The sequence below is a fragment of the Ruminococcus flavefaciens genome, assembly GCF_900143025.1.
Taxonomy (GTDB): domain Bacteria; phylum Bacillota; class Clostridia; order Oscillospirales; family Ruminococcaceae; genus Ruminococcus; species Ruminococcus flavefaciens_I.
Map to the genome: position 1 here is coordinate 1 of NZ_FRCT01000019.1, position 57,671 is coordinate 57,671.

The 57,671-nt window shown below is 42.4% G+C and carries 47 protein-coding genes, 3 tRNA genes and 2 rRNA genes (1 of these 52 running past the window's edge); 30 read left to right on the forward strand and 22 right to left on the reverse strand.

Annotated features, from left to right (window positions below):
• From BUB28_RS14520 to BUB28_RS14545, 6 genes are all read left to right on the forward strand, one after another.
• Positions 1-206, forward strand: a 23S ribosomal RNA gene (locus tag BUB28_RS14520); the annotation flags it as partial.
• Between the two features lie 123 nt (positions 207-329).
• Positions 330-405 (forward strand) — tRNA-Lys (locus BUB28_RS14525).
• A gap of 6 nt (positions 406-411) precedes the next feature.
• Positions 412-483: transfer RNA gene (locus BUB28_RS14530), tRNA-Glu, on the forward strand.
• Positions 484-491: 8 nt separating this feature from the next.
• Positions 492-608 (forward strand): 5S ribosomal RNA (gene rrf / locus BUB28_RS14535).
• Positions 609-616: 8 nt separating this feature from the next.
• A tRNA-Asn gene (locus BUB28_RS14540) sits at positions 617-692 on the forward strand.
• A 454-nt stretch (positions 693-1,146) separates the two neighbouring features.
• Positions 1,147-2,232: a trypsin-like peptidase domain-containing protein gene (locus tag BUB28_RS14545; RefSeq protein ID WP_072952262.1), complete on the forward strand. Its 1,086-nt coding sequence runs from the start codon at positions 1,147-1,149 to the stop codon at positions 2,230-2,232.
• An 88-nt stretch (positions 2,233-2,320) separates the two neighbouring features.
• Here the strand turns inward: BUB28_RS14545 and BUB28_RS14550 are convergent, their stop codons facing one another.
• Together BUB28_RS14550 and BUB28_RS14555 are read right to left on the reverse strand one after the other, a co-directional pair.
• Positions 2,321-3,718 (reverse strand): hypothetical protein, encoded by a 1,398-nt coding sequence (locus BUB28_RS14550; protein ID WP_072952263.1) that lies wholly within the window; start codon positions 3,716-3,718, stop codon positions 2,321-2,323.
• Positions 3,702-4,259, reverse strand: a complete 558-nt coding sequence (locus tag BUB28_RS14555) for an RNA polymerase sigma factor (RefSeq protein WP_072952264.1) — start codon at positions 4,257-4,259, stop codon at positions 3,702-3,704. Before BUB28_RS14555 ends, BUB28_RS14550 begins: the two co-directional genes overlap by 17 nt.
• 284 nt (positions 4,260-4,543) lie before the next feature.
• Here BUB28_RS14555 and BUB28_RS17600 point away from each other — a divergent pair, with 284 nt between their 5' ends.
• The 11 genes from BUB28_RS17600 (at position 4,544) to BUB28_RS14615 (ending at position 15,950) form a co-directional block, all read left to right on the forward strand.
• A complete protein-coding gene (locus BUB28_RS17600) occupies positions 4,544-5,590 on the forward strand; it encodes a dockerin type I repeat-containing protein (RefSeq protein WP_072952265.1) in 1,047 nt (348 codons plus the stop codon).
• 722 nt (positions 5,591-6,312) lie between these two features.
• Positions 6,313-6,462 carry a hypothetical protein gene (locus BUB28_RS17140; RefSeq protein ID WP_175547865.1) on the forward strand — a complete coding sequence of 50 codons (150 nt, stop codon included), beginning with the start codon at positions 6,313-6,315 and terminating at the stop codon, positions 6,460-6,462.
• Between the two features lie 10 nt (positions 6,463-6,472).
• Positions 6,473-6,790 (forward strand): hypothetical protein, encoded by a 318-nt coding sequence (locus BUB28_RS14570; protein WP_072952266.1) that lies wholly within the window; start codon positions 6,473-6,475, stop codon positions 6,788-6,790.
• Positions 6,791-7,171: 381 nt separating this feature from the next.
• Positions 7,172-7,345, forward strand: coding sequence for an AlbA family DNA-binding domain-containing protein (locus BUB28_RS14575; protein WP_347497386.1), 174 nt, complete (start codon positions 7,172-7,174; stop codon positions 7,343-7,345).
• Between the two features lie 236 nt (positions 7,346-7,581).
• Positions 7,582-7,992: a sporulation initiation factor Spo0A C-terminal domain-containing protein gene (locus tag BUB28_RS14580; protein ID WP_072952267.1), complete on the forward strand. Its 411-nt coding sequence runs from the start codon at positions 7,582-7,584 to the stop codon at positions 7,990-7,992.
• A gap of 28 nt (positions 7,993-8,020) precedes the next feature.
• The gene (locus BUB28_RS14585) at positions 8,021-8,770 is read left to right on the forward strand and encodes a LytR/AlgR family response regulator transcription factor (protein ID WP_072952268.1); all 750 of its coding nucleotides are present in this window, start codon (positions 8,021-8,023) and stop codon (positions 8,768-8,770) included.
• A 13-nt stretch (positions 8,771-8,783) separates the two neighbouring features.
• The gene (locus BUB28_RS14590) at positions 8,784-9,140 is read left to right on the forward strand and encodes an Hpt domain-containing protein (RefSeq protein ID WP_242940005.1); all 357 of its coding nucleotides are present in this window, start codon (positions 8,784-8,786) and stop codon (positions 9,138-9,140) included.
• Positions 9,141-9,167: 27 nt separating this feature from the next.
• A complete protein-coding gene (locus tag BUB28_RS14595; protein WP_072952270.1) occupies positions 9,168-9,503 on the forward strand; it encodes an Hpt domain-containing protein in 336 nt (111 codons plus the stop codon).
• A gap of 82 nt (positions 9,504-9,585) precedes the next feature.
• Positions 9,586-12,111 (forward strand): PAS domain-containing hybrid sensor histidine kinase/response regulator, encoded by a 2,526-nt coding sequence (locus tag BUB28_RS14600; protein WP_072952271.1) that lies wholly within the window; start codon positions 9,586-9,588, stop codon positions 12,109-12,111.
• Entirely contained in the window at positions 12,098-14,953 is a 2,856-nt protein-coding gene (locus BUB28_RS14605) for an ATP-binding protein (RefSeq protein ID WP_072952272.1), read from the forward strand. Before BUB28_RS14600 ends, BUB28_RS14605 begins: the two co-directional genes overlap by 14 nt.
• A 346-nt stretch (positions 14,954-15,299) precedes the next feature.
• Positions 15,300-15,950: a sortase gene (locus tag BUB28_RS14615; RefSeq protein ID WP_072952273.1), complete on the forward strand. Its 651-nt coding sequence runs from the start codon at positions 15,300-15,302 to the stop codon at positions 15,948-15,950.
• A 37-nt stretch (positions 15,951-15,987) separates the two neighbouring features.
• Here BUB28_RS14615 and BUB28_RS14620 read toward each other — a convergent pair whose 3' ends face one another.
• From BUB28_RS14620 to lepB (BUB28_RS14630), 3 genes are read right to left on the reverse strand one after another with little or no spacing between them, the layout of a single operon-like run.
• Positions 15,988-17,046, reverse strand: coding sequence for a Cna B-type domain-containing protein (locus BUB28_RS14620; protein WP_072952274.1), 1,059 nt, complete (start codon positions 17,044-17,046; stop codon positions 15,988-15,990).
• A gap of 4 nt (positions 17,047-17,050) precedes the next feature.
• Entirely contained in the window at positions 17,051-17,902 is an 852-nt protein-coding gene (locus tag BUB28_RS14625) for a class C sortase (protein ID WP_072952275.1), read from the reverse strand.
• Positions 17,899-18,459 (reverse strand): signal peptidase I, encoded by a 561-nt coding sequence (gene lepB / locus BUB28_RS14630; RefSeq protein ID WP_072952276.1) that lies wholly within the window; start codon positions 18,457-18,459, stop codon positions 17,899-17,901. Before lepB (BUB28_RS14630) ends, BUB28_RS14625 begins: the two co-directional genes overlap by 4 nt.
• 498 nt (positions 18,460-18,957) lie before the next feature.
• Here lepB (BUB28_RS14630) and BUB28_RS14635 point away from each other — a divergent pair, with 498 nt between their 5' ends.
• From BUB28_RS14635 to BUB28_RS14660, 6 genes are all read left to right on the forward strand, one after another.
• A complete protein-coding gene (locus tag BUB28_RS14635) occupies positions 18,958-19,314 on the forward strand; it encodes a DivIVA domain-containing protein (protein WP_072952277.1) in 357 nt (118 codons plus the stop codon).
• Between the two features lie 14 nt (positions 19,315-19,328).
• The gene (gene lepB, locus BUB28_RS14640) at positions 19,329-19,898 is read left to right on the forward strand and encodes a signal peptidase I (RefSeq protein WP_072952278.1); all 570 of its coding nucleotides are present in this window, start codon (positions 19,329-19,331) and stop codon (positions 19,896-19,898) included.
• Between the two features lie 26 nt (positions 19,899-19,924).
• Positions 19,925-24,184: a fibro-slime domain-containing protein gene (locus tag BUB28_RS14645; RefSeq protein WP_072952279.1), complete on the forward strand. Its 4,260-nt coding sequence runs from the start codon at positions 19,925-19,927 to the stop codon at positions 24,182-24,184.
• A 72-nt stretch (positions 24,185-24,256) separates the two neighbouring features.
• Complete coding sequence (locus BUB28_RS14650; RefSeq protein ID WP_072952280.1) at positions 24,257-26,029, forward strand: isopeptide-forming domain-containing fimbrial protein; 1,773 nt, start codon at positions 24,257-24,259, stop codon at positions 26,027-26,029.
• A 94-nt stretch (positions 26,030-26,123) separates the two neighbouring features.
• Positions 26,124-26,945, forward strand: coding sequence for a class C sortase (locus tag BUB28_RS14655; RefSeq protein ID WP_072952281.1), 822 nt, complete (start codon positions 26,124-26,126; stop codon positions 26,943-26,945).
• Positions 26,946-27,120: 175 nt separating this feature from the next.
• Positions 27,121-27,774 (forward strand): type II secretion system protein, encoded by a 654-nt coding sequence (locus BUB28_RS14660; RefSeq protein WP_072952282.1) that lies wholly within the window; start codon positions 27,121-27,123, stop codon positions 27,772-27,774.
• 82 nt (positions 27,775-27,856) lie between these two features.
• Here the strand turns inward: BUB28_RS14660 and BUB28_RS14665 are convergent, their stop codons facing one another.
• Positions 27,857-28,279, reverse strand: coding sequence for a hypothetical protein (locus BUB28_RS14665; protein ID WP_072952283.1), 423 nt, complete (start codon positions 28,277-28,279; stop codon positions 27,857-27,859).
• Positions 28,280-28,488: 209 nt separating this feature from the next.
• On the opposite strand from BUB28_RS14665, the gene BUB28_RS14670 reads away from it, so the two are divergent.
• Positions 28,489-28,980: a GNAT family N-acetyltransferase gene (locus tag BUB28_RS14670; protein ID WP_072952284.1), complete on the forward strand. Its 492-nt coding sequence runs from the start codon at positions 28,489-28,491 to the stop codon at positions 28,978-28,980.
• Between the two features lie 382 nt (positions 28,981-29,362).
• On the opposite strand, the gene BUB28_RS14675 is transcribed toward BUB28_RS14670, so the two are convergent.
• The 5 genes from BUB28_RS14675 to BUB28_RS14695 form a co-directional block, all read right to left on the reverse strand.
• Positions 29,363-32,080 carry an ABC transporter permease gene (locus BUB28_RS14675; protein WP_072952285.1) on the reverse strand — a complete coding sequence of 906 codons (2,718 nt, stop codon included), beginning with the start codon at positions 32,078-32,080 and terminating at the stop codon, positions 29,363-29,365.
• 12 nt (positions 32,081-32,092) lie between these two features.
• Positions 32,093-32,767 carry an ABC transporter ATP-binding protein gene (locus BUB28_RS14680; RefSeq protein WP_072952286.1) on the reverse strand — a complete coding sequence of 225 codons (675 nt, stop codon included), beginning with the start codon at positions 32,765-32,767 and terminating at the stop codon, positions 32,093-32,095.
• Between the two features lie 170 nt (positions 32,768-32,937).
• Entirely contained in the window at positions 32,938-34,152 is a 1,215-nt protein-coding gene (locus BUB28_RS14685) for a sensor histidine kinase (protein ID WP_072952287.1), read from the reverse strand.
• Positions 34,128-34,736 (reverse strand): response regulator transcription factor, encoded by a 609-nt coding sequence (locus BUB28_RS14690; RefSeq protein WP_072952288.1) that lies wholly within the window; start codon positions 34,734-34,736, stop codon positions 34,128-34,130. Before BUB28_RS14690 ends, BUB28_RS14685 begins: the two co-directional genes overlap by 25 nt.
• Before the next feature lie 164 nt (positions 34,737-34,900).
• Positions 34,901-36,538: a hypothetical protein gene (locus BUB28_RS14695; RefSeq protein WP_072952289.1), complete on the reverse strand. Its 1,638-nt coding sequence runs from the start codon at positions 36,536-36,538 to the stop codon at positions 34,901-34,903.
• Positions 36,539-36,880: 342 nt separating this feature from the next.
• Here BUB28_RS14695 and BUB28_RS14700 point away from each other — a divergent pair, with 342 nt between their 5' ends.
• Together BUB28_RS14700 and BUB28_RS14705 are read left to right on the forward strand one after the other, a co-directional pair.
• Entirely contained in the window at positions 36,881-38,383 is a 1,503-nt protein-coding gene (locus BUB28_RS14700; RefSeq protein WP_072952290.1) for a Y-family DNA polymerase, read from the forward strand.
• Positions 38,384-38,406: 23 nt separating this feature from the next.
• A complete protein-coding gene (locus BUB28_RS14705; RefSeq protein WP_072952291.1) occupies positions 38,407-38,808 on the forward strand; it encodes a YolD-like family protein in 402 nt (133 codons plus the stop codon).
• 1,122 nt (positions 38,809-39,930) lie between these two features.
• On the opposite strand, the gene BUB28_RS14710 is transcribed toward BUB28_RS14705, so the two are convergent.
• Complete coding sequence (locus tag BUB28_RS14710; RefSeq protein ID WP_072952292.1) at positions 39,931-41,517, reverse strand: hypothetical protein; 1,587 nt, start codon at positions 41,515-41,517, stop codon at positions 39,931-39,933.
• Positions 41,504-42,058, reverse strand: coding sequence for an RNA polymerase sigma factor (locus tag BUB28_RS14715; RefSeq protein WP_072952293.1), 555 nt, complete (start codon positions 42,056-42,058; stop codon positions 41,504-41,506). The genes BUB28_RS14710 and BUB28_RS14715 overlap by 14 nt, the downstream gene beginning before the upstream one ends.
• 547 nt (positions 42,059-42,605) lie before the next feature.
• Here BUB28_RS14715 and BUB28_RS17535 point away from each other — a divergent pair.
• A complete protein-coding gene (locus BUB28_RS17535) occupies positions 42,606-46,136 on the forward strand; it encodes a CotH kinase family protein (RefSeq protein ID WP_072952294.1) in 3,531 nt (1,176 codons plus the stop codon).
• Positions 46,137-46,437: 301 nt separating this feature from the next.
• Here BUB28_RS17535 and BUB28_RS14725 read toward each other — a convergent pair whose 3' ends face one another.
• Positions 46,438-47,070 (reverse strand): response regulator transcription factor, encoded by a 633-nt coding sequence (locus BUB28_RS14725; RefSeq protein ID WP_072952295.1) that lies wholly within the window; start codon positions 47,068-47,070, stop codon positions 46,438-46,440.
• Between the two features lie 180 nt (positions 47,071-47,250).
• On the opposite strand from BUB28_RS14725, the gene BUB28_RS14730 reads away from it, so the two are divergent.
• From BUB28_RS14730 to BUB28_RS14740, 3 genes are read left to right on the forward strand one after another with little or no spacing between them, the layout of a single operon-like run.
• Positions 47,251-48,201 (forward strand): ABC transporter ATP-binding protein, encoded by a 951-nt coding sequence (locus BUB28_RS14730; RefSeq protein WP_072952296.1) that lies wholly within the window; start codon positions 47,251-47,253, stop codon positions 48,199-48,201.
• Between the two features lie 2 nt (positions 48,202-48,203).
• Complete coding sequence (locus BUB28_RS14735; RefSeq protein ID WP_072952297.1) at positions 48,204-49,337, forward strand: ABC transporter permease; 1,134 nt, start codon at positions 48,204-48,206, stop codon at positions 49,335-49,337.
• Positions 49,324-50,514 carry an ABC transporter permease gene (locus BUB28_RS14740; RefSeq protein ID WP_072952298.1) on the forward strand — a complete coding sequence of 397 codons (1,191 nt, stop codon included), beginning with the start codon at positions 49,324-49,326 and terminating at the stop codon, positions 50,512-50,514. The genes BUB28_RS14735 and BUB28_RS14740 overlap by 14 nt, the downstream gene beginning before the upstream one ends.
• Positions 50,515-50,862: 348 nt before the next feature.
• Here BUB28_RS14740 and BUB28_RS14745 read toward each other — a convergent pair whose 3' ends face one another.
• The 8 genes from BUB28_RS14745 to BUB28_RS14780 all read right to left on the reverse strand — a co-directional run.
• Positions 50,863-51,558 carry a thioesterase II family protein gene (locus BUB28_RS14745; RefSeq protein WP_072952299.1) on the reverse strand — a complete coding sequence of 232 codons (696 nt, stop codon included), beginning with the start codon at positions 51,556-51,558 and terminating at the stop codon, positions 50,863-50,865.
• A 1-nt stretch (position 51,559) separates the two neighbouring features.
• Positions 51,560-51,811 (reverse strand): acyl carrier protein, encoded by a 252-nt coding sequence (locus BUB28_RS14750; RefSeq protein ID WP_072952300.1) that lies wholly within the window; start codon positions 51,809-51,811, stop codon positions 51,560-51,562.
• Positions 51,811-53,370, reverse strand: a complete 1,560-nt coding sequence (locus BUB28_RS14755) for a class I adenylate-forming enzyme family protein (RefSeq protein ID WP_072952301.1) — start codon at positions 53,368-53,370, stop codon at positions 51,811-51,813. Before BUB28_RS14755 ends, BUB28_RS14750 begins: the two co-directional genes overlap by 1 nt.
• Positions 53,370-54,494: an alpha/beta hydrolase gene (locus BUB28_RS14760; RefSeq protein ID WP_072952302.1), complete on the reverse strand. Its 1,125-nt coding sequence runs from the start codon at positions 54,492-54,494 to the stop codon at positions 53,370-53,372. Before BUB28_RS14760 ends, BUB28_RS14755 begins: the two co-directional genes overlap by 1 nt.
• A 28-nt stretch (positions 54,495-54,522) precedes the next feature.
• Positions 54,523-54,879 carry a tautomerase family protein gene (locus BUB28_RS14765; RefSeq protein WP_072952303.1) on the reverse strand — a complete coding sequence of 119 codons (357 nt, stop codon included), beginning with the start codon at positions 54,877-54,879 and terminating at the stop codon, positions 54,523-54,525.
• An 84-nt stretch (positions 54,880-54,963) separates the two neighbouring features.
• Positions 54,964-56,172: a beta-ketoacyl-[acyl-carrier-protein] synthase family protein gene (locus BUB28_RS14770; protein WP_072952304.1), complete on the reverse strand. Its 1,209-nt coding sequence runs from the start codon at positions 56,170-56,172 to the stop codon at positions 54,964-54,966.
• Positions 56,173-56,204: 32 nt separating this feature from the next.
• Positions 56,205-57,326: a 3-hydroxyacyl-CoA dehydrogenase family protein gene (locus BUB28_RS14775; RefSeq protein ID WP_072952305.1), complete on the reverse strand. Its 1,122-nt coding sequence runs from the start codon at positions 57,324-57,326 to the stop codon at positions 56,205-56,207.
• A gap of 2 nt (positions 57,327-57,328) precedes the next feature.
• Positions 57,329-57,671: the 3' portion of an enoyl-CoA hydratase/isomerase family protein gene (locus tag BUB28_RS14780; RefSeq protein WP_072952306.1), read on the reverse strand. 362 nt of this gene lie beyond the right edge of the window; the window shows 343 of its 705 coding nt (coding positions 363-705); its start codon lies beyond the right edge, outside the window; its stop codon occupies positions 57,329-57,331.

Genomic DNA, 57,671 nt, shown 5'->3' on the forward strand with positions numbered 1-57,671 from the left:
CCAGTTGTCATGCCAATGGCACAGCTGGGCAGCTAAGTGCGGAACGGATAAACGCTGAAGGCATCTAAGCGTGAAGCCGACCTTAAGATAAGATATCCCTTCGTAAGAGTAAGACCTCTCATAGACTATGAGTTTGATAGGCTCAAAGTGTAAGCGTGGTGACACGTTCAGCTTGCGAGTACTAATCGGTCGAGGGCTTTTCCTTTTTACTTCATTCAGAGTTCTAGCCTCGCATTACGCTTTATTCCTTCAAAAGTTTTTTGAAAAAATTGAAAAAATCGCTTGACAAATCCTTTTAAATGTGATATAATAGTTAAGCAGTTTGATATGCACCATTAGCTCAGTTGGTAGAGCAACTGACTCTTAATCAGTGGGTCCTGGGTTCGAGTCCCCGATGGTGCACCAAAATTTGGCCCGTTGGTCAAGCGGTTAAGACACCGGCCTCTCACGCCGGTAACACCAGTTCGATTCTGGTACGGGTCATATAAATAGTCGGTGCTTATGGCAATGAGGTCACACCCGTTCCCATTCCGAACACGGAAGTTAAGCTCATTCGCGTTGACGATACTTGGCTGGTGACGGCCCGGGAAACTAAATCAGTGCCGACACTGTATATTCCTCCTTAGCTCAGTCGGTAGAGCACTCGGCTGTTAACCGAGTTGTCGCCCGTTCGAGCCGGGCAGGGGGAGCCAAACGAAAGAGACATTAACCAAATTAGGTAAATGTCTCTTTTTTTCTGTTTATTTCCTATCAATTGTAGTTAGGACTTGATTTTAGTACTTTTCTCGAATTGAAAAAACACTGGGATCGAGTTCTTTTTTGTTCACTAGAATTAATGATAGAAAACTATCATCGATTTGTAAGCCAACGAGAGCTAAATTTAATCAGGGTTAGTAGTATTCGTGTCTATCATATGTTCAAGTATTGATATAAAGATTTTTTATCTTTATTAAAAAGTGCTTTCTAAGATCTTTTTATAGGGGGAGACGCCAATGAAGAGCATATGAACTATCCTGTTATAATATTATTATTAAGTTTATAAATTGTAGTGAATAAGTATGCTTGGTTGTAGGAGGTGATATATCTATTTCTAATCTTTCATAAACCAATCTAATATCTACTAATACTTATTTAAGGAGTGATTATATGAAAATAATGAAAAATATTACCTCGTCAGTTATAGCCTTTTTTGTATCTATTGGATGTATAAATTTATGTTGCAACACAAATTCTAATGCTAACGCAATATCAACTTATACATATACTTATGAATGTGATGCTAATAATGATGGAGATACTGATTTTGCAGATGTTATAACGATATATCAGTACATAGCAGGAACATATAATATTGTTGATCATGATGAAGCGGATTTTGACAATGACGGTATTATTAGTGAATTGGACTGCTATAGGTTGCAAAATTATCTTTTAAATAACCCAGTATCTATAAATCCTGATGATACCACTGGTTCAACTACACATTTATTAAACACCACAAAACAATATTACCGATATTCTGCAACCACAGGTTCACTTTTAGAAACATATAATGTTAATGCTGCAGCAACAATAGGCTTAACATCATTTGGAAACTCATCTGACAGATCAGTCATAGGAGTAGATGAACGTTATCCAGATTACTCTCACAAAGGAATTTGTAAAATTACTAAAACTGATGGTACATGGGCCACAGGATTTGTGGTAAGCGAGAATGGAATTTTAACTGCTGGGCATGTTGTATATGGTAAAAAGATTTCCAGTATTACTTTCTACGATAATAATGGAGTAGTAGAATACACTCCTTCCGCCGTTGATTACAGTATACCAAGCGATTATTCTGGAGCTTCTCCAACGGATTATGCACTAATTACTGTTTCAGATTTATGTGATTTGTCAGATTATAATGTTTTTGGACATGGATATGCTTTAGATAGGGCGATTATTGAAGAAGCAGATATTTCGGTAACGGGGTTTCCAACAGATTTGACTTATGAATCAACAGGTGAAGGTCGTTTAAAAAATAGTACCAGTGGATATAATGAAATGAAATATACTTGTGATACATATTCTGGATCAAGCGGTTCACCTATATATACCGATTTAGTATATAATGGTGAACATTATTATATTGTCATTGGCATTCATACTTCTGGAAAAGGAGATTATCAATATAATTCGGGTGTTCGTATGTGTCCTAACATATGGCATCTTGTTAAATTCAATTCATGAATTTACGAAATAAAGTAGTTATTCTCAAAAAAGAGTCAGTACAATTTTGTACTGACTCTTTTTATCAAGTTACTTTTTAACTTTTGAATCACTCCAATGGAGATTCTTCTTTTTGTTTGGTTTCATTTTCAATTATAACGCCATATTGATTGACATAATCAATGAATTCTTTGGTTTTTGCAGTACCGATATTGAATTTTGCAACGCTTTCAGCTATGTTTGTTGAGATGTAACCGTTTCTATTTACAGTTATTCCAATGTTTTTTCTTCCCGTTAATGGAATATCTATACTTATTCCACAATCGCCCTGAGACATACCGCTGCCGCAGTTTTCAATGTCTCTGTCGTTAAATAAAATCTCCCAAAGCTTTTCGGGATCTATTTTATAGAAGGTATCATCGACGTACACACCGTTTATTATCATTTCATGTTCAAGATTCATATCATTGATAAGCTGACCGAGTGTTTCGGGTGAATAGTTAATATTTCTGAAAACGTGATATTCGTTATCAGTATCGTACTTTATAGCTATCGCACAATCAGAAGAAATATTATTGATCTTAAATACTTTTGCACCAATTGATACTTCTTCTCCAGTGATCTCATTTTTCCCATTTAAGCTGATGTCTTCAAGAAACTCGCCAATTTTTTTATCGTCAACGTGCTGAACATTGCAAGAAACATATTTAGAGCCCAGTTTGCCAAATGGTACATTGAAACGAATCTGTTCCATACTGTTTACATTATCATTAACTGCAGAATAATAGTATACTTCATTGCTGCCTTCATACTTTACTGCTATCATTCCATTATAATTTTCAAGAGCTATATCATAGATTTCAGCATTTATAATATACCTTTTATTTTCATTACTGTCATCATTTATAAGTTCCTTAGTTTCCTTTTTTAATCCTATGGGTGTGACATTATCAGTTTGTTTTAGCCTGTAAACGGTACCATCATCAAGGTGAATCTCGCTGAATTTGTCGATTATCAGTTTAGCATCAGGATTATTTATTCTTATATCTCTACTAACAACAGTAGTAGTTGCTTGAGTTGGCTGTTCAACAGGTTTTGTTTGTGTTGCATTGGTAGTTCTCAGAGGTTTGGCAGTTGCAGTAGTAACAGCTGATGACGCAGCTTTAGAAGTTGAGCAAGAGGCAGATGTGGTGGTATGATTCTTGGTTGTAACAGTTTTCTTTTCAGTCACTTGAGGAGAAACAGTCCCTGAAGTAACTGTATTTGGAGTTGAAGTTGTTAAGCTGACAGTTGATGGTTCTGAAATTATAATATTATTATCTGGCACTATGAGATGATTTATATCCTTATTATGCCAGATACTAAATCCAACAACAATTGCCGCACAAATTCCTGATAATGAAAAGGCGACACGAGTACAACGTGACATTATGATTTTTTTTCTTTTAAGTCTTTCGTCGCCTCTTTTGACAACTATATCGAATATTTTCTCATAGTGATCTTTCATAGCCGCCATCCTCCTTTTCAAGTATTTTTTTCAAAGCCTTTTTTGCACGATACAACAGTTCGCCAGTCTGCTTTTTACTTTTTTTCATTATATCCGCCGTTTCGGTATTACTGAAGCCTTCAATATAAATAAGATAAATAACCTGCCTGTATTCGGGTTTCAACTTATCTATTGCATGATAAAGCTGTTCCTTTTCATCTTTGTTATCAAGCTCTTTTTCAAGATCACTCTTACTTGGAAGATCTTTCAATTCATCCACAGACAGAGCAGTATATTTATTTTTGTGTTTCAGGAAATCATATGCAATGTGCCTGGCTATGGAATAAAGCCATGTCTTGAATGTACTTTTTCCTGAATATTTAGGCTGTTTTACATATAATTCGACGAAGGTCTCAGTCATAACTTCTCTTGCATCGTCCATATTTCCAACAAGTGTACATATGTACAAAGTAAGGCTATCACTATAAAAACGGATTATTTCTTCAAGTCCGTTTTTATCGCCAGATAGAAAACGGTGGTAGCTACTTGCGCCGTTATCCATAATATCCCTCCTTACAAGGGTTCCTTAATCTTTAGTCTGTTTATTAATGCCTTTTTTCGTAGTTTAATTCAAAATATTCGCATAAAAACCACATAATGCACAAAAACAAGTCAGGTGTATTGTGTATCTATACAAAATATAACATATTTCAGATATTTTTTCAATATACATACGAAAATTGCCTATTACGAAAAGACTAATATTACAAAGGCAATAAAATGACTGATGTATATTTCTGATATACGTCATCTTGTTAAGCCAAATCTATGGAAGAAGGTGTTTTTATGAAAAAGCTCATAACAGGTATAACAACATTATTAACATGCGCAGTATCCCTTATGCCGTTGTCGGCTTCTGCAATCTATATCCCTGCTGATTCTTATGAGACTATTCATCAGCAGCTTGAAGGCTATACCTTCATTAAGGAGGTTGAGGTTTCGAAGAAAGATCCAAATTTTCCAAATGACTATGAACTATACATCAAGATGCCAAACGAAAATGACTCAGGTTGTACAGTAAAGCTGCTGACGAAGGAAAATTACGATGCAATCAGAATAAATCTTCCTGACGCTAACGGCAGACAAATTCTTTCCGATGCTTTGCAGCAAGTTGGAATAGACGGGAAAGTATTTCATGTTGAAAAAACAAACTATGAATGCAGACTGTATAAAACCGTATCAAATAATGATATCAAAATGTTGTATTCCCTTCTGAATGACAATAACCTTATCACGGAATTCGTTTACAGTACTGATCTGTATTCCATTCATGAAGGCATAGCCAACAGCGAAAGCTTAAGCCGTTTCGGATTCTGTTCATATGATTATGACAAGGGCATATGGACGCCACCTGAAGAACAGATTGCAAAACGTAATCAATTGGTTGAACTTACAAAAGAACTTTTACCTGATGCTACAGTTGAACTTACTTCTTTCTCGGATAAGGATGAAGGCTTTACTGCATATGAAGCTTCTGTAGTTCCTGCAAGTAACATGACGTTAAAAGAGTGGATAGACTTTTCAATGAAAGTCAATGAGAAAATCGGTGTTTTTGGCGGATTCGCTATAAATGAAGAGTCACCTCCAGTATTCAAAACAAATAATGTTGATTTATTTAATGCGGTTGAAGGAGATTCTAACTGCGACAAACAAATGGATATGGCAGATGCAGTACTTATTATGCAGGCTCTTGCAAATCCAAATAAATACGGTATAGATGGTACGGCTGAACATCATCTTACTGAACAGGGCAAATTCAACGGGGATATGGACGGTGACGGCATAACTGTAGGCGATGCTCATACAATACAGAAAATGCTTCTTGGCTTATAAGTCAAAAGATAAGCTTTTGTATTATTGATGTTACTTATCATTTTAATGCTAACAATATTAATATTAACAGTATTGAATGGTGGTTAAGAGTTCATTTAATAATTGACCATATAAGCGGAATGACAGATGATTTTGCACTTCAAACATATCAGTTGGCCAAAGGCATTGATATAAAGATATATTAATAGTTTGTATTATAAGATGGCGGCAGTTCTTGCTTATAAAATAGAACAGTTATTCCACTAGATGTTGTATATAAATTGGTATAAAACACTTACAGTGGTAGAGCACTCGGCTGTTAACCGAGTTGTCGCCCGTTCGAGCCGGGCAGGGGGAGCCAAAATGATGAGAGATACTCAACTGAGATAGCGTTTTTATGGAGGTGCGGCTATCTTTTGGTTGAGTGTCTCTTTTTTATTTTCTCATACTGCGATTAAATTGTCATGTTCATATTATAAAGTTCAAGGACTCGGTTTTAGTGGTTATCACGAAATGTGAAAACACTGGGATCGAGTCCTTTTTTGTTTCCCCGAAAACCATCTGTTAGTAAACCTATCAGCGATTTGTGAGTCGTTTCTGACGGCATCGGTTGCAGGTCGGGAAACTACACCACCGAGATCAACAAAAGCCATTGTGAACGATTTGTGAGCCTCCTGTGGCAGATACATAGAAAGCAGATCACGCCTGCTGTCTATGGAATAATTATGACAGGAGGAAATCAGATGAACAAATTCTACATGAACGGTAAGCTGATTCACAAGGCTTCTGATCACAACACCAAACGCTGTGAGGTTGAGAAATGGGTATTCCTTCCTCACTCCGACTTTGAAAGGCTGAAAGCAAACCCATATAGACGGAACGGCTGCTTGTGATCCTGCTTATATGTATAATGATACAATGACGAGTTCAGTTCCGGATATTAACGATAATGTGCATCGTCATATCGGTATCAAGAAGATTATAAGAGAAAAAGAAGTTCAAGAACATAACGATCCTACTATTTTGAAAAATGTAGCAGGTTGTGAAGTGACCATTACCTTTAAGCCAAGGTCAGAATGTAAGGGAGATATTAAGGACAATGTGCTCTGGTTAATACTGGAAGCATTCAAGGAGCGTATAGGCATACTGTCCGATGATAGATCATCAGACAAAGGAAAATGTGAATTGAAAGATGAACTATCAAATAATATACTATTATAATAAAGGAAGGATATACATATGGGTGGTAAAAGCGTTTGTCGCTAGAATAGAAGAAAATGATAATATCTCAGGTCAAAAGCCGAATTAAGATAGGCAAAGGATATAAGATAAATTTAACGCTTAATATGGAGTATGAGCAGTTTTGCGAGGGATGGAATGGGTTAAATAATTTATAAACATAATTTAACTTGAAAATAATACTGGATTATGATACAATAATATTGTATCATAATCATTTTGTGGTTGATAAGTGGCAATAATAAAGGTAATACTGCCATTCGGTTTATATAGATTAAAATTAGTTAAAGGTGTGAGAGCATAATGTCTAAAAGTCAGAATATAGAATGGAAAGAATCATGGTGTGATGAATATCTTAAATAGATATGCGGTTTTGCAAACGCACAGGGCGGTAAAATATATATAGGTATGAATGATGACGGCAAGGGTGTCGGAGTTGAAGAGAGCAAGAAGTTGTTAGAAGATATTTCAAACAAAAAAGTAAATTCTCTTGGAATAGTAGCAGATGTTAATTTGCATATTATGTTAAGCGATTAAGGGATGAAAAGATAATAAGGAGAGTTGGGACTACGCATAAAGGTTATTGGGTAATAATAAACAGAGGCGATAAATACTGAAATTAATTGCAGGAGCTCATTTGGTAAAAGTATTTTTCTTATGCATTATAATTCATAATGAAATCGTCTATTTTCATAATTATTCTTTTTCTGACAAAAAATATGCTATTATACTATTACAGACAAATCTATTAATTTATAAAACGGAGGTATAAAATGTATAATTTATGTGTAGAAGAAAATAATGAAAAAAAGCTTACGGAAGTTATGAACGAGAGGGACATCATTGCCTCATTGCTCAATCAGCTTGGAATTCCAAGAAATACAGCAGGATATAATTATCTTTTATATATCATATTAAAGATCAATCGCTCGAATAATATAAATGTAAAGCTTACAACTGAGCTATATCCTCAGATTGCAGATGAACTTGATTCGTCCGTTAAAAGAATCGAACGTGGTCTCAGATATTCCATAGAAGCTGCGTGGGACAGAAATAGTGATGGAATAAAGGATATTCTCGGTTATTATGATGACTGCAAGCCTTATTTAAGTGAATTTATATGGTTATTAGCAGATAAGTACAGAATAATTAATAACAAAAAACGATTTACACCAGGATTTTAACTACTAATTACAAGCAAGGGAGTAAGAAATGAAAGATGTATTTGAAATAGCGGTCTGTGATGACAGCAGCTTTGACAGATTTGTAATTGCAGAAATGATAGATGGCTATTTTAAAGACAAGTCTTTTCTGTATCACGTTACAGAATACTGTAATGAAGGTACTCTGATCGACGATATAGAGGAAAGCAACAGATATGATATTATTTTTCTTGACATATACCTTAATAGTCTTCTTGGCATAGAAGTTGCAAAAAAACTTCGTTCAGGTGGCTATAACGGGAAGATAGTTTTTCTTACTGCTTCTGATAAGTATGCAGTTGAAAGCTATGACGTAGATGCTGCAGGTTACTTGTTGAAGCCGCATAATTATGAGAAATTTTGTAATGTAATGGACAGGATTCTCATAGGCAGACGCAAAAATACGATTATAGTTAAGAAAAGAAGCAGCGTAGAATATATTTCCTATGATAATATCAGATATATCGAAAGCTCAAATACGAAATGTCTGATCCATTGCAGTGACGGCAAGGTACATACTATATATACACGTCTTGATCTGATGGAGAACGATATTGATGACAAGCGTTTTTTACGGTGTCATAGAAGTTTCCTTGTTAACCTTTATTATGTAAGAAGTATGAATGAAAATTTTGTTATGGATAATGATGAAATAGTTTTAGTCAGAAAAAAGAGCATTAAGGATATTAGACGTATGTATCTTGAATACAATTCAAATGCTGTGCTAACGGGTGATTTAGCTGAAATAGCGGGAGCGTGACTTTGTGGAACTTATGGATTTTTATAATGCAATAGGTGAAAATTATGATCTGTTACTCAGCAGGCTTCTGAGTTCTGACAGAATAGAAAAATACCTGACAATTTTTTTCAGTGAAAATAGTATTGCAGATCTGAAAAACCAGATCATCAATAATGAATTTCAGTCAGCGATCAATACCGCTCATACTCTCAAGGGCGTCACTTCTACTCTCGGATTTGACAGGTTGGCTTCTGATATATGTGTGATACATGGGGTACTGAAAAATAATGAAACTGAAAAAGCCGGCATACTATGTCAGAAGATCGTGGAAGAATATGAGCGTATCTATAAGCTATGGTGCAATATACATAGTAAAGACGGAGTATTATAACAATCAGCCCTGTAAAGGAGAAACAATATGATAACAATTGAAAAGCTCCGTGAGTTCGGTGCAGACGTTGATGACGGACTTTCAAGATGTCTGAATAAGGCGGAGCTTTATTTAAATCTCGTTGGTAAGCTTACAGAAGATAAAACGCTTTATTTACTTGAACAGCAGCTTGTCAGGAAAGAATTTGATGGGGCTTTTGAGACTGCACACTCGTTGAAAGGAGTGTATGCAAATCTATCTCTTACACCCTTGACCGGACCTGTCACTGATATTACTGAATTGCTGAGAAACAGAACAAATACAGAATATACTGAACTTATGGACAAGCTTAAAACTGAGTTTGAAAGACTGTGTGAATTGTAATAAACAATAACGATATGGGGGAACGGTTCTTTTGAAGTGTTCCCTTTTTTCATGATACTATTCAATTTTGGAGGTATAAGCCATGTTTGGTAAGCATTTTGAACTGAACGAACAGACAATGCACATTGTAAAGGCTATAGGAAGAATGATGCCCGGCGGCTTCTTTATATACAGAGCGAATGAAACTGAGGAGCTGCTTTATGCAAATGCAGCAGTTATCAGTATTTTTGGCTGCAAGGATATTTCCGAATTCAAAGAACTGACCGGCTATACCTTTCGCGGAATGGTACATCCTGATGACAGGGCATCTGTTGCCGCTTCGATTATTGAACAAATAAAGAAAAACGAGGATAATTTTGACTGTGTAGAGTACCGTATCATCAGAAAAGACGGAGAAGTCCGCTGGGTGGATGACTACGGCCATTATACCGATACAGAAGCCTATGGCGGAATTTATTATGTGTTTATTTCAGATATTACCAAAAAACATGAACAGCAGGAGCTTGAAAAGCGCCTTGCTTTTCAGGAGAAGCTTATAGAAGAAAAAAATCAGCGTGAACAGCAGGATAAGATGATAACTGCACTTGCCTCGGATTACAGAAGCGTTTATCATATAGATCTTGATATGAATGATGCCGTTTGTTATCGGGGTGATCTGAATGATAAGGAGCAAACAGCAGAAGGTGTTCATTTCCCATACTATGAACGATTTAAATGGTATGCCGAACATTTCGTTGACGAGAATTACCGTGATGGTTTTATTGAATTTATTGATCCCGATAATATCAGAAAGGCACTGTCGGAGAATATCATTATAGCCTATCGCTATCTTGCACACAGGAACGGTTTTGATTATTATGAGATGATAAGAATGGCAGGAGTGCGTCATGCCGAGGACAGAGACGATAATATAGTCCATGCGATAGGTCTGGGACTCACTAATATCGACAAGGAAATGCGTGAAACAATGGCAAAGAATCAGGCATTAAGCGAAGCTCTTGAAGCTGCTGAACAGGCGAACAGGGCAAAAACTGCCTTCTTATCCAGCATGAGCCATGAGATACGTACACCAATGAATGCCATAATCGGTCTTGACAGCCTTGCACTGAGAAATACAAATCTTGACCCTGAAACAAGGGAGTATTTTGAAAAGATAGGTGAAAGCGCACGCCATTTGCTGGGACTTATTAATGATATTCTTGACATGAGCCGTATTGAATCGGGAAAAATGATACTCGGGAAAGAGGAATTTTCATTCCGTGCAATGCTTGAACAGATAAATACTATTGTAATGACACAGTGCAGTGATAAAGGTCTGAAATATGAATGCAAGGTCATCGACGGTATTTCCGATTACTATGTCGGCGATGATATGAAGCTGAAGCAGATACTTATAAATATTCTCAGCAATGCTATTAAATTTACAGATGCTCCGGGGCATATTACGTTTACTGTTGAAAGAACAGCTGTATTTGGAGATAAGTCGATAATAAGATTTGTAGTTAAAGATACGGGTATCGGAATGGATAAAGCTTTTTTACCGAAGGTTTTTGACACCTTTGCCCAGGAGGATTCAACCAGGAACAATAAGTACGGCAGCACAGGGCTTGGTATGGCAATAACAAAGAATATCGTTGATATCATGAATGGCACTATATCTGTTAGATCGGAAAAGGGCATTGGTACGGAATTTACCGTTGTTGTAACGCTGAAAAACTGCGAGCGTAGCGGAGCGGAAGATGTATTCATTGATTCAAAAGAAATGCGTGTGCTTGTAGTAGATGATGAGGAAGTAGCCGCCGAGCACGCAAGGATAGTCCTTGATGAAGCAGGTATCAAGGCTGATATCTGCCTTGATGGCAGGAGCGCACTGGAAATGCTTGAAGTGCAGCATACAAAGCATGAACCATATAATCTGGTTCTTCTCGACTGGAAAATGCCTGAAATGGACGGTATCGAATGTGCAGAAGAGATACGAAAGCTTTACAGAAAAGAAACGACTATTATCATACTTACTTCTTTCAACTGGGACGAGATCATGGATGAGGCGATACATATCGGAGTTGACAGCTTCCTTGCTAAACCGCTGTTTGCCTCAGATGTAATAAGTGAATTTGAGCGTATTGCAAGAAAGAACAATATACTCATGCTCCGTGAAAGAAAACGTGCAGATCTTAATGGAAAGCATATTCTTCTTGCTGAAGATGTCTTTATTAATGCAGAGATAATAAAGGAACTGCTGAAAATAAAGAGAATGATAATAGACCATGCAGAGAACGGGAAAATTGCTGTTGAAATGTTTTCGGATAGTCAGGTCGGATATTATGATGCTGTTTTGATGGACGTTCGTATGCCGGAAATGGACGGACTTGAAGCTACAGCAGAAATACGTTCACTTGGACGCCCCGACGCTGAAAAAGTACCGATCATTGCTATGACTGCCAATGCCTTTGACGAGGATGTTCAATTATCATTACAGGTCGGAATGAACGCACATTTATCAAAGCCTGTTGAAGCAGAGCGTCTGTATCATACGCTGGAAGAACTGATATGGGATGCAGAACAGACCAACTTACACCTGAGAGGATACAACAATGCAGAAAAATAAAGCAATAACCGCTTTTATTATAATACTGACAATAATAATGACATTTGCTGTACCGATAAGAGTTTCTGCACAGGAACAACCAAAAACGATACGTGTAGGATACTATGAAAATGAAGTCTTTCAGGAAGGCGCAAAAGATGGCATCGTAAAATCGGGATATGCATATGAATATTACCTTAAACTTTCAGAGTACACTGGCTGGGAATATGAATACGTCTATGGTAGCTTCGGGGATGTATATGATATGCTTCTTGCCGGTGAAGTAGATGTTGTTGCGGGACTTGCATATAAGGAAGAACGGAAAGAGCTTATAGGATATCCTGATCTTCCTATGGGAAGTGAAACGTATAACTTTGTGAAGCATGAGACAGATACTGACATTACTGCTGATCCTCAGACATTTAACGGAAAAAAGATAGGTGTGCTGGACAGTGCAATGGTAGATACGCTGAGAGAATATCTTGACAGTCATGCCATAAAAGCAGAGGTAATGGCATTTTCTGATTATGAGGAGCTTTTTTCCGAATTTGATTCAAAGAATGTTGATATACTGGCGGCTGAAGGTGACGGCGCTTACGGCAGAGACCACGCCGAGGTTCTTTTTTCATTCGGAGACTCAAACTATTATTTGTGTGTAAGCAGATACCGCAGTGACATCCTTTCTGAGCTTGATACAGCACAGAATATGCTTGCGGCTGATGAGCCTGATTATCTTAATTATCTGAATCACAAATACTTTCCTGTAAGCGTTTCGTCAAGAGCTTTTTCAGCTGCTGAAAAAGAATGGATAGATACTCACAGTGAGATAAGGATTGGATGTCTGGAAAACTGTCTCCCATACAGTGACACGGGAAAGAGCGGCAGCGTTACAGGTTTAATAAAGGATCTTATCCCTGAAATATTTAATGACCTTGGGCTTAATAAGATCAATGTGACCTATACAGGATATAAAAACTATGATGATATGATAGCTGCTGTGCAAACGGATATGATAGATGCAGCTTTTCCTGTTGGCGGAGGTCTTTACTATTCCGAAGAAAATGGGATATACCAGTCAAGTCCTGTAATTTCTACCACGACAGAACTCGTTTACAATAACGGATATGATAACGATACAGTAAGCAGTTTTGCGGTAAACCGAAACAACACGATACAGTACTACTATATCATCACAAATTATCCTGATGCAAAAATCATCAGCTGTGATTCTATTGAAGAATGTCTTGAAGCTGTGCTCTCAGGCAAAGCAGGGGCTACTACACTGGATGGCATGAGGGCTACAGATATTCTGAAAAACAGCAGATTCCGCAATCTTTCACATCGTAACATAAGCAGGAATGATGATCGCTGTATCGGTGTAAAGATCGGAAACGAGGAGCTGCTTAAGCTGATCAATAGGGGGATTGCAGTTGTTGGCAGTGAATATGCTCATAATCGGGCATACAGATATACAGATGAACTGTATAATTATGGCTTTACAGAGGCGTTAAGGGATAATGCAGCCGTGTTCATTGCAATAGCTGGTGTAATAACGGGGCTTGTTATGTTTCTGCTTGTCCGTGATATAAAGCGTTCGAGAAAAGAACTTGCTATTATAGAAAAGTCAAGACTTGAACTTGAACAGGCGAATAAAGAGCTTGATGAGAACAAGGACGCACTTTCCGATGCGCTGTCGGCGGCAGAACACGCAAACCGTGCAAAGACTGTATTTCTCAATAATATGTCACATGATATACGTACTCCTATGAACGCTATTATAGGATTTACAGCGCTTGCGGATTCGCATATAGACAACAAGGAGAAGGTGCGGGATTATCTTGGCAAGATAAGTGTTTCAAGTCAGCATTTGTTGTCTCTGATAAACGATGTACTGGATATGAGCCGCATAGAAAGCGGCAAGGTGTTGATAAATGCATCTGAAGCACACCTGACAGATGTTATAAATGATATATGTACCATTGTTCATGCCAATATTTCATCTAAACAGCTTAATTTCAATATCGACACAAATGACATCATACATGATGATATCTTTGTCGATAAGCTCAGACTTCAGCAGGTATTGCTGAATATACTTTCTAATGCAGTAAAGTTCACTCCCACAGGCGGAATGATAAGCCTGAAAGTTATAGAGAAACAGCTCACGGATAATAAAACAGCATGGTTTGAATTTCGTATAAAGGATAACGGTATCGGTATGAGTGAAGAGTTCCGCAATATGATATTCGATGCCTTTACCCGTGAACAGACCAGTACAGTCAGCGGTATTCAGGGAACGGGACTTGGCATGGCTATCACCAAGAAAATAGTAGACATGATGGGAGGAACTATTTCTGTAAACTCCGCGGAAGGAAGGGGAAGTGAATTTATAGTTTATCTGCCTTGCAGGATAGTTGATAAAGTATCAGAAGAGGATGGCACAGACAAGAATAAAGGTGATATAGTCAGTATTCATGATCTTAAAGGAAAAACGGTTCTTATTGCAGAGGATAATGAAATGAATCAGATGATCGCCAAAGCAATTCTTGAAGAAATGGGCTTGACAGTTGATATTGCCGAAAACGGAGAAAGTGCTGTCAGAAAGATCACAGAAGCTGATGCAGGGCATTATTCTATTGTTCTTATGGATATACAAATGCCTGTTATAGATGGCTATGAAGCGGCAAAAAGAATACGTTCGCTAAAGGATGAGGGAAAAGCTGATATTCCTATAGTTGCTGTAACTGCAAATGCGTTTGAGGAAGATAAAAAACTTGCTTTGTCTGTTGGAATGAACGGCCATCTTGCAAAACCGTATGATATCGGACAGATCAGAAAGACACTTATTGAACTTTTGATATAAAGTGTGTTTTATCTTTTGTTGTAAATATCATTGTTCTTCATCTTGATTCTAATCTAAAAAAATGGTCTTGAAATTATGCTTTATTTATGATATAATTGCATTAATCAAATATTCAGAATTAAGTGAAGATTTGATACTTTTGGTATAAATCACTTACAGTGGTAGAGCACTCGGCTGTTAACCGAGTTGTCGCCCGTTCGAGCCGGGCAGGGGGAGCCAATTAAGTCCAAATCTTTGATTTGGACTTTTTATTTTATACACAAAATGTTATTATCGCTGATATTGACAATATCTTGATTTGGTGCTATAATCGGCTTGTAAAGTAATAAGCGGATAGGTAAATATCATGAAAACTATTAAAAGGATCTTTATAATATGCGGTGTGCTGCTTATACTGGCTGCTCTGGCATTGTGCGGCTATAATATAATGCAGGATAAAAGGGCGGAAAATGAGTCAAATAAGGTCATGAGGGAGCTTATTAAGCTTATCCCTGAGCCTGATACAGCCGTAAGTACTACAGAGAAAGCATCTAATCCGGCAGATGATCTCTTTGCACCATATGAACTTGAAAACAATTCAACAGATATGCCTTCTCCTGTTAATATTGGCGGCAGGGATTACTGCGGATATATTTCAATTCCTTCCCTTGAACTTGAGCTGCCTGTAATTGATAACTGGAGTTATGATGCATTGGAGCTTTCACCCTGTCGTTTCAGCGGTTCTACAGTCGGCAACGACCTAATTATTGCCGCACATAATTATAACAGCCATTTCGGGCGCATAGACGAGCTCGATCAAGGCGATGAGATAATGTTTGTTGATACCGAAGGAACGGTACACAGGTATCGCGTAGATGATATAAGAGTACTTAACGGAAACGATTCTGAGGGAATGTTTAACGGCAAAGGCTCTGATTGGGATATTACCCTTTTTACCTGTAACTTCAGCGGTCAGGCGAGAGTTGCCGTAAGAGGCAGCAGGATAGACAATAAATAAAACATCTTCAGTATAAGTCTACTGAAGATGTTTTTTCTTATTTATTATCTTTTTTCGATTTTATGAGTAATCCTAGTGTTAATAACAGTATTCCGCCTATTGCAAGGGGGATAACAGGCCACCACAGCTGTCCTGTCTGTATCAGAGGCGGCAGCTCCTTTGTTGTGGTTTGGGGTGTTTGTGTAGTAGTTTTGGTTGTTGCTGTTGAGGTTGCTGTAGTCTTTATGGTAGTCTTTTCATCGAGGGCAGTTGTTGTTAAAGCTGTACCGGTTACGGTAGTCGTTGTTCCCGGGGTAAAGGTTGGATCGTAGCTGTTCTTTATGAGGTACTGGTTGCTGTTGAAGTCTATTAAGACCGTATAGTCTACAGGAATATGGCGTTCCACAACGTACCAGTCGTTTATTGGTTCAAGGTCATTCCAGCGGTATTCCCAGTTGTTTTCCTCATTCAGGGTCACTGTATCATATATCTTGTCATTGCGGTAAAGGTCTACAGTAACATACGTGGGGTGTGGTATGCTTTCGGGAGTATCATTTATCCAGACTTTTTTTACGGTATAGGAGTCCACAACACTGCTGAGAGTTATATATGCGAATTTAGGATAAGCGTCATAGCTGAATGTAACATCGCTGTCATTGGCTTCAAGGAGCAGTGTAGACGGCACGTAGAAGGTTTTGTCGACCTGTAGTGTGCGACCTACGGCAAGATAAACGCCCTTGCTAAGTCCGCTGAATGTGAGTTCTCCGTCCTTGTTTGTTTCGCCGCTTGAAACGGGAGAGACTCCGTCAACGACCGCATAGCTTGCGATAGTTTTAGCTATCTGCTCAACATTTTCCTCTGTTATATTGCTCGTATCTATCTGATAACCTGCAAAAGCTCCTGTAAGAACTATGCCGCTGCCTGAGCGTTCTCCAACCTTGTAAAGTCTCCACTTCATACCCGTGAGGATAGTATCGTCTTTTCGGCATATCAGATTTATGGAGTGTTCTCCGCTGTCATCACAGCTCACAGAAAGCGGAACACAGGATAACAGACAGACCAATAAGGAAAGCAGGAATACTGCGATGTGTGTTATTTTTCTTCTTATACAGGGCATGAGATCACCTCTTTATACTTTTATTCCTTTCGTTTTTATCCTTTCTGCCTGTCAGTATCCAGAACAGTATCAGGCATATCAGAACAGGTATTACAATGAACGGCAGTACCTTTATCTCATCTACAGGAACAGCGTCTGTAAGTACCTTTACCGTGTGCGGTGCATCAGTCTCTATTCTGTGTGCTCTTACCAGCAGACGATGAGTATTTATGCCGTAGGGAGTACAGGTCATAAGAGTGACGTAATCCTTATCGGGGACTGCTGCAAGCCTGCTCATTTCGTAGGGCAGTACCGTAGCTATCTCGTCCACCTCGTAATCAAGCACCTCGTCAAGTACCGTGATGCGGAACGTGTCATTTTCCGTGAGCTGGTCTATATCGGTGAAAAGCTTTGCAGAGGGGAGTCCGCGGTGGGCGGATATTACCGAGTGAGAGCCCTTTCCGCCTATGGGCAGTGAGCTTCCTTCAAGATGTCCCACGGCTACATTGAGGACTTCGGGGCTTGTGCCGTGATATATGGGAAGATAGGTGTTTATCTTGGGTATCTCTATATATCCGATTATACCTGTTCCCGTGATATCAAGCACCTGTTCGTATCCCTTTATATTTTTGTAATCGCTCAGGGGCGCACTCAGCTTTGCAAGCTCGGCATTGTATTCCCTTGCTCTTGCAAGTTGACGCTCCTTGTCGGCATTGTCCATACTGCTGACCTTGCGGTCGTATACAGCTATGGCGCGGGACTGCTTATTGGCGTTCCACCAGTTGCTGAATGTGGGATATATCATTATACAAAGTCCCACGGCAAGAGACAGGACAAGGACGATATTTACGATAAGACTTCGTTTGCTCTTTTTCATTTTATTTTACCGAATGAGCCTATGGGGGCGACCCTCATGCAGACCTTTCCTATGATGTTTTCCTCAGCAACACAGCCTACAGCTGTTGAACGGCTGTCAACGGAGGTGCTCCTGTTGTCACCAATTACAAAATAACGGGAGTCGGGGACTGTGAACGGGAAGGTGATATCACATTCTCCCAGTGAAGGCTTGCTCACGTATGGCTCGGCAAGATTTGTGCCGTTAAGTTCCACAGTGCCGTTGTCGGATATGCTTATTACGTCGCCTGCTGTGGCTATGACACGCTTTATAAGTACTTTTTTATTATGGTAGAAGGCGATAACATCGCCTTTTTTTATGTCTGATGACTTATTACAGAGAATAGTCTGTCCTTTTTTCAGAGTGGGCTCCATGCTGCTTCCTGTAACTCTGTATACGGGGAAAATAAAATTGCAGATAAGGACGATAACAGCTGCGGCGACCACAAGTGAACAAAGTGTGCTGAGCAGCATTTTTGCAAATGCTTTTTTATAGCTTTGGGGCTTTTTATTCTGTTCAGTGGTAATTTTTTCGTCCATGATACGATTCGCAGCCTTTCTTTATATACAAATTGTAATATACGGATATGTTAATACAATTATTTTATTTCATGTGCCGGGGCAGTGTTCATAAAGGCAAAATCTCCATGTGTATATTATACTTTCTGATTATGAGACAAGTCAATCATAAAGTGTTAACAATCATTGAATAAAGCGAAATTTCGTCATTGGTAACAATAAGAAATATTTTTGTTTGGGTAAAACACCAAAAAATTTCCAAATTCAGAACACGAGATTAACAATGTGTGAACGAAATTTCGCGTAGTATAAAACGAAAAAAACTGTTCATGTTGTATAAAAATGGTTCAACTTTTCTATGGTTAAAGCACACAAAGAACGGAATGAATATTGTTGCTATCCTACAAAAAAACGAGAAATGATGTTAAAAATTATAGTTTCTGTTGACGTAGTTCCGTAACAAATGGTATAATATAAATATCTTAGTAAGGTTATAAAAATTTTTTATGGAGAAGCAATATGACTGATAAGGAATTCAAACGCTTGAAAAGAAGCGATCTGATATATATTATTTACGAATACCAGAAAAAGCAGGAGGAGCTCATTAAGGAAAACGAAGAGCTCCGCGAAAAGCTGAAGGAAAAGGATATGAAAATAAGCAATGCAGGCTCTCTTGCAGAGGTATCTGCAAAGCTCAACGGGCTTTTTGAGGCTGCACAGCAGACTGCTGACGATTACATGAAGCAGATCGAGAATACCGCGGCTGAGCAGGCTGAAAAAAGAGCAGAAGCAATAATACAGGAAGCCAATGAAAAGGCAAGGAAGATTATTTCCGAAGCAAGAAAGTCGGCTTTTGAAAAGAATAATAATGATTAAAGGAAAAGTGGATTATGTCAGCTGATAAAAGTGCTACGGAATTTATGCCTTCGGTGGAACAGGTAGAGACCGAGCTGAAAAACATTAATTACAGAAAAAAATTCAAAAAAACTATGCTCAGTACTGTATCCATACTTATCGTTGTTGCGGCAGTTGCAGTACTGGTGTCGACGCTTTTCTTCCCTGTGGTACAGGTTGCGGGAAGCAGTATGGAGCCCACCTTGAAGGAAGGGGATATACTCGTCCTTATCAAGTCGGACAAAGTAGATCATGGTGATATGTGCTGCGTTTCATGGCAGAATAAGTCGCTGCTGAAACGCGTTATCGGACTTTCAGGGGACATGGTCGACATAGACGCTGACGGGAACGTCTTTGTCAACGGAAAGCTTCTTGATGAGCCTTATGTCGAGGACAAGGAGCTTGGAAAATGTGAAATTGATTTCCCGTATCAGGTGCCCGAGGACAAGGTCTTTATACTCGGCGATAAGCGCGATACCTCTGTGGACAGCAGAAGCTCGGCTATAGGCTGTATAGGTAAGGATCAGATCATAGGAAGGGTGCTGTTCAAGGTATGGTCTAAATGATTGAAGAAAGGGGAACGGTGAAATAGATGAAAAACTATTTCGACAGTTTTTATGAGATAATGCATAAAAACAGTGTTAAGCGACGGCGTATGATATCGCTGCTGCTTGTTTTATCAATATTTGTTTCATCGGGTGTCCTCTGGGAACTGCGAGATACGGTCATCACTATGGTCAATGAGCCTGTGTGCGGACTCGAAGAACATGAGCATACCGATGAATGTTATGAAAAAGTGCTTGTATGCGGACTTGAAGAAAACGAGGAGCATACCCATACCGAGGAGTGCTACGAGAACGTTCTTGTATGCGGTCACGATGAGCATTGGCACACACCGCTGTGCTATACCGATGAGGAGCTTCACGAGAACGATGAGCAGTCCGAAGCTGAGGAGAGCAAAATAGTTTCTATTGATTATCCCGATGAGGAAATGGGAGAGCTCGATCTTCCTGTATACAGGCTCGGAGATGACTCTGTAAGAATGTTGGAAGGCGAACAGGCAGATCAGTTGGACCCTCAACCTATTCAAACTATCGACAATATCGCAAGAGGTATCAAGTTTACACTGTTTGACTACTATGAAAACGAAAATGCACTGGAAGCTGAGCAGAATAACTATGATATTTCATGGAATTCAGAAAATAATGAATGGGTGCATAATAATATAAAACAAGCCGGTTTGAACTATGGAAGAGACCCGAGAAATGATATTCTTTTCTTTGCTTACGGTACACCCGCTTTTACAGGCTATATAGACACGTTTAATAAGGAAGGAACCGAAGAATATCAGAACTATAAGCGTGATTGGGATGATGAGAATAATAAGTATAATCCAAGCAAAAATAATTATTCGGGCGATTATAATAAAGATTCAAATGGACAAACTTTATCAGGCAACAGACCTGTACAGGGTATAGTTGAAAATCAATTGGTAAACGGTTATCCTAAGGTCGTAGGTTCTGATGAGGGGGCTAATCTTGCTTATCTGTTCGATGAAAATGATACATCTATATCATCTTACAAGACATCTTATACCGACGTAAATCATTTTCTGAAGTCAGTAAACCAAAACGGCGTTGAGCACCTTGTTTATAACAGCGATGAAAATTATGCGTATTTTGATCAGTCTACCAATAACTTTATTGTTTATAACGGCACTTATCATATTATAAACAAGGATCACCATAGAGCAGGTGATTATAATAATCTTACAGATGAAGAATATGGAGATAAAAATGGTGGTGAGTTTAAGATAGGTTTCTTTCCGTTTGATCAATATGATACAAACAGGAGAGACCCTAACTATAACGGTAACGGCTTCAATCATCACTTCGGAATGAAAATGGAAGCTGATTTCTTCAATATTAAGAATTCAGAAGAACCAATCATATTCAAGTACAGCGGCGACGACGATATGTGGGTTTTTGTTGATGACGTTCTTGTTCTTGACATTGGCGGTATACATGAGCCGGCTGCGGGAATGATAGACTTTACCAACGGTCTTATATGGACGCAGGATAATTTATATGGTAAGTCTGCCAATGTTGCGTATAACGAGCTTAAAAACAGTAATTCCAATCTTCCTGAATTGAGCGCTATTTCTCTGCCTGATAACGGTGTAAATACTGACGGTGCTTCAGAATCTAAGTGGAAGGTCGAGACTATAGCAAGTAAATTCACTAATGTTAGTAAAACATGGAATGATGCTTCCGGAGCTAAACACTCTATCAAAATGTTTTATCTTGAGCGAGGCGGCTGTTATTCCAACCTTGCTATGGATATGAACCTTCCTACCGTAAAGCCGATAACTGTATCGAAAACGGTCGATTACGGAACGCATCTTGATAATTCTTATGATAACAAGACGTATGAATTCGAGCTTTTATATAGGTCGTCAAATTCCAATGCTGAATATGTCAGATACGAAAGAACAGGACTGACTAATCCTTTTACAATAACCGACGGTGAAAGAATGGTCATAAATGGTCTTCCTGAAGGAAATGAGTATATGGTCGTTGAAAAAGAGATAGATACAAATATCTATTCAAAAGTAATAATAAACGGACAAGAAGCGGCGATAAATGAAGGACAAGCTCATATCAACGGTTATACTCTTGCCGATGTCAATGTTTATAATTTTGAAAACAAGATCATAAACGAAGAAGCTCCCATAACGGTTAGAAAGGATTGGGTAGGAGGCATACCGAGTGCTGAGACCATACCCGATGTCAAGTTCAAGATATATCGTACTGACGAAAAAGGCGTAGAGAATATCGTTGCGATCAATAAAAAACGTACTTTTAAACTGTCCGGCAGCGATTGGACATATACCTCTCCGCCATTGCCTACAAGGTATGGTGCACACACCTATACCTACAGCGTCAGAGAACAGGATGTTCCGCCTGGATATGCAGAGAGCTACAGAAGTAATAACGGTGATCTTATCATAACCAATACACCAACCTCCGATGTTCAGATAAACGTTGAGAAAAGGTGGGAGAACGAAGCAAGTATTGATGTAAAGCCGACAGTAAATGTTACTCTGAAACGCCAGTATGCTGAATATGAAGCGAGTAAGGCGGCTTCGGTCACTATAAAGGTATTTGATAAGGGCGGCGTAAATAAGCTCGGAGAATGGACAACAAATAATGCATATGTGGATGGAAGTCTTGAGTTTTCAATTAATCCGCCAAATGGTGTACGCTATTTTGCTTATAATGATTATCCTAAAATAGAAAGTGGTAATGAGAAAACAGCTATAAGTTATCTTGATGGTGTATTTGAAGTTACAAATATTGCTGAAAATACGGAAATCCATTTGAAATATGATAATAACCGTATAGATGATAGTGTTACACTTTTCCATGATACATTCACATGGGACACCGACGGCTGGCAGGCAAGAGGCGCAACGATAGGAACATCAGGTAATAATCCATATGCCAAAGGCGATCAAATGGTTGTTTATAATAGAGTAAACAGTAACGGCAATGTGGAGTCATGGAGAGGCGCTCAGAAAAGACTTGATTCGGATCTTTTCAAGCCCAATCATACATATTCATTTACGGCATATGCAAGGAGTTTTGAAAAACCGACTAAAATTGTTCTGACTTTATATGACGGCACAGCTTATCATCGTATAGATGAAAAAGAAAATGACGCAAATAGTTTTTCAAAGCTTTCGGGTACTATTACTCTTCCGGGTTCGGTAAATCCTTATGGTATGTATCTCATAGTTGAAACTGATGATATCAATTCATCACAGTTCTATGTTGACGAAGTCGTAGCCGTTGAAGGACAGATGAATATTGATGTTGAAGCGGGTACGGCTAAAGTAACTATTTCAAATTATAATGAAACTATCTGCCATGATAATTCTGACACTGGTTATAAGGGTTGGAATAGCTTTTGTGGCAGTACTGTTGAACGTATTGAAGAGAATTTTCAGTCGCAAGTTTTTCATTACATTAGGATTACTGATAGAGAAGCAAAAAATTCCAGTGTGGCGAAGGATTTACATGACTTGAAGCCCGGATATCAATATGATTTTTCTGCATCTGTTCAAAATAATATTGAGACTGATTCCAGCAAATTTAAACTTACTTTATGCTACACTAATAAAGCAAATGAAACAAAATATATTCCTGTTATGGAGTTTGATACTACTTCAGGTTGGAATTATTCTACAAAAAGTGTTACTAATTTCCCTATACCAATAGATGCACAACAAAACAGCATATTTGTATATATTGAATCTGCCGATGAAAACAAGAATTCTTTCAGACTTCGTGAATTTGAAGTTAAAGAATCGAAAGCCATATCTGTAACGCCCGAAGGTTATATTCAGAATAATAACGGTTCATTTACTCAGAATGATGCAGTCTATACGCTGACTTTTGATTCTGATTCGGTAACTAAGCCGCTTCATCTTACGGCAGATTATCAGGAAGATAATAATTTTAATCCAAGTGTTGTTACCCTTAATGCCGGTAATAACTGGAAAAAACAATGGACGAAAAGCGAACTAAATGAAAGTTCAAACAGAGTCTATAAATATTACGTTGTTGAAAGTCCGCTCGGAGATGATTATGTCGTTACATATCTGAACGATTATGTTCCGACAAATACTGCGGATGATCCTATAATCATAAAAAACAAATACATCTTGTACAGGCTCCCGGCAACAGGGGGAAGCGGCACAGGACGGATATATTTTCTGGGCTTTGTGCTGACTGCAACGGGAATAATAAGCGGATCCGCCTTGTACAGGCGCAAAAGGAGGCGAGAGTGAAATGGCTTCCTGAATACTGAAACGGCGGATCAAAACAACAAAGTCAAATTAATAAAAACGGAGGTAAATTATATGAAAAATAATAAGAGATTTTTAGCGTTAATGACAGCTGGATTTTTAGCTATCACACCTATGGCAGCAACTTGCATGACAGCGGTTGCAGCAGGCACATCAACACTTACGGTAACTGACAGTGATACTGTTGCGCATGATTATAATGCTTATCAGATAATAACCGGAACCGAATCAGGAGGAAAGCTTACAGGTTTAGCTTGGGGTAATGGAATTAATTCCGCTTCGTTGATTTCAGCATTAACAGACAGTGCTAATGCTGCTGCTTTAGGTATTACTGCTTCGGAAGTTGGTTCGACACCTGAGTCTGTTGCAGCAGTCCTTTCAAAAATAACTGACGGTGATAAGCTGCAAAAGCTTGCCAAGATAATTGCAAGCTGCAAAGATTCTACTAACGCAATAGATTTAGTAAAATCTGGAACATCGTATTCAGCGTCAAGTCTGGAACATGGTTGGTATCTTGTTCTTGATGAGAGTACTCTCGGAAACGGTAATACTGATGTAAAGGTCAGAAGTGCAAATATTCTCAAATTTACAGGTGATACTACAATTAATTCTAAACATTCGCTCCCAACTCTTGATAAGCAGATAGTTTCTCCAAATCCTAATACAGCTAAAGATGCTAATTCAGCTTCTATCGGAGAAACAATTACTTATTCCATTAATCTGAAAGTTCCTGATACAACAGGATATAATAAGTTTTTCTATGTAGTAGAGGATACTCTTTCTCCAGGTTTGGATTATATAGGAACAACTTCTGTTGTAGTAGACGGACATGAATTGACTGTAGATGATGATCCGACATCATCAGATAGCGGAAAATACTATGTGAATCCCGGAACATATAATTCCTCAACAGGAACAACAATTAAATATGTATTTGAGGATTTCCTTAATTACATAAAAAATACAGCTGGGGTTGAAGTAGGTGATGACATAGTTATTACCTATACAGCAAAGCTTAATGAAAATGCTGTATTGACAGATGCCGGTAATCCTAATGATGCAAAGCTTATTTATTCCAATGATCCTAATCATGAATATACTGGAACTCCGGGAACAACTCCTGATGAGCCATCTTCAAGTGAACCAAAGGGTGAAACACCAAACGATGAAGTAATTACTTTCACGACCGAGGTCCAGATCAAGAAGGTAGATCAGGACGGCAAGCCTCTTACAGGCGTTGGATTCACCTTGAAGGGCTCCCCTGTATATCAGGTATTAAAATCAGGCGTTACATTCACAGCAGATAATGATGGTACTTACTATAAGCTGAAAACCGGCGCATATACATTAAATCTTCCTACAACAGAAACATCAGATAAATATGAAAGCACAACTCAAAAGTATAAGAAGACTGTTAATTCAGGCACATTAGAAACTGCTTCTGGTTCAGGTACTGAAAAGTCTGTAACAGCAACAGTTGATGCTAACGGATATATCTCATTTAAAGGTCTTGGAGCAGGTGAATATACACTTGTAGAGTCTACTACTCCTGAAGGATATAACACCATATCTCCTATTTCATTTACAATAGGCAACGGAAGCAGTTTAGCAACTAACAATCCTAATTGGACGATAACTCCAGCTACATTTATTAGAATAGATGATGAAAATACATATGAAGTAGAGATCGAAAACAGGCAGGGCGCAACCCTTCCTACAACCGGTGGTATCGGTACAAAGCTGTTCTACATCATAGGCGGACTGCTTGTAGCAGGTTCTGTAGTTCTTCTCGTAACAAAGAAGAGAATGAGCACTAAGGAAGACTAAGCGAACATATCAATAATCACAGCAAATATATAAAATGCTTGTGCAGCGGGGTATCATCTCCGCTGCACTGCCATTTTAAAGCAAGGAGCTTTTGATGAAGCGAATCATTATCAAGGTGCTGCCGTTTGCGGCATTGTTTATAGGAGTATTCCTGCTTCTGTACCCCACTGTCAGCGAGCATATCAACGCGCTGCATCAGTCCAGGGCGATACAGGCTTACAATGAAATATCCTCTTCTATGAGTGATGAAGAGCGCGATAAAATGTTTGAAGCGGCAAGGGAATACAACAAAAAAGTGGCTTCCGCAGAAAATCCCATTATAGAGCCCCAAAAGCTTCCGGGCTATTACGATACCCTTGATATCACGGGGACCGGCATAATGGGCTATCTGACTATCAGTAAAATAAAGGTGGAGCTTCCCATATATCACAGCGTTGACGATAACGTATTACAGGTGGCTGCAGGACATCTTCCCGGAACGAGCCTGCCTGTTGGTGGTTTGGGAACTCATACCGTTATGTCGGGACACCGCGGTCTGCCCAGTGCAAGACTGTTTACTGACCTTGACAAAATGGAGCTTGGCGACATTTTCCATATCACAGTAATGTCGGAAGTGCTTACATATCAGGTGGATCAGATAAAGACCGTGAAGCCCTATGAGATCGACGATCTGAAGGTTGATCCGAGCAAGGATTACTGCACACTTTTTACCTGTACTCCCTATGGTATCAATTCCCACAGACTTCTTGTCAGAGGCGAAAGGATAGAGACTGAGGAGGAATACAAGGTATATGTTGCAAATGACGTTTTCATCGTTTCTCCTATTATTGTGGCACCGATAATAGCTGCACCGATACTTCTTGTGCTGCTTATCCTGCTTATGATAAAGGGCGGAAAAAAGCAAAAAAAACAATAAAATGAAAAGGTTGCTGGTTAAACAGCAACCTTTTGTTATCTGGTATATAATAAATACTACAAGTATACAAAATGTTATAAAATTTTGAATTTTCGGCATTTCCTCTTGACATTCTATACTAAATGTGATATTATATAAACATAGAGATGGTCCTTACATGATGGGAGGGTTACATATGAACGAGCATGAAAGCAGGAAGAAAACGAATGGTTTTACACTTATAGAGCTTATTGTAGTTATTTGTATAATCAGTGTTCTTGCTGCCATGCTTGTTCCGAGCATCATGGGCTATGTAGAGCTTGCAAGAAACAGGGCTGATGTAAGTGCAGCCGATGTTATATGTAAAGCGATACAGGTCGAGTGTGCTATGGACACCGACAGGATAGAGTATTTTACAAAAAACCCATGGCGAGCAGGTGTAAATAAGGACGGTACTAAATACGAAGCTGATGATCACGGCTATGTATATGTAGATCAAAACGAGGTGCGTGTAAGCAGCTACGCTATTGCGAAGATCCTTGAAGAAAACGGATATATTAAGTCAGCAGGAAAGAACACAGGCGAAATAAAGGAATATAAGTTCAAAAAGGATCAGTGCAAGGGTCTTATATGCAAATCAAGAAAGAAATGGTATCGTTACCAGATAAATATAATATACAGAAATGGCGAGGTAGATTTTACCTTTTCAGCCAACTCAAAGGACGGTGAGCGTTACAACACCTCAGGTCAGAGCAGCGGCACCAACCTTCACGATCAGCGGGCATCTGAGATATTTGCAGGCATGATCGGAGGTACTGCCGACGACATAGTTTCGCTTCCGTCATTGTAAAAGCCCCCACTCCATATATTATATAAAGCCCCCTAATTTATATAAGCAAAAAAACACGCAAATGCGTGTTTTTTTGTTTGTATCAGAATTTTCCTATACTTACCAGCTGTGCGGTAAACATTTTGCATTTTGGACAGAAGGTGATAGAGCCGCGGGTCTTTCTTAAAAGTGTTGAATGGCAGCCCGGACATTCATGTCTGAATTCTATGTTCAATGTGAAATCCTTCTGATTAAGGGACATTTCCTTTGCTATCTGGACAGAGAACTGTCGGCATTCCATACACTGGTAGAGATCGGTCTCGCAGTTTACGACAATTTTCTGATGCTCGGTCTTTACGAGCTGTCTGATGCTTTCACCGTATTTTCCGTAAAGTGCGGCACTGCGGAGCTCCTCTTCTGCTTCTTCTGTACGTTTTTTGTAGTCTTTGGTCATAAGTCTTCCGCCGACGAAAAACTCTTCTTCGTATCCACATTCATCGCATTTGTACTTATAAGATGTTCCCATTGTCACCGCTCCTTTCGTATTATATTTTATATTAACACAAGTCATTAAAAAAATCAAGTATAATATAGCTCTTCCTTTGGCTAAATAGGTATTTTGTGCGATTTTTGTGTCGAATTTTTATCAAATTCATAGATTCGTATTATTACCCATTGATTTTTGAGAAATAGTATGTTATAATGAGTTTATAATTTTATATGGGGGTATATTGTATGATTATAAGACATATTACCGAAGAAGATGATTTTTCAGCTGTCAGAAGCATCTACGAAAAGAGCTGGCAGTTTGCATATAAAGGAATAGTACCGCAGGATTACCTTGACAGTATCCCGAAAGAAAAATGGGGCGGCGATATCCTTAAAAACGGCAGGATCGAGATAGGCGCCTTTGAGGGCGACAAGATAGTAGGAACTGCAAGCTTCTGCCCGTCACGCTGGGAAAAATTCGGCAGCTGCGGCGAGATAGTTACTATTTACCTGCTGCCCGAGTATATAGGCAAGGGCATAGGTTCTCAGCTGCTCATAGCCTGCATCGGAGAGCTGGAGCTTCTGGGCTTTACGTCTATACTTATATGGGTGCTTGAAGATAACTACAGAGCCCGTCGTTTTTACGAAAAGCACGGCTTTGTGAATACCGAGGATCATATGACTTCTGTTATCGGCGGCAAGGAGCTGCAAGAGGTAATGTATATAAGAAGAAAATAACGCAGAGCTTATCAGCCGAAAGGCGAATGATACCCTTTGTAAGAGTCTGTAATGCTGTTTTTTACGTGTCTGAGAGTATGGGCGTATTGTTGTAGTCTCATGCTGTGCGGCTGTTACAGACGATATTTGAGGCTGTTATATACTGCTGTATGTGCAATTATGAATTAGCTGTTAACAAAAATTGCATTTCACGCTCAAAATACTGCATTTCACGCACAGTTATTGTTTTTTTCTTTCAGATGTATTATTATAGATATGTTGCTTGTGATGAGCACAGGGGGAATTAATATCAGTCCCTTTTGCACAGACATTGTTCCCTCAGTGTCTGTGAGTTTAAGTTGCACACAAAAAAGAGCAGTTCTTCCCGAACTGCTCTTTTGCTTTATCTGTTTACTGCCTGTGCTATGGAGTCTATCTTTTCGAGAGTCTTTGTTGCAGGTATTGCCGACAGGATAGCGATAATGATATTTAATAATATTGATAGTAGTATTACTGTAACGATAGTTCCTATCTGTTTTTCAACAGATCCGCCAAATTCAGGGATATAAATAAGTACGCCGAGGATAGTGCCGACTATGGCGGCAACAGCCGAGAACATCATAGTTTCCATGAGTACGCTCTTTCTCAGCTGGTTTCGCGTCATACCAACGCTTCTGAGCATCATGAGCTCGCGGCTTCTGTTGAGTACGCTGGTATTTACCGAGTTTATCATGGATAGTATACCCACCAGCCATATCGACACGAGGAAGGTGAGGAGCACCTTTGCTATAGCCTTGAGGAATGACATAAGTCCCGTTCCTGCCATATAAGCATTCTGGGAGTACTCAACAGTGTTATTCGCTGTGAAATCGTTGAATATCTTCTCTGCTTCCTCATAGTGTTCTCTGTTGGTGGTCAGAGTGATATCCATAGGCATATCAAATTCAGCGGCACTTTCAAGAGGTATGATAAATCCTCCTGAACTAAACTGACTTCGTACAGCACCGATAAATTTTTTCTTTGTATCTGTGCTGTAGAATTCGATATAGGTCTCCTTTTCTGGAGCTGTAAAGCTGTCGCCGGTTTTAGCCTGATCGTAGGTGTTTCTGAAAATTACATTCGAGGAAGCAAATTCATCATAGCTCATGCCGATGAGCTTTTCAAGCCCTGCCTTTTCGTAGTCCTTTCGGTCAACTGTATGTACGAAGGCTGAGCGTGTTTCTTTATCGCCCTGTATGGAAGTACCTGTTTTCAGCAACGGGTCTGCATCTTCGGGACATTTGAATGTAAGCTGGTAATAGGCTTCAATATGTACATCATTGAATATTTCCTTGTCGCCGAATGTTTTGTTTACCTCGTTCAGGGCGTTTTTCGGGTCATTGCTGTAATATCCTAATATCCAGAAATCCTGGATATTTTCCTGGTTCATATCTTTCTTCATTTCCTTGTAAGAATTTAGCGCGATAAGTGCCGAGAAGGTGAACATGAGCACACCCAGTCCCATTGTGATAGTCGCAACGATGAAACGGCTCTTTGCCGCACCTATATTCTTACGGGTATAGCGTCTGAGGAACTTCTTTGAGTTCAGGTCAAGCTTGGACTTTGAATTTTTCAGCTTTTTCTTTTTGCTCCTTGGCTTGCCGAAGTTGAGAGCCTCAGCAGGGGAGAGCTTTCTTGCTACCCACATAGCCGAGGTATACGCCGAGATAAGCACAGCAATGACGCTGAGGAATATAGCTATACCGATAAAAAGCGGCTTTGCGGAGAATTCAAACATGGGGAATCCTATCCTTCTGAATGAATTCATGGACGAGCGGCATATGAGTATTGCAGAGATTATGCCCAGGGGTATTGCTGTGAATATGTAGAATACAGCCTCGGCAAGCACTACAGTCGCCACTTGCAGCTTTGAAGCTCCCATGACGCGGAGTGCTGCGAAATGTGTGCTTCTCTCCTGTGCAGCCATTTCAAAGGCATTGTCGATGACAAATCTTGCAATGAACCACGCTATAAGGAGTAAGATAAGCGCAGGCACTACAGCCATTGGTATGACCTTTCCTACAGCATCTGAGCTTTTCCATTCAAGTGCAAGTAGCAATGTATTGGGGCAGTGAGGATATTCATCGTTGTCATAATAATCCTTTTCCACATCAAAGCCCAAGTCGCCGAAAAGCTTCTTCAACGCATCATCATAGTCCATGCTGTCGGTAGTACGTATTTTTACTTCGTGCTCATCTTCATATCTTATATCGGGGTTCTTTTCATAGACCTCGGCAAGACTCAATTTGTCGCTGCCTGTGTTAAGGATATCCAAATATTTCTCGGCTGAACGATTTGATTGAGTAAGGAAGCCTGTTATCTTGAAGGTAAGCTCCACAGGCTCGCCGTAGGTTATATCCGTGAGAGGAGCATCATTTGTGCCTATATTCTTCTGATTTAGTAAAATAGATGAGATACTGGACTTGCTGGCTTTGCTTTTCAGTTCCTCGGAAAGCTCCTCATATTCTGCATCAGTAACTGTATATTCCGTGCCGTATTTTTCCTTCAGCTCTGCACGGATATCCTTTATGATCTGGGCATTTTCATCGTATCTGGCGAGTGCAGGGCGGATAGTCAGGGTAACGGTGTCCCCCTCCTTATAGCCCATTTCCTTGAATATATCAGATACATAGATACCCTTGTTATTAGCGTACTGAGCTGCGGAACGGTCATCGTATCTGCTTTTTAGCTCGATATTTCCTTCAGATGAGGTCAATCCCGCATTTTTTACCCTGTAGCTTGTTTTGCCGTCAGATATCTCAAAGAAGCTTACCTCTCTTTCGTTTTTCTGGAAAAGCACCTCCATATCGTAGCAGTAATAATCTTCTACAACAGGGTGTCCCTTTATTGTCTCACGAGCCTTCTGCGGGTCATCGGCATGGTCTATCCAGCTCGATATCTCCGCCTCATATGAGCCGTCCTCGTCCTTTGTGTAGTTGAGAAGCGTAGAAAAAATACTGCTTCCGTATGCGCAGACTGTTGCAAGAATGAATGCGGACAGAGTTATACACATAAAGGTGAGGATAGTACGCAGTTTTTGTCTGCGGATATACTTCATTGAAAGTGAAATAAGATGTTTCATATCCTCGCCTCCTTATTCCGAGAGGACTCCGTCTGTAATGCGGCAGATACGGTCTGCCTGAGCGGCAATGCTGCCGTCATGGGTAATGAGTATAAGGGTCTGATTATACTTTTTTATAGAGTTTTTAAGGATAGAGATTATCTCGCGGCTGTTTTTGCTGTCGAGATTTCCCGTAGGCTCGTCCGCAAGGATGATTTTCGGCTTGTGGATAAGTGCGCGTGCAAAGGCAACACGCTGCTGCTGACCGCCCGAAAGCTCGTGAGGGTAGTTATTGCGCTTTACGTCAAGTCCCGTCAGTTTGAGGAGCTCCTCAAGGAATTCCTTATCGGGTGAAGTATTGTCAAGGTTGAGAGGAAGAACTATATTCTCCTCCACATTTAGTACGGGTATGAGATTGAAGTTCTGGAAAATGAAGCCTATACTCTTGCGGCGGTATGCGGACAGTCCGTTGTCGTCCATTTTGGTAATGTCCTTGCCGTTGAATAATATGCTTCCGCTTGTAGCGCGGTCAAGAGAGCCAAGACAGTTGAGGAGAGTGGTCTTGCCGCTGCCGCTTTCGCCTGTTATAGCCACGAATTCGCCCTGCCTAACCTCTAAGTCAACCTTGTCGAGAGCGAGAAAGGCATTTTCGCCCTCGCCGTATTCCTTTGTAAGTTTTTCGGTTTTCAGAATGATGTTGTCGTCCATAATGATACCTCCGTTCCTTATTGTAGCTTTAGTTTAACACGGTTATCTTACTGTAATGTTACAAAAATGAAAAAAGCTGAGAAAAAATCTCAGCTTTTTATAATTTAAGAGTATATGCAAGCCTTTAACTGTAGGGACGAACAGTGTCCGCCCGTGCTTTTACCGTCGGATTAATCTTTAATAAATACGAATTCAAACCGTGTGCCCTTGCCGACCTCAGAATACACCATTATATCGCCGCCGTTTGCGCGGACTATCTTCTGAGCGATTGACATACCGAGTCCCGAGCTGTACATGGTCTTGTCGTTGGAGCGCGAAGAAAAGCGTTCAAACAGCTTTGGTATCTCTGCCTGCGGTATGCCCTTGCCGTTGTCGGAGAGTGCAAGGGTTATCATTATCGGATTTTCTTTGAGCTCCAGTGATATCTCTGTACATTCCGCGTGGTCTGCGGAGTTCTTGATGATATTCTCCACAGCCTCGCAGAGCCAGCCCTTATCGCAGCTGAGCCTTATATCATCGGACAGCTCATCTTTTACTATTATCTCTTTGCTTCTGAGGAGAGGGGACATACGCGTTACTGCCATGCGGCATATTTCAGCAAGTGAGTTGAGTTCCATATCGTATTCAACAGCATTTGCATTGAGCTTTGCAAGCTTTATCGCTTCGATAACAAGCTTCTCCATGCTGCCTAAATTAAGCTGTATCTCGTCCGCGAGCTTGTCGCGGTGCTCCTGCGGCAGATTGTCCAGCTCGCTGAGCATATCGGTGTTGAGTCTTACAACAGCAAGAGAGGTCTTTATCTGATGAGACAGGTCTGTGAGGAAATCGCGGAGAAATCTCTGCTCACTGCTGAGTCTGAAATGGAGATTGTTCATGCGGTCTGCGAGAGTGTCTGCGGCTTCGGATATCCTGTGTACACAGCCTAAGTCCTCGCCGTAAAGACCGATAACTCCGTTTGACCTGTCGGCAGCGTCAAGGCAGTCTGCGCGGAGCTTTTCCAGATCGCGGTATATGTTCATAAGCTCATGTACAGCTATGACGAACCATATTACCGACAGGGAAGCCATAAGCACAAATATAGGCATGAATACCGTCATGCGGACTGTCTTGTAGCTGTGCATTATTTCGGGTGAAAGGCTGCGGTCGATACTGTAGCTGCGGAGAAGCTCCTCAGCCTTTGCTATAGATGCTTCGTCAGCCTTATCTGTGAATTTTCCGCCGCCCATTGCCGAAAGCTGAGTACTTATCTGTGCCTTTACGATCCTGTCTGCGCAAAGCTTGGATATGAAGAAAGCGGCGGCTGCTGATATGCATATGAGCAGCAGAAATACCAGCAGAAGCTTTCGCGGAGCACGGTTGTTTATAAATCGGTCTGTTCTGTCCATTTATAGCCCATTCCTCTCTTGGTGACTATCCTGCCGCTGCCCGTGGTCTTGCTTAGCTTTTCGCGGAGGCGGCTGATATTTACCGAAAGGGTGTTGTCGTTTACGAAAATGCCCTTCGAGTCCCAGAGATATTCCAGTATCTGTTCACGGGTAAGGTACTGCTCACGGTTCAGCATGAGATAGCTCAGGAGCTTCTGTTCAACTGCGGTAAGCTCCATTTCGGGAACATCGGGTACTCGTCTGAGATTTGCGCGTATACGCGAAAAAAGCTCTCTCAGGCGGAATGGCTTTGTTATGTAATCATCGCCGCCGCTGTCGAGTCCGCGGACTATGTCTGCTTCGTCGTCGCATGAGGTAAGGAATATAACGGGGGTCTGTATCTTTTTCCTGATACGTTTGCAAAGGTCAACGCCGTTGCCGTCAGGGAGCATAACGTCCAGCAGTATAATGTCAGCCTCGGGAGCGTGTTTTTCAGCAGCGACCGTGGTATTTACCGCAATAACGTTGTATCCCTCTGACCTTAGAGCGAGGGAGATATTGCTGTTTAGAGTTTCGTCGTCCTCAACAAGAAGTATGGTGTTCATGGGTTCACCTCGGAGTTTTTTTCTTTATTGTAGCATATCTTTTGAGTTTTGACAAGCATCAGGCAGTTTTATCTGTAATTGTACGGTCAGATATTATCCGATGCTGATATGTGAGGTCCAAAATAAAAGCTGCACCGCGGATACCGCGATGCAGCCATGAATTATCAGTCTCTGTAGATAGAGCCGTCTTCGATGCTCTGAAGAACACCTGCACACATACCCTTCCACTGTGCGATCTCAGCCTCGTCATAGGAGATGACCTTCTTAGCCCAGTTGCTGCAATGAGCACAGGCATTAGGAGCTGTCTGACCCTCTTCGAGGATATCGTTTACGCAAAGTGAGTTTGCGCAGTTGTTGTTATTGATGAAGTGCTCAAGGAAGCCGTCCAGCTTCTTGTTGTCAACATACACCTTAGGAAGATGCATAGTTCTTCCGTAAGCCATCATAGCCTCGGGCTTGAGTCTTTCCATCCATCTCATCTTAGGTACTCCTGGAGGAGGACCGCCGACAGGCATACCTGCTGGAGGAGCGGTGATACCGTTTTTCTTTGCCCATTCCTCAGGCTCGCCCGGTCTTGGAGGTCTGCCTTCCATTACCCACGGAGGAGGACCACCGGCAGGCATACCCATAGGAGGACCGCCTGCACCCATAGGTGGCATACCCATTGGAGGAGCAGTTATACCGTTTTTCTTTGCCCATTCCTCAGGCTCGCCCGGTCTTGGAGGTCTGCCTTCCATTACCCACGGAGGAGGACCGCCGGCAGGCATACCCATAGGAGGACCGCCTGCGCCCATTGGAGGCATACCCATAGGAGGTGCGCCTGCACCCATTGGTACACCTGCGGGAGGACCGCCTGCACCAACATTGAGACCTTCCTTAGCCTGATCGGGACGTGTTGCGATTGTCTTAGCCTGTGGCCAGTTTACTATATCAAGAAGATTTCCGTCGTAGGACTCTGCCATGTAGCTCTTTACTACTCTTTCGAGGAAATCGGTTGTTCTTGTTCTGTCTATGAGCTTGATAGAGAAGTGCTTGTTGCCTGTCTCCTCAGCAAGCTCTCTGTAGAAGTGAACGTCCTCAGGACGAATGAACTCAGCTGTAAGTATAGCGGCAGGGTGAGTTACTTTCTTATATGCACAGTTTACAAGTGAATAATCCATTGAGAAAAGCTCAGGGTCTGAGTGACCTACGAAGCAGCCGTGTGCAAGGCGGAATGGACATTCTCTGAGGCAGAGATTGTTAGCTATTACACGGAGATGAAGGTCTGTATCCTTGTACTGTGTGAGAACCTTTCTGAGCAGATCGAACTTTCTGTTGAATCCGTGATCGAGAGTGATCTCGTCAACGCCCCAGTTGCGCCAGTATTCGATATGCTGGATAGTTGTAGGATAAGCATAGAGACCAAGTGTTACGAAAACGTCCTTGAATTCTCTCTTTACATACTTGATAAGGATAGGCGAATTAAGAGTAAATGCTCTTATGCCGAGATCGTACATCTGGTGGATAAAATCACGTATCTTCTTGCCCACAACAGGGTCTATCTCGTTCTGATCCATAGAAAGCGGATTTATGAGGTAATTGAAGGTGATATCACGCTTCTGACATTCCTTGACATAATCAGCAAGCTGATCCAGTGTGAAGTCAGGGATAATAGAAGCGGTACGTCCGCCCGGAAGTCCGTCAAATTTAAGCTTTCCGAAGAAGCTTGTGATAGCGTGCTTTTTGTCGTACTGATCGACAAAATCAAATAGCTTGTAATCGAAATTACAGCCCAGGTCAAATGAAATTGAATCCTGATTCATGTTACACATCTCCCTAAAATTAAGATCGGGACATAACACACGTTGTACCGGATAATTTACGATATTCGCTAAAAAGCGAAATGTAAGTCAGTTTTTGTATGTATGAAAGCGGACTCAGTGTTTATTCCCCCGCAGTAGTCCCACAGAAAAATTATATCATTTCTTCGCATATGTGTCAATACCTTCTGTAATTTATTGGGAGATTATTTAAGTTTGTATTTGTTTAAAATGTCCAAAAACAGGTGAAATTAATAGTGAAGCTGTCAGTTGGGAAAGGGTATTGACAAGAATGGATTTGAGTGATATAATATAAAAAGAACAAACGTTCTAAAGGAGGCGGCTATGGAAAGAGTTTATATCGCTATTGATCTGAAGTCCTTTTATGCTTCGGTAGAATGTGCTGAGCGAGGTCTTGATCCCCTTGACACAAATCTTGTGGTTGCGGATAAGAGCCGCACCGATAAGACCATATGCCTTGCGGTATCGCCGTCACTGAAAGCCTGCGGTATCCCCGGAAGACCGAGACTGTTCGAGGTGGTCGCAAAGACAGCAGAGATAAATGATATGCGGAGAATGAAAGCTCCGCGGAGAAAATTCAGGGGCAAGTCCTGCATTGCAAGCGAGCTTGCTGCCGATCCGTCCCTTGAACTGGACTATATAACGGCGACTCCGCGAATGGCGCTGTATATAAGCTACAGCACAAGGATATATCAGATATATCTTAAATACGTTGCTCCAGAGGATATACACGTTTACTCCATTGACGAGGTATTTATCGACGTTACTGCTTATCTTGACACCTACGGCATGACTGCCCATGAGCTTGCCATGACCATGATAAGAGATGTGCTGAAAGCCACTAAGATAACCGCTACAGCAGGCATAGGAACTAATATGTACCTTTGCAAGATAGCTATGGATATTGTTGCAAAGAAGATGCCTGCGGACAAGGACGGAGTTCGTATCGCGGAGCTTGACGAAATGTCCTATCGCCGTCTTATGTGGGAGCATCAGCCCCTTACGGACTTCTGGCGCTTGGGCAGAGGCTATGCGGAAAGGCTGAAGCACTGCGGACTATTTACAATGGGAGATATAGCAAGGTTTTCAACGTCCGAGTTCGGGGAAAGAGCGCTGTATAAGATGTTCGGAGTCAATGCGGAGCTCCTTATCGACCACGCATGGGGGTGGGAGCCATGTACTATTGCAGATGTGAAAAGCTACCGTCCCGAGACTAACAGTATAAGTTCGGGACAGGTATTGCAGGAGGCTACAGAGTGCAGAACGGCTCGGCTCATAACGTGGGAAATGGCGGATATGCTGACGCTGGAGCTTCTTAGCAAAGGGCTTGTCACAGACCAGCTCACCCTGACTGTGGGCTATGATGTAAAAAATCTGCAAAACGAGGATATAAGGCGGAGCTATGAGGGCAAGGTAACTCTTGACCATTACGGCAGGGCTGTGCCTGTTCATGCTCACGGCACGGCGAACCTTGACTTGCCCACAGCTTCGTCGAAGCTCATAACCGAAGCCATGATGAAGCTTTTTGACCGCATAACGGACAGCCGCCTGCTGGTGAGAAGGATAACCGTAAACGCAAACAGGGTAGTGCCCGAAGGCTCGGTCAGGGAGGAGATGATACAGCTGGATTTTTTCTCCGATCCCGAGGAAAATGAGAAGCTCCGTCAGCAGGAGCAGGCGGAGCGTATGCGCGAGAAAAATCTACAGCTGGCTATGCTGAAAATGAAGGAGAGATACGGCAAGAACGCAGTACTCCGCGGAAGCAACTTTTGCGACGGAGCTACAGCACGGCTGCGCAACCGTCAGATAGGCGGACACAGAGCTTGATATCTCGGAAAGGAGGCTTTAATATGTCGGGACAGTATGACGATATAATAAATATGCCGCACCATGTCTCAAAGACGCGGGCGCAGATGCCGCGGAGGAACCGTGCGGCTCAGTTCGCGCCCTTTGCGGCTCTTACAGGTTATGAGGACGCTATTGACGAATCCGCAAGGCGTACAGATGCAAAAGCCGAGCTGTCCGAGGACGAAGCGGCTGAGCTGAACAAAAAAATACAGCTCCTCAGCGCACGTATCGCTTCAGAGCCTTATTGCGAGATAACCTATTTTGTTCCCGATAAGCATAAATCGGGAGGGCGGTATATGACCGTTACGGGGAATGTGCGCTTCATAGAGGAAGCAACACGGCAGATAGTTTTCTGCGGCGGTATGCGCATACCGCTTGATGATATCATAAAGATATCCCTATAAAGAGCAACAGCCCTATCCCTGCCCAATCGGAGATAAGACTGTTCTGATCTGCCCTCTTACAAAAGGATATGGATAGCAAAGGAATTACTTACAATATATCACAAAGACCGCCTATAGTCTTTGTAAAAATGCTTTTTTACGATCTCTGCGTGATACTGCGTATGTCCCTGATATTCGCGCTATCCTGTCGAATAAACAGGGAACAGCAAACCCGAATGCAGGACAGGGGAGTATAGTGCAGAGCCTCCCCGCCTGCGGGTCTGTTGACTTTGTATTGCATCGTCGAGGCAATGCTGCTGCCTGCCTGAAAGACGGCAGGACTTAACTCCGATATAAAACCTGCCAATGGCAGGTGAGAGTGTTTATATTATCACTGTGTCTGTAACATTTTACTCTGTTTGCAGGTAATACCGCCGAGGACAAAGGTGACGGGAGAGGGGCCGTCAGCCTTTGTGCCCGAAAAAACGTGCCGTTTGCCTCGCCGATACAGAAGCTTCATTGCTTTCACGAGTCTCGTGATCGGGAAAGCTCGGAACCCTCCTGAAATAACTTGAAAATGGATATTCAAGTGTACACAGCCTTGACAGAGTGTACATATTTTGACTTTCTCTGCATGATCTGCGTGTTTCTGCAAAGAAAGTACGAAATCGCAGTTAAGATAGGAGCGTCCTCAGAGGTGTCGTGGAAATAACAGCCGTTTTATTCGGGAACTGTTTTTATGGGAGGGGTAACAGGTTCATCCGACTGATTATTTCCACATCAGCCCTCAGGATTGCTGCAATATCGGTGTCTCATTATAAGATATGTGCCTGAAATATCTCTCCGCTTGAACTGAGACAGACCGTATTTGCATGAATTGCACTGAAAAAGGCTCCCGCAGATCATTGCTGTGGGAACAGTGTGATAGACCGCTGCCGCATTGAGCAGCAGCGATAATCACATTTGGAGATCTCTCCAAATTTTAATATCCCTTATAGCCTATTTGCTATAACATTATTATAAATAAAATGTGAATTGATAACAACCTATAAAAGAAATATTTGGTGGACAAAATGAAGAGAATTTGCGAAAAAAGCCCACACTGACCGAATATTGCGGTCAGTGCGGGCTTTTTTAAACATTTTACCTTAGCATACTGCGAAGTTCAGCTATTGCTTGTTCTCCGACTTCAAATTTGAAATGGAACTCGATAGGCTCAACTGACATAACGATTTCCAATTTGCCGTTTTCAAGAAGGTACATTACACCCGAAAATGCTGGAACATTATCATCTTCCGAAATAGCAACGTTAAAGAACAGCGAGCATAATATGTCTTTTCTGTCATCGTATGGATAATCGAAATAGGACGGCGTATCCCTGTAAGTATCAAGGAATTCGTATATACTGTCCTTATTGGAATAGGGCTGATATTTTGCAAGCTCCTTGTCCAGATATCCTGTTATATTCAGATTGTTCCACAAGCCTCTTGTGTCGATGAGCTCGCCGATAGAATCGGGATCAAACGTTTCTGAATTCAGGAAACGTGCTTCGCCGTTAGCGAACACCGCTACACACAGGAAATAAGGATCATAGTCCATATATCCGTATATATCACAGGAATATCTTTTTGTATCGACGCTGGTGATATAGCTCTTTACCAATGACATATCGGGTATACGGTCATCAAGGACATCAAATCCAACATGATCAATGTATATAAAATAAGGTATCGTTGTCGTTGCAGGAGGTGTCTCAGATATAGGAGTCGTTGTAGATAATGCCGGGATATCAGGTGCTGCTGTCGAAGTCTTCACTACAGTGGTGGTAGCCCATGGAGGTGTACTTGTTGCCACAGGAATCTGTCGAGTGGTGAAGCTGTATGCCAGCGTGGTCGTATATACGCGAGTCGTAGATGTCGCCGGAACTGTTGTGTATACACGAGTGGTAGACGTTGCAACAGGCGAATACCATGTGGTAGTGGACGTATATGCGGGTCTGGTATATAACGCTGTAGTAGAGGTAAGAACAGGAGAGCGCATTGTAGTAGTCGTCGTATACGCAGGTCTTGTGTATACAGCAGTAGTGGTGCGTGTATATACAGGCTCGGACATTTTTGAAGCAGTCGTTGTTGCATGACGGGTCGTCGTAGATGTACGCAGAGATGTACGGACCGTAGTTGTTGTGCGCACATAAGATGTTCGTGTTGTCGTTGATGAATGGCGTAAGGTAGTTCTTACGTTATGGTTCGGACTGCCGTTTGAAGCAGTTATCTCAATGCTGGAAGCCGTAGTTCTTAATGTAGTAACACTGCTGTTGTTGTCTGATTTTTTAGTAGTCACATTGCCTGAGCTGCTGTGACTTGCTGCGGAGGTGGTTCTTGCGTCGGCAGTTCCGCTTTGCGCAGATGCAGCAGAAGAAGCTGCTGTGGTTATCAGAATATCATCTGCCGATGTAACGGCGGTGGTTTCTGTAGTTATATCATTATAATCAGTTGTCTCAACTGTTGTTAAGACAGGAGAAGGAGCGGTATAATCATTTTTATTTGGAGAAGGTTTGATATCTCTGAGCATATCGATATTCCATATGCCTATGCCTACAGCTATCATTATGCAGCAGCTGAGGGCTATTGTGGCATTTCTGATGAACAGAGCCTTCTTGCGTTTCTTTTCTTTCAGATATTCTTCTCTGCGCTGAAAAATACTATTAGCGATCTCTTTATAGTCTTTCATACTCAAAGCCCTCCTTTTCAAGCTTTGATCTCAGCGCAAGCTTTGCTCTGTAGAGGAGATTTTCAATCTGACGGTTGCTTTTGTGCATTATCTTTGCAGCCTCAGTATTGCTCAGCTCTTCAAAATAGGTCAGGTACAGCACCTGCTTGTAATCGGAGCTGAGAGTCTCCATAGCTCTATGGAGCGAGATCTTTTGTTCTTCCTTCAGATAATCCTGTTCGATATTCCTCTCATCGGAGATATCGTAGTATTCATCTGCGGGTGTATCGGAAATACGCGATCTTTTGCGCAATGCGTCAATAGTCACATTGCGGGCGATGGTGTACAGCCATGTCTTGAAGGTGCATTTCCCTGAAAATTTAGGTTTTTTGACGGAAAGTTTGAAGAACGTATCTTCCATGTACTCTTCGGCAAGGCTGAGGGAGCCTGTAATACCGTTGAGGTAGAGGATAAGACCGTCTTTATAATCGCGGACCAGCTCGACTAATCCATTGTCGTCACCGTCAATGTAACGGCGGTAGCTACTTGCACCGTTATCCATGAGCTCCCCCTTTCCAAAGGAATGTCCTCTCACTACTTAGACGTTTGAGCAGGACTATTCTCTCATATAAATTACCAATTAACAGTATATACCATTTCAGATACCATTAATCTGTGGTATTTCTAATGATACCACATATGAGAAGAACAGTCAATAGTTATTACTGATTAGTTATCAGTGCTTAGCGGTCGCCGCATCTGTAATGCTTACTGTTATCTGTTCACTGTTCACTCAGCACGAGGCACCTGAAGCCGACATTTGCAGCATATCGTGTTTTTCATTTCTTGCGGACTTTTTATATTTTGTTCAATTTTTGCTCTGTTAGTTAGTCTTATTTGTGCAGAATGATATGTAGTATTTATGGGAAACTGCGTAATATCGCGGAGCACGAATACATTACAATCAGCATAAAATCAACATTTTATTAAGATTACTTTAAGATTATTTTAAGAATGGAAATATATCATACAAGTACGATGAAAATGTGAAAACGGCGTTGAGCCGTCAATTATGAAAATATGAAAAATCACAAGATGGAGGGAATATTATGTTAAAGAAATCAGCAAAAAGAACCTGTGCAGGCATAATGAGTCTGGCAATGCTGTTAGGTACAGCAGGACTCTTTCCCACAGCAAAGGTTTCAGCAGCTTCAGGCGTAACTATCAATGAGGTTTGTCCGAAGAATTCCACATACGCTGCTCCTGACGGAGGTATGTACGACTGGGTAGAGCTTTTCAACAGCTCGGGAAGCCCTGTGGATATCAGCGGCTGGGGACTTACAGACAAGGCTGAGACTCCTTATAGATTTACTATCCCGTCGGGCACTGTACTTCAGCCGAATCAAGGCAAAGTATTCTTCTGCGACGGTACAGCAGGCGAGACAAATGCTTCTATAGCACCTTTCGGCCTTTCCACAAGCGGCGAAACTCTTACACTTACAGATGCTTCGGGCAATATAGCTTCACAGATAACATTCGGCGATATGGCTAAGGATACTTCCTACGGTCAGTATCCCGACGGCAGCGGAGAGTTTTATGTTATGTCTGCAACTCCGGGCAAGAACAATGCTGCTCCCGAGGGTTCAAACGCAGTAAGAACTCCTTCATTCTCAGCCGAGAGCGGTTTTTATGACACAGGCTTTGCACTTACACTCGATGTTCCGCAGGGAACTACAGTTTACTATACAACAGACGGAAGCGACCCGACAACAGAGTCTGAAAAGTACACAGGTGCTATCACAGTCAAGGATATGACAAGCGAGCCCAACAAGTACAGCGCAAGAACAGACGTTACAGCATACACAGATATACTTGCTCCCGATGAGGGCGTACTCAAGGCAGCAGTAGTTCGTGCTATAGCAGTTGACGCACAGGGCAGAGCAAGCAGCATCGTTACAAAGACATATTTTATCGGTTCAGCTAATGTTGAGCGTTACAGAAATATGAAGGTCATCTCACTTGTTACCGATCCTTCAAACCTTTTCGATTACGAAAAAGGTATTTACGTAAAAGGTAAGGTATACGACCAGGGCGGCAACGGCATGGGCTGGGGTATGCCAGGCATGGGACAGCAGCAAGGTCAGCAAGGTCAGCAGGGCGGATTCAACTTCAACTTCGGCGGTGACCAGAACGGCGCACAGCAGGGCAACCCACAGCAGGGTCAGCAGCAGGGTAATCCACAGCAGGGCGGCTTCAATTTCAACTTTGGTGACCAGAACGGTGCTCAGCAGGGTAACCAGCAGCAGGGCGGTTTCAATATGGGCAATTTCAACCTCGGCGGAGCAGGCGGTCCTGTTGTAACTTCTGACGAGGAAGAAGCAGATACAGATGAAACAGTATTCGACAGCATCAGCCTTGACAGCATAGATGCTCCCGAGATACTTGCAGACGGCGACGATCAGCAGCAGGCTGGCGGCGCACAGCAGGGCGGCTTCGGCGGCTTTGGCGGTTTCGGAGGCGCAGGTGGATTCGGCGGCTTCGGCGGTCAGCAGCAGGGTGACGGTGCAGCAGCAGGCGGTCAGGAAGGCGGCGCAGGCGGCTTTGGTGGCTTCGGAGGCGCAGGCGGATTTGGCGGCTTCGGCGGTCAGCAGCAGGGCGACGGTGCAGCAGCAGGCGGTCAGGAAGGCGGCGCAGGCGGCTTTGGTGGCTTCGGAGGCGCAGGCGGATTTGGCGGCTTCGGCGGTCAGCAGCAGGGCGACGGTGCAGCAGCAGGCGGTCAGGAAGGCGGCGCAGGCGGCTTTGGTGGCTTCGGAGGCGCAGGCGGAGCTGGCGGTTTTGGCGGCGGCTTCAACATGGGCGATATGGCATTCATGTCACAGGCTAACTACAACCAGAAGGGCCCAGAATGGGAGCGTCCGGCTAATATAGAGATATTTGAAAACGGCAAGAGCGTAGTTTCACAGGATGTAGGCATCAGAACAAAGGGTGCTGCTTCCCGTGCATGGGCACAGAAGAGCTTCAATATCTTTGCTCGTCAGGACTATGGCAAGAGCAGTGTAGAGTACGATCTCTTTGACGGTGAGGCTACAAAGGCTAAGAACAACAAGGTAATCGATACATTTGACGGTTTCACTATCAGAAACGGCGGTAACGACAACATGGCAGGCTTCTTCCGTGATTCTGTCGCACAGTCACTTGTTACCGACAGAGCTATGACTACACAGGCTACAAGCGAGTGTATCCTCTTTATCGACGGCGAGTTCTGGGGTATTTACCAGCTCATGGAGAAGTATAACGCAGATTACTTCAAGTCACACTATGGTATAAAGAAGAATGACGTATGCTTTATCAAGAACAATTCTCTTGAGGACGGCAACGATCAGGACCTCAGCGAGTGGAACAACCTTCTCGGAAACCTCTCAAGAGTTGATATGACACTTGATGAGAATTATCAGAGAGCTTGTGCAGAGCTTGATATGCAGAGCTTTATCGACTATTTCGCAGCTCAGATCTACTGGGCTAACCACGACTGGCCAAATAATAATACAGGTGTATGGCGTTCAAATGCTGTAGATCCTGAAAATCCATATGCAGACGGCAAGTGGAGAATGGTACTGTTTGATACAGAGTACAGCTCTAACCTTGCTGACAAGGTAAGTGAAACAGGTCCAACCTTCAACAGCTTTAATCAGGCTGCAGGCGGCGGAATGGGCGGCTTCGGTGGATTCATGGGCGGAGGCGGAAGTCTCAGCGGTGCATTCTCAAATCTTATGAAGAATCCTACATTCAGACAGCAGTTTGAGCTCAGCTTCATGGATATGGCTAACTATAACTTCGATACAAAGAAGACAACAGCTGCTATCAACTACTATAAGGGCTTTAAGCAGCAGATACTTGATACATATAAGCGTTTCCCATCTTCAAAGAATATTCGCAATGAGCAGACATTCGAGCAGGATTATCAGCTCCTCGAAACATTCTATAACACAAGATACGGCAATGTTACAAGTCAGATGAAGAACTATATGAACCTCACAGGCAGCCTTGCTACAGTTAATGTAAGCAACGACAGCAGCAAGGGTTCATTACAGCTCAATACTATCAAGTTTGACGACTCTATGAGCACATGGAGCGGTAAGTACTTCACAGACTTCCCTGTAACAGCTAAGGCAACTCCAAAGGAAGGCTACAGCTTCGATCACTGGGAGGTAACAGGTGCAACAGTATCCGATACATCTTCCGATACAATTACAGTACCTGTAAGCGAAGGCGTTACTATCAAGGCTGTTTATAAGACAGGCAGCTCTGAGCCAAGACCTGTTGTAACAACTACTACAACTACAACAACAGCTCCGAAGGTAACAACAACAACTACTACATCTTATGTAAAGCCTACAGAGTTCACAAATGTTACATTACTTGGTGATGCAAACTGTGACGGTCAGGTTGACCTTTCAGATGCAGTTATGATAATGCAGGCTCTTGCAAATCCTAATAAATACGGTGTAAAGGGCAGCGATGCAAAGCATATGACAGATCAGGGGGCTGCAAACGCAGACGTTGACAAGTCAAGCGCAGGCATTACTGCAAACGATGCACTGAAAATTCAGGAATTCCTCCTTGGCAAAGGCTCTCTCTAATTAATTACTTACTATACGCAAAAAAGCTGCACGATAATGTGCAGCTTTTTTGTATTGTGTACGTGCGGCGTTTGCAAGTGAGCAGAACTAAGAACTAAGAACTAAGCAGGGAACACCGTTCTCGGCGTTCCAATGTATAACACACAATATTATGTATTAAAAAGGGCGCACATTAGGCTGCTCCCCTTAACGGAAAAAGCGGGCTACCGAGCCGTAAAGTAACGGCTCATATTTGGTAACCTGCGATTCCGCCAAAGGGGGCTCCCCTTGTGCGCCCACCTAATGGCTAAAGGCTAACGGCTCAGTTTAGCCCCTTGACCTCTGTATAATAGTATACCGCAAGCTGAGTGCGGTCGCGGAGCTCAAGCTTATCCAGGAGATTGCTGATATAATTCCTTATAGTGCCCTCACCGAGGAAAAGCTTTCCCGATATCTCCTTATTGCTCAGTCCTTCGGCAACAAGCTCCATTATTTCACGTTCCTTGTCGCTTATACCGTGAGCGGCAAAGTCGTATTTATCCTTTGGCTTCATAAGCTCGGGAAGCTTGTTCATTATAGTGCTTCCGTAGACGCTCTGTCCGCCCATGACTGTTTCAAGGGCAGGGACAATGCCGTCGAAGTCCTGTTTGAGTATATAGCCCTGTGCGCCCATATTCAGAGCCTTGATGATGTACTCGTCGTCCGAGAATGTGGTGAGATAGAGTATCTTTGCGTCGGGGAACTCCTTCAATATGACCTCACCTGCTTCTATTCCCGTCATGCCCTCCATGCGTATATCCATGAGGATAACATCGGGCTTTATCTCTCTGTACAGCTCTATTGCTTCCTTACCGCTTGAACCCATAGCGGCAACAGTTACCTTGCCCGAATTTTCGAGTATAGTTTTCAGTGAAAGTGCAACAAGCTTGTCGTCATCTATAACAATAATGTCCATAACTGCTCCTTTGCGGCATATGCCGTGACCTGATCTTTTCATTATTATATCATAGGGGCGATCATTTTTCAAGTGAAGAATGTGACAAATGTCATATTGAAAAACTGACTCCAGACACTACAAAACACTTTTCATGTGCGGTATAATGATTACAGTAAAACACAACAGGGAGGAACTGCTATGGAAAACACAGTTATAAAAATAAATAATCTTGTAAAACGCTACGGCGATCTTATCGCACTTGATCACCTTGAACTTGAAATAAAGCAGGGTGAGATATTCGGACTTCTCGGACCTAACGGCTCGGGCAAGACCACTACAATAAACTGTCTGCTTTCACTTCTTGCCTTTGACAAGGGCGATATCGAGATATTCGGAAAGAAGATGACACCTGTAAGCTACGACATCAAAAAAGAGATAGGCGTTATCATGCAGAACGTCACCGTATTCGACGAGCTTACAGTGTATGAGAATATCGACTATTTCTGCGGACTCTATATCAATGACAAGGCAAAGCGCAAACAGTATGTTGAGGACGCTATAAAGTTCGTAGAGCTTGGAGATTTCAGAAAGTTCTATCCGAAAAAGCTTTCGGGCGGACTTCTCCGCAGACTCAATATCGCCTGCGGCATCGCTCACAAGCCTAAGCTCATAATCCTCGACGAGCCAACAGTTGCGGTAGACCCGCAGAGCAGAAACCGTATCCTTGAAGGCATACAGGAGCTCAACAAAAACGGTGCAACAGTCATCTACACCTCACACTATATGGAGGAGGTAGAACAGATATGCACACGCATCGCTATCATGGACAAGGGAAAAAAGATAGCCGAGGGCACTAAGGACGAGCTCAAGCGCATGATAAAGAATACCGAGACTATCACTATCGAGATACTCGATATCCCTGAGAATATACTCAAGGAGATATCAGGACTTCCTCACGTATACGATACAGACCTGAGCAACGGCAAGCTTACTGTCTGCTGCTCGGGCGGCAAGCATAATCTTACAAGAGTGCTTGATGTGCTTCAGAGGAACGAGCTCAGCTTCGGAAGAGTCTACACCGAACTTCCTACCCTTAATGATGTATTCCTTGAAATTACAGGAACAGCTCTCAGAGACAAGGAGGAATGATCATGTTCTTGCATATCTTTAAATATGAGCTGAAAAACGGTCTCCGCACAAAGGACCTTATCATATGGCTCATACTATTCCCCATACTTCTCGGCACCTGCTTCAAGATAGCTTTCGGAAGCATATACGAAAAGACCGAGAAATTCAGATCCATACCCGTTGCGGTAGTTGATGACGGAGATAATGCGGCATTCAGACAGGTCATAGAGAGCATAGAAAGTGCTGATGAGCCCTTCCTGAAAGCCACATTCACAGACAAGGAAAAGGCAGAAAAAATGCTTGATGACGGCGATGTTGAGGGCATAATCTTTACTGCTGACAAGCTCAGCCTTACAGTAAAGGAAAAGGGAATTAAGGAGACAATGCTCAAATCCTTTGTGGAGCAGTACACTGTCCGCGAAAAGATAGTTATGGACGCAATAAATACAGCTCCCGAAAAGGCACAGGAGGTCATTGCTTCACTTACCTCGGATACAGCTTCTTCATGTAAGGAGATACCTCTCACACAGGGAAATCCCGACCCGTATGTACAGTATTTCTACAACCTTATCGCTATGGTAGCAATGTTCGGCAGTATAACAGGTATGCATATAACCATACAGAATCAGGCAGACCTTTCACCTCTCGGCGCAAGGAACAACTGCTCGCCTGCACCAAAGTCAATAAGCATAGCTGCTTGTCTTGCAGGAAGCTACATCATGCAGACGGTTTGTATGATCAACTGCGTTACATTCCTTGCATTTGTGCTGAAAGTAGACTTCGGCGACAGATTGTGGCTGGTATATCCTTCTGCAATACTCGGCGGAATATTAGGTGTTTCATTCGGCTTCTTCGTAGGCTCTATAGCCCGTGTGAGCATTAAGGCAAAGACTGCGATACTCATGTCCGTATCAATGGCACTGTGTTTTTGCAGCGGTCTTATGGTAGGAAATATGAAGGCTGTTATCGCAGGCAAGATACCGTGGTTCAACAATATAAATCCTGCGGCTGTTATCTCAGACAGCTTCTACTGCCTCAATATCTATGAGGACTACGACCGTTTCATATCAAAGCTCATAACTATGGCAGTAACATCTGCTGCGTTCATAGTTCTTGGCTTTGTGATATCAAGGAGGAAGAAATATGCAAGTATTTAAGGCGATGTTCAAGGTAATGAGGAGCAGGCTCCCCTCAGCTATGATATATGTTGTCTGCTTTGTGGTCATCTCGGCAATTATTGCAAACGCTTCGACAAATGATAACAAGTTTGAAGCCAAAAGGCTGGATATAAGCATTTTTGATGAGGACGATACTCCCGAAAGCCACGCGCTGGCAGAAATTATAAAGAAAAGCAATGATATAGTTGAAATAGAGAAGGATAAGGATACCATTTTAGATTCACTTTACTACAGAAGGATAGATTATGCACTTATTATAAATAAGGGTTATGCCGATAAGCTCAGAGCAGGGGAAACAGCAGAGCTTTTCAGCAGCTATCATCTTGACGAAAGCTTTTCTGTAGTATATATGGGACAGTTCCTTGACGAGTATGTAAGCACAGTAAAGGCATATCTCAATATGGGCAAAAGCTTTGACGAGGCAGCTGCAAGCGCAGAGCAGGCTTTGTCTCAGAATGCAAAGGTAAATATGCTCAGCAGGATAGACAAGGGCGGCAATTCACACTTCAGCGTTGATTTTGCAGGCTATTTCCAGTATATGCCATATATACTCATATCTATAATCATCAGTGTTGTAAGCCTTGTGCTTGTAACTATGAACAGGAAGGATATACGCTTCCGTACGAACTGCTCCTGCCTTAAAGAGTCAAAATACACCGCACAACTTTTTATCGGAAGCTTTGTATTTGTGTTCTTCATATGGCTGGTATTTATGATATTCGGAGCAATACTCAACAGGGAGATGTACACAGGCAGAGCATGGCTTGCAGTGCTCAACAGCTTCATATTTGCAATTGTAGTAGCAACAATGGCAGTGCTTGTAGCAAGCTTTGAGCCAAAGGATAATGTACTCAATCTTATCACACAGGTTCTGGGACTGGGAATGAGCTTCTTCTGCGGAATATTTATCCCTGTTGAGGTACTGGGTGACGGTGTGCTTTCAGCAGCAAGGTTCCTGCCTGCATACTGGTATGTAAAAGCTAATAATATGATAGCAGACATCACACCATACAGCTTCAGCGAAGTTGTTGAGTGCTATCTCATACAGCTCGGCTTTGCAGCAGCAATGATAATAATCACACTGCTTGTCCGCAAGGTAAAATACAGCGGAGCAGCTATCAGTACAGCCGTTAAGAAAAAAGCACTTACTCATTGAGCCCTTAGCCTGTAGGGGACGGCGTCCTCGACGTTCCACCAATGCATAATTATGGTGCCTGCTGCGTGGGCGACCAGTGGTCTTCCCTACATTTTAAGTTGTCTGTGCAGGCAGACAACTTAACTCTCAACTAAAAAACAGCCGCTTGCATTGTGAATGACTCACAAATGCAAGCGGCTAATTTTGTTTATAAAGTAGAATATAAAAACTGAATTTTCAATAATCAATGCTTTTCCGTTGAAAAAGCAGCTTTTTCAGCCCATAAGTGAAAGACGTTTTGTCATAAAGAGAAAATGGCAGTTGATATTAATGTCTGCAAAGCAGCCACCATAACTCTCAACTGGCTGTTCACTCAGCAAGCTGTTTTTTAATAATGCTGCATATTTCTTCCTTGTGCTGCTGGAAGTAGAAATGATTTCCTGCAAATGGATACAGGCGGCATTTGCCCTCTGTAAATCTGCTCCAGCTGCTCATATCAACGTTTTTCATCAGCGGGTCCTCAGTGCCGTAAAATACTGTTATATCACAGTCGAATTTTACCTCATCGGGAGAAGCGGAATAGCTTTCAGCCATACGCACATCTGTACAGAGTATGCGGTTGAGTATACGCATAAGCTCCTCATCGGCAACAGGGGCATTTGAAGAAAGGGCATTAGCGGAAAAGAACGAAACTATCTCTTCATCTGAAGCAGTATTCACGTTCTCAAAGCAGTGTACGTCCTCATCGGGCGGATTTTTTCCCGAAAGGAAGATATGACAGGGCTGCGGGAGTCCCTTTGCCTTTGTCTGCTTAACAAACTCTGTTACAAGCACCGTGCCCATACTGTGTCCGAAAAGCGCATATTCGCCCTTGATATCCTCAGAATGTTTTTCTATGAGGTCTGCAACACAGTCATGTATATTATCCAGCAGAGGCTCTGAGGGGCGCGTAAAGCGTCCTGAAAGCTCCATAGGGATAACAGTCATATCCTTTGGAAGAAAACGCTTGAAGGAGCTGTAGCTCTTTGCCGAGCCCCCTGCGTGAGGGAAAAAGAATAATACCATATTATTCCTCGACAGGTGTACCCTTTTCGTTGAGGAGGTCGAATATCTCGCCTACCTTGCTGATAGAAGCGACCAGTGAAAGAGGTACATTGAGCTTGAATATCTCGGTTATTTCCGAGCCCAGACCGAAAAGTCCGAGAGAATCGAGATAAAGGTCGTCATAAACGTCAGTATCTCTTGTTATTTCAGAAGCGTCAACTCCGACATAATCGGAGATAGCCTGCTTGAAATCATCAAAATTAAGGTTATTCATTATTTATACTCCTTTTTTCTAAGGTATTTGAACTGTATCTTGCCGATATCCTTTGGTATCTCTTCAACGAGGACTACCTTATCGGGAACCTTGTAAGCCGAAAGCTTGCCGTCAAAGTATCTTGCCAGCTCGCCGCGTGTCACTCTTTCCTCGCCCTTAGGCTGGATATAAGCAACTATCTGCTGACCGATAACAGGGTGTGGTTCATCTGTAACGGCTGCGGCTGCTATTTTCGGGTGAGTAAGGAGACAAGCCTCAACTTCCTCAGCGTGAACCAGATTACCGCCGCGCTTGATGATACGCTTGCTTCTTCCTGCGAAACGAACTATACCGCCGGGGAGCTTGTTTACAAGGTCGCCGGTGCAGAACCAGCGTCTGCCCTGCTCGTCTGTGAGTATCTTCTCTGCTGAGAGCTCGGGATTGCCGAAATAATCAGTGATAACGCCGTCTGTATATACACAGAGCTCACCTGTTTCGCCTTCGGGAACATCATTCTTGTTCTCGTCTATAACGCGGATATCAGTGAAGCTGAGCTTCTTGAAGTCGCTCGGGTCTGTGCCATGATCTATAGCTGAATCCCATACTACCATTGTGCAGGTCTCGGAAGAACCGATAACGTTTATAACACGGATATGGAGCTTTTCAACGAAGATATCAGCTATCTCCTTTGGAAGCACCTCGCCTGCAAAGTAGCAGATACGAACGCTTGAAAGGTCGTATTTATCGAAATCAGGTGTAGAAAGGAGCACCTTTGCAAGTGTAGATGTGAGCTGTATAACGTTTATCTTGTACTTCTGAACAGTTTCGAGGAAGGTTACAGGATTGAACTGTGGCTGATACATAACTGTACCGCCCTTGAGCACCATCTGCTGACCCATACCGAAGCCGCCCTGATGATAAAGGGTCATACCCAGCATCATTACGTCATCTGCCTTGAATTCAAGGTAGTCGCCCATATCCTTCTGTGTGGAAAGGAAACCGCCCGAAGGTACAGAGAGTATCTTAGGAGTACCTGTGCTGCCCGAAGTGCAGGCAAGTGACATAGTATGGAGATAATCGGGCTCGTATATCTCGCACTCACTGCTGCCGTATTCTGCAACGAACTTATCAGCGGAGATATAGCAGCTGTCCTGTGGTATAACGCTGTCGTCAGCAAAGCAGATGACCTTGCCGAGAGCTATCTTTGAAGGAACAAGCTCGCTTACTGCTGCGATGATATTATTGTTTCTGTACTTCTCTGTTACGAACATTATCTTTGATGTTGTAGCAGGGATAAGCTTTGAAAGCTCGAAGGAGCCGCTCTGCGGATCCATTGGAACAGGCTGTGCGCCTATTCTTACTGCCGACCAGTATACCAGATACCACTCTATGCTGTTAGGCATACAGATGCCTACCTTGTCGTTTGCAGCGATACCTGTTTTCTTCATAGCAGAGCCGAGCTCCGCAGTCTTTTTCATAAACTCGCTGTATGTGAGTTCGTTTTCGTCTATTCTCAGAAGCACCTTGTCAGGTGTTTCCTGAGCGTATTTTCCGTAGTAATCGAAAAATTTCTCTGACATTATTTATTTCCCCCATTAAGTCTTTCAGCTATAAAGTCAGCCGCAATGTGCTTCACCCAGTGATACTGTTCACCTACGGGCATTGCGTGCATGATAGTTTCCTCGGAAACGTAAGCAGGCTTATCCTGAATGTGTATGCTCTCCTTATAGCCCTGAGCCTTGTCAAGAAGCTTCTGTGAAGCCTCCGGAGTCATCCAGTTGTCGTCGCTGCTGTATACCATAAGGAAGTCAGCCTTGTGAGTGCCTTCTTCAAGAGTTCTCATACCCTCAAGATAATCGTCGGCATACTGGTAAGAGCTCCACTTGCCGCGCTTCATCCATACAGGGATATTTCCCTGATCTGCGAAGTTCATAAGGAGAGGGAAGAGGCTTACACAAGCCTTCACCTTAGGATTTTTTACTGATGCGCGGAAGGCATAGCCGCCGCCCATACAGAGTCCGAAGTTTGCAATGTTCTTTTCGTTGAGCTTCTTGTGATTTTTGATGAACTTGTAAATGCCGTCGAAAGCAGCTTCTATCTGCTTGCCGCCGCACTTGATATTATTGTGGATTATAGCTGCACCTGCACCCGGCATATCAGGAGTAATGACAGCTACGCCTCTTTCGTTGAGAGGAGCAGCCAGCATTTCGAGCTCTTCCTTGCAGCTTCCTATACCCGAATAGGTGATAACAACAGGATAGTCTGTCTTTCTGCCTGAATCCGGGTAGTGGATATATGCAGGTATCTTTCCGAATTTAGTGTCTATCTCAACATATTCGATCTTGTTTTTGCAAAGCTTTATGTAACGCTTATAGCTCTCTTCAAGTCCCTTGTAGATCTCAGTCTTGTGTTCAAGGTCCTCAATATTTATCATAAAGCAGGCATAATGGCACTGTGTTACCATTTTTGCATATGCTTTTGCCGAGATCTTGTTTCCCTTTGCTTCAGCTTCATCGCGGAGCTGTGCATAGCGGTCTATTTTTGCGTGCCACTCATCGAGCCATATGCCCTGTATCTGCTTGCCGCTTTTTACTTTTATGTTGTCGATCTTCTTGAGAATGTACTCAAGGTCGAAGGGGTCAGCTCCGTAGAGGAGCGAACGTGTAGCTACTGGGTTAAGTAAATCTCTTATAGCCCATTTCATAATATTATCTTGTCCTTTCCATATAGGGTCAGCCTGTATAACGCCATGCTCCTTCCCGCGTCATTTCCGTGAACTGCATATATATGCGGTAGGGGTCAACGTGGGTGTGCTTCTGTATGAGAGCGAGCATTCTGTCCGCAAGCTCCTTCAGAAATTCTGCCTTGCTGTCTGCGCACTCCTGAGGAAGTATATAACGGAATTCTGCAAAAAACACGGTATCCTCGCTCTTGTTCATATACATTGAGCAGTCGTCGAGCATTACCATTATTGCAGGCAGGGGCTTTCTGAGTATCTCCGAAAGCTCTGCTGCGGCTTCATCAAGAAAGCCTGTGCGTGCAGCATCTGAAGCGAACCTGTAGTTAGTTTTCATCTGTGCTATCGGCATATCCTTTTATCCTTTCGATCTTTCCAACTTTTAAATTTTAATATCCTTCTATAATACTCTTTTCAATATCCCTTGGTTTGTATCTCAATTGTATTTTTTGAATACAAGAGTTGCATTGTGTCCGCCGAAGCCGAAGGAATTTGAGATAGCAACGTCTACCTTGTGCTCCTGTGGCTTATTCGGAACGTAGTTGAGGTCGAGCTCGGGGTCGGGCTCGTCATAGTGAAGTGTCGGGGGAACGATACCTGTTTCCATAGCCTTGATGCAAGCGATAGCTTCAAGTGCGCCGCCTGCGCCGAGGGTATGACCGATAGAAGCCTTTACAGAGGATACAGGGATATCGTAAGCTCTTTCTCCGAATACTTCCTTTATTGCCTTTGTTTCATAGAGGTCATTGAGACCTGTTGAAGTGCCGTGTGCATTTATGTAGTCAACAGCGTCGGGAGAGATGCCTGCATTGTCGAGAGCAAGTCTCATGGACTCAGCCATGCCTACGCCGTCTGTTTTTGGAGCTGTAAGGTTATAAGCCTCTCCGCACATAGCTGCGCCTGCAAGCTCGCAGTATATCTTAGCTCCGCGAGCCTTTGCCGACTCCTCGGATTCAAGAATGACAGTACCGCCGCCCTCGCCCATGATGAAGCCGTCGCGGTTCTTTGTGAAGGGGCGTGCAGCCGTAGCAGGGTCGGGATTTACCGACATTGCAAGAAGCTGATTGAAGCCGCTTATAACAAGATGTGTAACTGTATTTGAGATGCCGCCTGCAACGACCATATCACAGAGTCCCGATTCGATGAACTGCTTTCCGAGAGCCATAGCGTAAGCTGATGAAGCGCAGGCTGTGCTCACGTTGAAAGCAGGACCTGTAAAGCCGTACTTTATGGAAATAAGAGCAGGAAGCTCGTTAGGCATCTTCTTGAGAGTGATGTTCAATGGCTTTTCAAGCTCGTAGTCCTCGTAGGAATTGTCGATAACGCCGTATACAACGCCTACCTTTTTGCCGTTATAAGTAGCGATATCTATGCCGCAGTCTGCGATAGCCTCGCCTGCTGAAGCAAGTCCCATTCTTGTAACGGTGGTAGTAGCGTTAAGCTGACGCTTTTTCCAGTATTTTCCTGCCTCAGCCTCAAAATCTGCGTCAACCTCGGCAGCAACTGTAGTATCGTGATTATCCAGAGGGATACGTGTGATAGTTCTCATGCCGCACTTGCCTGAAATTAAGCCATTCCAGTAATCCTCGGCGGTATAGCCTATTGATGTAACGGCACCAATGCCTGTAATAACAACTTTTTTCATAAATAATACCTCATATCATATCTCAAAATGGTTTATACCAATATACTTTCCCATACATCTTTGCTCTGATGTATGTACGAGCCGAAGCCCGTTTTGCTGTGCAGCTCGTCAAGTGCTGCGAAAAGCGTATCTATGCCGTACCTTTCAAGGTATGCAGCAGGAGTCTCGGCGATACCGAGGGTATCCTGCACAGCTTCAAGAAGTACGCTTCTGTCGCCGCTGTATTCGCTTGCTGCATTTACGGTCTCGTTAAGGATAAGAGCTGCCATATAAAGAGGAGCTTTTTCACATGAGATTCCGTTTGCGGTCTCATGCTCCTTCATAAAGTCAAGGAAGCACATAGTATCCTTTGGGCAGCCTGCCTTCAGCCAGCCGTTCATTTTCTCACAGCCGTAACCGAGAAGTCCCTTGTTTCTCTCGATACGGAAGTTATCGGGGCTTCCGGCCATAAGTCCGAGACCTACGCTGTCGAGCACCTCAAAGGGCGGTGCAACGGGGAACATTTCTTCAAGTCCCTTGTTGAGCTCTTCTGTTGTGACGTTCATGCTCTCTCTGAGGTATATTGCGTGAGAGACCATACAAGCGAGTATCTGATTGAGATAAATATGATAGTCACCCGAAAAGACGATAGGTTTTTTGCCTGCTGTCTCTACCAGTTCGGCAGCCTTTTTTATACAGCTGTCGGCGGTATCGGGAAGTATATTTAGTTCTACGAATCCCGTGAGCTTTACGGGATAGAAGAAGTGAAGTCCGAAGCATCTTTCCTTATGGGGGATTCCCTCGAATACGGAAGCGATGTTCAGAGAGGAAGTGTTTGAAAGCAGGAGACAGTCCTCTGAAACTGCCGCTGCTGCCTTTGCGAAGATCTCCTTCTTGGCAGCCATGTTTTCAAATACTGCTTCTATTACTGTATCACAGCCGCTTAAAGCAGCTGTATCATCGGTGAACAGGAATGAATTCTTTTTGAACTCATACTGTTCCTCGGTTATCTTTTTGCGTTTAAGGCTCTTGCCAAGAGTTTTCAGAACTGCGGCGGTATTCTCCTCAGCTCCGAAAAGGTCGATAACTACGAATTGCGCATCGCTTAGCTTATCAAAGAAAAGTGAGAATATATCCTTTCCCATTTTTCCGTAGCCGATAATGCCTATTTTCATGTTTATGCCTCCTTGCTCTGCAAGTAGGAGGTCATGTAAGCCCTGTAGTTATCGGGGTCGAAGTCTTCACATTTTTCTGAGATATACTTTATAAGAGCCATTGCCTCGGCAGTGCCCTGCTTTTTTTCAGCGAAAATATCAGCCCAGCCAAGCTCAAATGCTTCCTCGGCAGGGATAAGCTCGCCTGACATTACCATTGTATAGGCGTTCTGTGTTCCGCATATCTCGATAGTTCTTGCAACTCCGCCCAGTGCAGGAAGTATGCCGAAAGTACTTTCGGGCTGACCTACTCTTGCGTTCTTTTCGATTATCCTGTAGTGGCTGTTTACAGCGATCTCGCTGCCT

Excerpts from the sequence above, each read along its gene's own strand:
- BUB28_RS14570 (WP_072952266.1), top strand. The coding sequence starts at position 6,473 with ATGTATAATGATACAATGACGAGTTCAGTTCCGGATATTAACGATAAT.
- BUB28_RS14770 (WP_072952304.1), bottom strand. The coding sequence starts at position 56,172 with ATGAAAAAAGTTGTTATTACAGGCATTGGTGCCGTTACATCAATAGGC.
- BUB28_RS14675 (WP_072952285.1), bottom strand. The coding sequence starts at position 32,080 with ATGAAACATCTTATTTCACTTTCAATGAAGTATATCCGCAGACAAAAA.
- BUB28_RS17600 (WP_072952265.1), top strand. The coding sequence starts at position 4,544 with ATGAAAAAGCTCATAACAGGTATAACAACATTATTAACATGCGCAGTA.
- BUB28_RS14760 (WP_072952302.1), bottom strand. The coding sequence starts at position 54,494 with ATGAAATGGGCTATAAGAGATTTACTTAACCCAGTAGCTACACGTTCG.
- BUB28_RS14730 (WP_072952296.1), top strand. The coding sequence starts at position 47,251 with ATGGAAAACACAGTTATAAAAATAAATAATCTTGTAAAACGCTACGGC.
- BUB28_RS14655 (WP_072952281.1), top strand. The coding sequence starts at position 26,124 with ATGAAGCGAATCATTATCAAGGTGCTGCCGTTTGCGGCATTGTTTATA.
- BUB28_RS14735 (WP_072952297.1), top strand. The coding sequence starts at position 48,204 with ATGTTCTTGCATATCTTTAAATATGAGCTGAAAAACGGTCTCCGCACA.
- BUB28_RS14595 (WP_072952270.1), top strand. The coding sequence starts at position 9,168 with ATGATAACAATTGAAAAGCTCCGTGAGTTCGGTGCAGACGTTGATGAC.
- BUB28_RS14755 (WP_072952301.1), bottom strand. The coding sequence starts at position 53,370 with ATGTCAGAGAAATTTTTCGATTACTACGGAAAATACGCTCAGGAAACA.
- BUB28_RS14670 (WP_072952284.1), top strand. The coding sequence starts at position 28,489 with ATGATTATAAGACATATTACCGAAGAAGATGATTTTTCAGCTGTCAGA.
- BUB28_RS14635 (WP_072952277.1), top strand. The coding sequence starts at position 18,958 with ATGACTGATAAGGAATTCAAACGCTTGAAAAGAAGCGATCTGATATAT.
- BUB28_RS14710 (WP_072952292.1), bottom strand. The coding sequence starts at position 41,517 with ATGAAAGACTATAAAGAGATCGCTAATAGTATTTTTCAGCGCAGAGAA.
- BUB28_RS14705 (WP_072952291.1), top strand. The coding sequence starts at position 38,407 with ATGTCGGGACAGTATGACGATATAATAAATATGCCGCACCATGTCTCA.
- BUB28_RS14740 (WP_072952298.1), top strand. The coding sequence starts at position 49,324 with ATGCAAGTATTTAAGGCGATGTTCAAGGTAATGAGGAGCAGGCTCCCC.
- BUB28_RS14645 (WP_072952279.1), top strand. The coding sequence starts at position 19,925 with ATGAAAAACTATTTCGACAGTTTTTATGAGATAATGCATAAAAACAGT.
- BUB28_RS14660 (WP_072952282.1), top strand. The coding sequence starts at position 27,121 with ATGAACGAGCATGAAAGCAGGAAGAAAACGAATGGTTTTACACTTATA.
- BUB28_RS14545 (WP_072952262.1), top strand. The coding sequence starts at position 1,147 with ATGAAAATAATGAAAAATATTACCTCGTCAGTTATAGCCTTTTTTGTA.
- BUB28_RS14620 (WP_072952274.1), bottom strand. The coding sequence starts at position 17,046 with ATGCCCTGTATAAGAAGAAAAATAACACACATCGCAGTATTCCTGCTT.
- BUB28_RS14725 (WP_072952295.1), bottom strand. The coding sequence starts at position 47,070 with ATGGACATTATTGTTATAGATGACGACAAGCTTGTTGCACTTTCACTG.
- BUB28_RS14590 (WP_242940005.1), top strand. The coding sequence starts at position 8,784 with ATGGATTTTTATAATGCAATAGGTGAAAATTATGATCTGTTACTCAGC.
- BUB28_RS14665 (WP_072952283.1), bottom strand. The coding sequence starts at position 28,279 with ATGGGAACATCTTATAAGTACAAATGCGATGAATGTGGATACGAAGAA.
- BUB28_RS14685 (WP_072952287.1), bottom strand. The coding sequence starts at position 34,152 with ATGGACAGAACAGACCGATTTATAAACAACCGTGCTCCGCGAAAGCTT.
- BUB28_RS14765 (WP_072952303.1), bottom strand. The coding sequence starts at position 54,879 with ATGCCGATAGCACAGATGAAAACTAACTACAGGTTCGCTTCAGATGCT.
- lepB (WP_072952276.1), bottom strand. The coding sequence starts at position 18,459 with ATGGACGAAAAAATTACCACTGAACAGAATAAAAAGCCCCAAAGCTAT.
- BUB28_RS14745 (WP_072952299.1), bottom strand. The coding sequence starts at position 51,558 with ATGGTATTATTCTTTTTCCCTCACGCAGGGGGCTCGGCAAAGAGCTAC.
- BUB28_RS14650 (WP_072952280.1), top strand. The coding sequence starts at position 24,257 with ATGAAAAATAATAAGAGATTTTTAGCGTTAATGACAGCTGGATTTTTA.
- BUB28_RS14600 (WP_072952271.1), top strand. The coding sequence starts at position 9,586 with ATGTTTGGTAAGCATTTTGAACTGAACGAACAGACAATGCACATTGTA.
- BUB28_RS14615 (WP_072952273.1), top strand. The coding sequence starts at position 15,300 with ATGAAAACTATTAAAAGGATCTTTATAATATGCGGTGTGCTGCTTATA.
- BUB28_RS14680 (WP_072952286.1), bottom strand. The coding sequence starts at position 32,767 with ATGGACGACAACATCATTCTGAAAACCGAAAAACTTACAAAGGAATAC.
- BUB28_RS14715 (WP_072952293.1), bottom strand. The coding sequence starts at position 42,058 with ATGGATAACGGTGCAAGTAGCTACCGCCGTTACATTGACGGTGACGAC.
- BUB28_RS14690 (WP_072952288.1), bottom strand. The coding sequence starts at position 34,736 with ATGAACACCATACTTCTTGTTGAGGACGACGAAACTCTAAACAGCAAT.
- BUB28_RS14775 (WP_072952305.1), bottom strand. The coding sequence starts at position 57,326 with ATGAAAATAGGCATTATCGGCTACGGAAAAATGGGAAAGGATATATTC.
- BUB28_RS14555 (WP_072952264.1), bottom strand. The coding sequence starts at position 4,259 with ATGGATAACGGCGCAAGTAGCTACCACCGTTTTCTATCTGGCGATAAA.
- BUB28_RS14695 (WP_072952289.1), bottom strand. The coding sequence starts at position 36,538 with ATGAATCAGGATTCAATTTCATTTGACCTGGGCTGTAATTTCGATTAC.
- BUB28_RS14625 (WP_072952275.1), bottom strand. The coding sequence starts at position 17,902 with ATGAAAAAGAGCAAACGAAGTCTTATCGTAAATATCGTCCTTGTCCTG.
- BUB28_RS14585 (WP_072952268.1), top strand. The coding sequence starts at position 8,021 with ATGAAAGATGTATTTGAAATAGCGGTCTGTGATGACAGCAGCTTTGAC.
- BUB28_RS14750 (WP_072952300.1), bottom strand. The coding sequence starts at position 51,811 with ATGAATAACCTTAATTTTGATGATTTCAAGCAGGCTATCTCCGATTAT.
- BUB28_RS14605 (WP_072952272.1), top strand. The coding sequence starts at position 12,098 with ATGCAGAAAAATAAAGCAATAACCGCTTTTATTATAATACTGACAATA.
- BUB28_RS14550 (WP_072952263.1), bottom strand. The coding sequence starts at position 3,718 with ATGAAAGATCACTATGAGAAAATATTCGATATAGTTGTCAAAAGAGGC.
- BUB28_RS14580 (WP_072952267.1), top strand. The coding sequence starts at position 7,582 with ATGTATAATTTATGTGTAGAAGAAAATAATGAAAAAAAGCTTACGGAA.
- BUB28_RS14700 (WP_072952290.1), top strand. The coding sequence starts at position 36,881 with ATGGAAAGAGTTTATATCGCTATTGATCTGAAGTCCTTTTATGCTTCG.
- BUB28_RS17535 (WP_072952294.1), top strand. The coding sequence starts at position 42,606 with ATGTTAAAGAAATCAGCAAAAAGAACCTGTGCAGGCATAATGAGTCTG.
- BUB28_RS17140 (WP_175547865.1), top strand. The coding sequence starts at position 6,313 with ATGAACAAATTCTACATGAACGGTAAGCTGATTCACAAGGCTTCTGAT.
- lepB (WP_072952278.1), top strand. The coding sequence starts at position 19,329 with ATGTCAGCTGATAAAAGTGCTACGGAATTTATGCCTTCGGTGGAACAG.